This is a genomic window from Rheinheimera maricola (assembly GCF_016918075.2).
GTDB classification, from domain to species: domain Bacteria; phylum Pseudomonadota; class Gammaproteobacteria; order Enterobacterales; family Alteromonadaceae; genus Alishewanella; species Alishewanella maricola_A.
This window is the reverse complement of sequence record NZ_JAERPS020000011.1, coordinates 1-57,671: the sequence shown is the minus strand read 5'-3', so window position 1 is coordinate 57,671 and position 57,671 is coordinate 1. Positions and strand designations below refer to the sequence as shown.

At 48.3% G+C, this 57,671-nt stretch carries 56 protein-coding genes (1 of these 56 running past the window's edge); 22 read left to right on the top strand and 34 right to left on the bottom strand.

The annotated features are described in order from the left end of the window. Together I4W93_RS19655 and uvrD are read right to left on the bottom strand one after the other, a co-directional pair. Positions 1-1,102, bottom strand: the 5' portion of a protein-coding gene (locus I4W93_RS19655; protein WP_205313499.1) for a tRNA(Met) cytidine acetyltransferase TmcA. 983 nt of this gene lie to the left of the window's left edge; the window shows 1,102 of its 2,085 coding nt (coding positions 1-1,102); the start codon lies at positions 1,100-1,102; its stop codon lies off the left edge, out of view. Next, complete coding sequence (gene uvrD / locus I4W93_RS19650; protein ID WP_205313500.1) at positions 1,103-3,274, bottom strand: DNA helicase II; 2,172 nt, start codon at positions 3,272-3,274, stop codon at positions 1,103-1,105. Positions 3,275-3,664: 390 nt separating this feature from the next. Between uvrD and I4W93_RS19645 the strand changes: the two genes are divergently transcribed. Next, positions 3,665-5,080, top strand: a complete 1,416-nt coding sequence (locus I4W93_RS19645; RefSeq protein ID WP_205313501.1) for a hypothetical protein — start codon at positions 3,665-3,667, stop codon at positions 5,078-5,080. On the opposite strand, the gene I4W93_RS19640 is transcribed toward I4W93_RS19645, so the two are convergent. Next, on the bottom strand, positions 5,064-5,243 hold the full coding sequence (locus tag I4W93_RS19640; protein ID WP_205313502.1) for an HAD family hydrolase: 180 nt from the start codon (positions 5,241-5,243) through the stop codon (positions 5,064-5,066). The two genes, I4W93_RS19645 and I4W93_RS19640, sit on opposite strands and share 17 nt — an antisense overlap. 450 nt (positions 5,244-5,693) lie before the next feature. Between I4W93_RS19640 and I4W93_RS19635 the strand changes: the two genes are divergently transcribed. Together I4W93_RS19635 and I4W93_RS19630 are read left to right on the top strand one after the other, a co-directional pair. Further along, the gene (locus I4W93_RS19635; protein WP_224673581.1) at positions 5,694-6,155 is read left to right on the top strand and encodes a hypothetical protein; all 462 of its coding nucleotides are present in this window, start codon (positions 5,694-5,696) and stop codon (positions 6,153-6,155) included. Positions 6,156-6,728: 573 nt separating this feature from the next. After that, positions 6,729-7,775, top strand: a complete 1,047-nt coding sequence (locus I4W93_RS19630) for a hypothetical protein (RefSeq protein WP_224673580.1) — start codon at positions 6,729-6,731, stop codon at positions 7,773-7,775. Between the two features lie 93 nt (positions 7,776-7,868). Here I4W93_RS19630 and I4W93_RS19625 read toward each other — a convergent pair whose 3' ends face one another. Both I4W93_RS19625 and I4W93_RS19620 read right to left on the bottom strand, forming a co-directional pair. Continuing rightward, positions 7,869-8,570 (bottom strand): HAD-IA family hydrolase, encoded by a 702-nt coding sequence (locus tag I4W93_RS19625; protein WP_205313504.1) that lies wholly within the window; start codon positions 8,568-8,570, stop codon positions 7,869-7,871. Positions 8,571-8,575: 5 nt separating this feature from the next. Next, positions 8,576-9,490 (bottom strand): LysR family transcriptional regulator, encoded by a 915-nt coding sequence (locus tag I4W93_RS19620; RefSeq protein WP_205313505.1) that lies wholly within the window; start codon positions 9,488-9,490, stop codon positions 8,576-8,578. A gap of 157 nt (positions 9,491-9,647) precedes the next feature. Here I4W93_RS19620 and I4W93_RS19615 point away from each other — a divergent pair, with 157 nt between their 5' ends. The 3 genes from I4W93_RS19615 to I4W93_RS19605 all read left to right on the top strand — a co-directional run bounded on the left by I4W93_RS19615 (position 9,648) and on the right by I4W93_RS19605 (position 12,761). Then, complete coding sequence (locus tag I4W93_RS19615) at positions 9,648-10,094, top strand: DoxX family protein (protein ID WP_205313506.1); 447 nt, start codon at positions 9,648-9,650, stop codon at positions 10,092-10,094. Between the two features lie 148 nt (positions 10,095-10,242). Continuing rightward, positions 10,243-11,385 (top strand): hypothetical protein, encoded by a 1,143-nt coding sequence (locus I4W93_RS19610; RefSeq protein ID WP_205313507.1) that lies wholly within the window; start codon positions 10,243-10,245, stop codon positions 11,383-11,385. Positions 11,386-11,615: 230 nt separating this feature from the next. Continuing rightward, the gene (locus tag I4W93_RS19605; protein ID WP_205313508.1) at positions 11,616-12,761 is read left to right on the top strand and encodes a hypothetical protein; all 1,146 of its coding nucleotides are present in this window, start codon (positions 11,616-11,618) and stop codon (positions 12,759-12,761) included. 389 nt (positions 12,762-13,150) lie between these two features. Here I4W93_RS19605 and xerC read toward each other — a convergent pair whose 3' ends face one another. Genes xerC through lptM form a run of 5 tightly spaced genes read right to left on the bottom strand, consistent with a single transcriptional unit; the run spans position 13,151 to position 17,000 of the window. After that, entirely contained in the window at positions 13,151-14,086 is a 936-nt protein-coding gene (gene xerC, locus I4W93_RS19600) for a tyrosine recombinase XerC (protein WP_205313509.1), read from the bottom strand. Continuing rightward, positions 14,073-14,729 (bottom strand): DUF484 family protein, encoded by a 657-nt coding sequence (locus tag I4W93_RS19595; protein WP_205313510.1) that lies wholly within the window; start codon positions 14,727-14,729, stop codon positions 14,073-14,075. Before I4W93_RS19595 ends, xerC begins: the two co-directional genes overlap by 14 nt. After that, entirely contained in the window at positions 14,726-15,556 is an 831-nt protein-coding gene (gene dapF, locus I4W93_RS19590; protein WP_205313511.1) for a diaminopimelate epimerase, read from the bottom strand. Before dapF ends, I4W93_RS19595 begins: the two co-directional genes overlap by 4 nt. A gap of 12 nt (positions 15,557-15,568) precedes the next feature. Further along, complete coding sequence (gene lysA, locus I4W93_RS19585) at positions 15,569-16,825, bottom strand: diaminopimelate decarboxylase (RefSeq protein WP_205313512.1); 1,257 nt, start codon at positions 16,823-16,825, stop codon at positions 15,569-15,571. Beyond that, positions 16,812-17,000, bottom strand: coding sequence for an LPS translocon maturation chaperone LptM (lptM, locus tag I4W93_RS19580; RefSeq protein WP_205313513.1), 189 nt, complete (start codon positions 16,998-17,000; stop codon positions 16,812-16,814). Before lptM ends, lysA begins: the two co-directional genes overlap by 14 nt. Before the next feature lie 71 nt (positions 17,001-17,071). On the opposite strand from lptM, the gene cyaY reads away from it, so the two are divergent. The 11 genes from cyaY (at position 17,072) to I4W93_RS19525 (ending at position 27,548) form a co-directional block, all read left to right on the top strand. After that, the gene (gene cyaY / locus I4W93_RS19575) at positions 17,072-17,389 is read left to right on the top strand and encodes an iron donor protein CyaY (protein ID WP_205313514.1); all 318 of its coding nucleotides are present in this window, start codon (positions 17,072-17,074) and stop codon (positions 17,387-17,389) included. A 25-nt stretch (positions 17,390-17,414) separates the two neighbouring features. Beyond that, the gene (locus I4W93_RS19570) at positions 17,415-18,095 is read left to right on the top strand and encodes an alpha/beta hydrolase (RefSeq protein ID WP_205313515.1); all 681 of its coding nucleotides are present in this window, start codon (positions 17,415-17,417) and stop codon (positions 18,093-18,095) included. A gap of 1 nt (position 18,096) precedes the next feature. Beyond that, entirely contained in the window at positions 18,097-19,026 is a 930-nt protein-coding gene (gene hemC / locus I4W93_RS19565; protein ID WP_205313516.1) for a hydroxymethylbilane synthase, read from the top strand. Further along, positions 19,023-19,790 (top strand): uroporphyrinogen-III synthase, encoded by a 768-nt coding sequence (locus I4W93_RS19560; protein WP_205313517.1) that lies wholly within the window; start codon positions 19,023-19,025, stop codon positions 19,788-19,790. The genes hemC and I4W93_RS19560 overlap by 4 nt, the downstream gene beginning before the upstream one ends. Continuing rightward, positions 19,787-20,902 carry a uroporphyrinogen-III C-methyltransferase gene (locus I4W93_RS19555; RefSeq protein WP_205313518.1) on the top strand — a complete coding sequence of 372 codons (1,116 nt, stop codon included), beginning with the start codon at positions 19,787-19,789 and terminating at the stop codon, positions 20,900-20,902. Before I4W93_RS19560 ends, I4W93_RS19555 begins: the two co-directional genes overlap by 4 nt. Continuing rightward, a complete protein-coding gene (locus tag I4W93_RS19550; protein WP_205313519.1) occupies positions 20,899-21,981 on the top strand; it encodes a heme biosynthesis HemY N-terminal domain-containing protein in 1,083 nt (360 codons plus the stop codon). The genes I4W93_RS19555 and I4W93_RS19550 overlap by 4 nt, the downstream gene beginning before the upstream one ends. 10 nt (positions 21,982-21,991) lie before the next feature. Continuing rightward, entirely contained in the window at positions 21,992-22,501 is a 510-nt protein-coding gene (locus I4W93_RS19545) for a DNA-deoxyinosine glycosylase (protein ID WP_205313520.1), read from the top strand. A gap of 343 nt (positions 22,502-22,844) precedes the next feature. Next, positions 22,845-24,236 (top strand): Type 1 glutamine amidotransferase-like domain-containing protein, encoded by a 1,392-nt coding sequence (locus I4W93_RS19540; RefSeq protein WP_205313521.1) that lies wholly within the window; start codon positions 22,845-22,847, stop codon positions 24,234-24,236. 75 nt (positions 24,237-24,311) lie between these two features. Further along, positions 24,312-25,370 carry a cyanophycinase gene (locus tag I4W93_RS19535; RefSeq protein WP_205313522.1) on the top strand — a complete coding sequence of 353 codons (1,059 nt, stop codon included), beginning with the start codon at positions 24,312-24,314 and terminating at the stop codon, positions 25,368-25,370. 94 nt (positions 25,371-25,464) lie between these two features. Further along, positions 25,465-26,166: a hypothetical protein gene (locus I4W93_RS19530; RefSeq protein ID WP_205313523.1), complete on the top strand. Its 702-nt coding sequence runs from the start codon at positions 25,465-25,467 to the stop codon at positions 26,164-26,166. 200 nt (positions 26,167-26,366) lie between these two features. Continuing rightward, positions 26,367-27,548, top strand: coding sequence for a TonB family protein (locus tag I4W93_RS19525; protein ID WP_205313524.1), 1,182 nt, complete (start codon positions 26,367-26,369; stop codon positions 27,546-27,548). A 165-nt stretch (positions 27,549-27,713) separates the two neighbouring features. On the opposite strand, the gene I4W93_RS19520 is transcribed toward I4W93_RS19525, so the two are convergent. From I4W93_RS19520 to I4W93_RS19490, 7 genes are all read right to left on the bottom strand, one after another. Beyond that, positions 27,714-28,241: a hypothetical protein gene (locus I4W93_RS19520; protein ID WP_205313525.1), complete on the bottom strand. Its 528-nt coding sequence runs from the start codon at positions 28,239-28,241 to the stop codon at positions 27,714-27,716. Further along, the gene (locus tag I4W93_RS19515) at positions 28,213-28,602 is read right to left on the bottom strand and encodes a hypothetical protein (protein WP_205313526.1); all 390 of its coding nucleotides are present in this window, start codon (positions 28,600-28,602) and stop codon (positions 28,213-28,215) included. The genes I4W93_RS19520 and I4W93_RS19515 overlap by 29 nt, the downstream gene beginning before the upstream one ends. Beyond that, positions 28,581-29,165: an RHS repeat-associated core domain-containing protein gene (locus tag I4W93_RS19510; protein WP_205313527.1), complete on the bottom strand. Its 585-nt coding sequence runs from the start codon at positions 29,163-29,165 to the stop codon at positions 28,581-28,583. The genes I4W93_RS19515 and I4W93_RS19510 overlap by 22 nt, the downstream gene beginning before the upstream one ends. A gap of 511 nt (positions 29,166-29,676) precedes the next feature. Further along, positions 29,677-30,093, bottom strand: a complete 417-nt coding sequence (locus I4W93_RS19505) for a hypothetical protein (protein ID WP_205313528.1) — start codon at positions 30,091-30,093, stop codon at positions 29,677-29,679. Beyond that, positions 30,093-31,019, bottom strand: coding sequence for an RHS repeat-associated core domain-containing protein (locus I4W93_RS19500; RefSeq protein WP_205313529.1), 927 nt, complete (start codon positions 31,017-31,019; stop codon positions 30,093-30,095). Before I4W93_RS19500 ends, I4W93_RS19505 begins: the two co-directional genes overlap by 1 nt. Before the next feature lie 277 nt (positions 31,020-31,296). Next, positions 31,297-31,695 (bottom strand): hypothetical protein, encoded by a 399-nt coding sequence (locus I4W93_RS19495; RefSeq protein WP_205313530.1) that lies wholly within the window; start codon positions 31,693-31,695, stop codon positions 31,297-31,299. A 25-nt stretch (positions 31,696-31,720) separates the two neighbouring features. Continuing rightward, on the bottom strand, positions 31,721-32,131 hold the full coding sequence (locus tag I4W93_RS19490; protein WP_245217637.1) for an acyl-CoA thioesterase: 411 nt from the start codon (positions 32,129-32,131) through the stop codon (positions 31,721-31,723). Between the two features lie 164 nt (positions 32,132-32,295). Here I4W93_RS19490 and I4W93_RS19485 point away from each other — a divergent pair, with 164 nt between their 5' ends. Next, positions 32,296-33,612 carry a TonB family protein gene (locus I4W93_RS19485; RefSeq protein WP_205313532.1) on the top strand — a complete coding sequence of 439 codons (1,317 nt, stop codon included), beginning with the start codon at positions 32,296-32,298 and terminating at the stop codon, positions 33,610-33,612. 60 nt (positions 33,613-33,672) lie between these two features. Here the strand turns inward: I4W93_RS19485 and fre are convergent, their stop codons facing one another. The 3 genes from fre to ubiD are packed head-to-tail and all read right to left on the bottom strand — an operon-like array spanning position 33,673 to position 36,172. Next, positions 33,673-34,380, bottom strand: a complete 708-nt coding sequence (gene fre, locus I4W93_RS19480; protein ID WP_205313533.1) for an NAD(P)H-flavin reductase — start codon at positions 34,378-34,380, stop codon at positions 33,673-33,675. A gap of 26 nt (positions 34,381-34,406) precedes the next feature. Then, positions 34,407-34,685 (bottom strand): 2Fe-2S iron-sulfur cluster-binding protein, encoded by a 279-nt coding sequence (locus tag I4W93_RS19475; RefSeq protein WP_205313534.1) that lies wholly within the window; start codon positions 34,683-34,685, stop codon positions 34,407-34,409. Next, positions 34,682-36,172, bottom strand: a complete 1,491-nt coding sequence (gene ubiD / locus I4W93_RS19470; protein ID WP_205313535.1) for a 4-hydroxy-3-polyprenylbenzoate decarboxylase — start codon at positions 36,170-36,172, stop codon at positions 34,682-34,684. Before ubiD ends, I4W93_RS19475 begins: the two co-directional genes overlap by 4 nt. A 157-nt stretch (positions 36,173-36,329) precedes the next feature. On the opposite strand from ubiD, the gene I4W93_RS19465 reads away from it, so the two are divergent. Beyond that, entirely contained in the window at positions 36,330-36,971 is a 642-nt protein-coding gene (locus I4W93_RS19465; protein WP_205313536.1) for a class II aldolase/adducin family protein, read from the top strand. Positions 36,972-37,245: 274 nt separating this feature from the next. Beyond that, positions 37,246-42,423, top strand: coding sequence for a S8 family serine peptidase (locus I4W93_RS20395; protein WP_205313537.1), 5,178 nt, complete (start codon positions 37,246-37,248; stop codon positions 42,421-42,423). A gap of 118 nt (positions 42,424-42,541) precedes the next feature. Here I4W93_RS20395 and I4W93_RS19450 read toward each other — a convergent pair whose 3' ends face one another. Together I4W93_RS19450 and I4W93_RS19445 are read right to left on the bottom strand one after the other, a co-directional pair. Next, positions 42,542-43,174: a response regulator transcription factor gene (locus tag I4W93_RS19450; protein WP_205313538.1), complete on the bottom strand. Its 633-nt coding sequence runs from the start codon at positions 43,172-43,174 to the stop codon at positions 42,542-42,544. Positions 43,175-43,184: 10 nt separating this feature from the next. Further along, entirely contained in the window at positions 43,185-46,625 is a 3,441-nt protein-coding gene (locus I4W93_RS19445; RefSeq protein ID WP_205313539.1) for a sensor histidine kinase, read from the bottom strand. Positions 46,626-46,815: 190 nt separating this feature from the next. On the opposite strand from I4W93_RS19445, the gene I4W93_RS19440 reads away from it, so the two are divergent. Both I4W93_RS19440 and I4W93_RS19435 read left to right on the top strand, forming a co-directional pair. After that, the gene (locus I4W93_RS19440; RefSeq protein ID WP_205313540.1) at positions 46,816-47,586 is read left to right on the top strand and encodes an EAL domain-containing protein; all 771 of its coding nucleotides are present in this window, start codon (positions 46,816-46,818) and stop codon (positions 47,584-47,586) included. A 196-nt stretch (positions 47,587-47,782) separates the two neighbouring features. Continuing rightward, complete coding sequence (locus I4W93_RS19435; protein WP_205313541.1) at positions 47,783-48,970, top strand: cystathionine beta-lyase; 1,188 nt, start codon at positions 47,783-47,785, stop codon at positions 48,968-48,970. 21 nt (positions 48,971-48,991) lie between these two features. On the opposite strand, the gene I4W93_RS20575 is transcribed toward I4W93_RS19435, so the two are convergent. The 12 genes from I4W93_RS20575 to I4W93_RS19375 form a co-directional block, all read right to left on the bottom strand. Continuing rightward, on the bottom strand, positions 48,992-51,307 hold the full coding sequence (locus I4W93_RS20575) for an FG-GAP repeat domain-containing protein (protein ID WP_205313542.1): 2,316 nt from the start codon (positions 51,305-51,307) through the stop codon (positions 48,992-48,994). A gap of 1 nt (position 51,308) precedes the next feature. Continuing rightward, a complete protein-coding gene (locus tag I4W93_RS19425) occupies positions 51,309-52,085 on the bottom strand; it encodes a hypothetical protein (RefSeq protein WP_205313543.1) in 777 nt (258 codons plus the stop codon). Between the two features lie 213 nt (positions 52,086-52,298). Beyond that, positions 52,299-52,562: a hypothetical protein gene (locus tag I4W93_RS19420; protein ID WP_205313544.1), complete on the bottom strand. Its 264-nt coding sequence runs from the start codon at positions 52,560-52,562 to the stop codon at positions 52,299-52,301. A gap of 9 nt (positions 52,563-52,571) precedes the next feature. Then, the gene (locus I4W93_RS19415; protein WP_205313545.1) at positions 52,572-53,090 is read right to left on the bottom strand and encodes a hypothetical protein; all 519 of its coding nucleotides are present in this window, start codon (positions 53,088-53,090) and stop codon (positions 52,572-52,574) included. A gap of 479 nt (positions 53,091-53,569) precedes the next feature. Next, positions 53,570-54,025 (bottom strand): hypothetical protein, encoded by a 456-nt coding sequence (locus I4W93_RS19410; RefSeq protein WP_205313546.1) that lies wholly within the window; start codon positions 54,023-54,025, stop codon positions 53,570-53,572. A 21-nt stretch (positions 54,026-54,046) separates the two neighbouring features. Then, a complete protein-coding gene (locus I4W93_RS19405; protein ID WP_205313547.1) occupies positions 54,047-54,550 on the bottom strand; it encodes a GrpB family protein in 504 nt (167 codons plus the stop codon). A gap of 70 nt (positions 54,551-54,620) precedes the next feature. Continuing rightward, positions 54,621-54,932 (bottom strand): hypothetical protein, encoded by a 312-nt coding sequence (locus tag I4W93_RS19400; RefSeq protein WP_205313548.1) that lies wholly within the window; start codon positions 54,930-54,932, stop codon positions 54,621-54,623. A 92-nt stretch (positions 54,933-55,024) separates the two neighbouring features. After that, a complete protein-coding gene (locus tag I4W93_RS19395; RefSeq protein ID WP_205313549.1) occupies positions 55,025-55,519 on the bottom strand; it encodes a rod shape-determining protein in 495 nt (164 codons plus the stop codon). A 109-nt stretch (positions 55,520-55,628) separates the two neighbouring features. Further along, positions 55,629-56,123: a hypothetical protein gene (locus tag I4W93_RS19390; RefSeq protein WP_205313550.1), complete on the bottom strand. Its 495-nt coding sequence runs from the start codon at positions 56,121-56,123 to the stop codon at positions 55,629-55,631. Between the two features lie 115 nt (positions 56,124-56,238). Beyond that, entirely contained in the window at positions 56,239-56,679 is a 441-nt protein-coding gene (locus tag I4W93_RS19385; protein ID WP_205313551.1) for a hypothetical protein, read from the bottom strand. A 159-nt stretch (positions 56,680-56,838) separates the two neighbouring features. Next, a complete protein-coding gene (locus I4W93_RS19380; protein ID WP_205313552.1) occupies positions 56,839-57,231 on the bottom strand; it encodes a hypothetical protein in 393 nt (130 codons plus the stop codon). A gap of 110 nt (positions 57,232-57,341) precedes the next feature. After that, complete coding sequence (locus tag I4W93_RS19375) at positions 57,342-57,638, bottom strand: hypothetical protein (protein ID WP_205313553.1); 297 nt, start codon at positions 57,636-57,638, stop codon at positions 57,342-57,344. Positions 57,639-57,671 lie beyond the last annotated feature (33 nt).

The following is a 57,671-nucleotide window of genomic DNA, read 5'->3' as shown; positions in this document are numbered from 1 at the left end:
GCAGTGTTGAGTTTTGCTTTAGCAAAAAACAATTAAAAATCAATTGCTCTAATGGATCAGCAGCTTGGTATCGGATGGGTTGTTGCAGATGCAGCTTTTTCCAGCCGGGGTAATGTGTTTCAAGGTGCTGCTGAAAACGCAGTTGAAATCCACGGCCAGTGCCTTCATAGCCATGCTCCGTGCTGGCAAACGCAATACGACTAAAGCGTTGTGCTAACTTTTGCAGTACCGGTGTTGGAATTGCAGCCGCTTCATCTACCAGCAACAAATCGGCCTTGTCCTCGCCGTTGAGCAGTTGGTCAAAAGGCACAAAGCGCAATTGTTGCTGTAACGCTGGCGAGGTAAGCTGAGCAAAGTGGTTCAATGCGGTTTGCGCAGCCTGTGGTGATGGTGCGGTAAGCAAAATGCATTTTTGTTGCTGTGCTAATGTGGCAGCAGCAATGCCAAGTGCTGCGGACTTACCTCGTCCGCGGTCTGCGGTTAGTACCAGCGGCCTGCGGCGATGGCCGCTAATTACATGTTGGATGGCAGCAACAGCGGTTTGCTGGTCTGCAGTAATGCATGGACCGACGGCTTGCATGGGTTGCGCGGCGTCAGGCCAGTTAAGTTGTTGTGTTACTGTATGATGCTCGAGCATCAGCACATTTTGCTGCTGTAGCTGACTACAAAAAAAGTGTAGAAAATGGCCCTGGTGGCTACTTGCATCCAGAGGGAAGGGCAGCAAGCTTTTATGGGCCGGGTTGGCCTGCTGTTGCCAATTGGCAAAAGGAGGACACAGCAATAGCCAGATACCACCAGCTTTAATACAGCCTGCTGAGGCTGCAATTAAATCAGCGTCAAAGCCACTAAAAGCATTAATGACCAAAAACTCGCATTCACTGCCCAGTAATTGATAATTATGCTTTTTGCTCAGTTGAATGGCGTTAGCCGGAGCCTGCTCGCCAATCCAGTAAATGGTATTGTTAAGCTCAGATATCCACTGTTGGGTAGTGCTTAGTATCTCAGCGCTGTCTCCCTGCCACACTACCGGCAGGCGAATGTGCAGTGTAGCCGCTTGCTGCTGCCATTGTTGTATCTGGGCAAACAACGCTGTTGTCGCCATTTAACCAATGGCCTGTAAACGGGCATAAGCTGTCACTAACCATTTGCTACCCAGGCCGTCAAAATTCACTTGAATACGCGACTGACTGCCAGTGCCTTCATAGTTTAGCACTGTGCCTTCACCGAACTTATCGTGCAACACCCGCTGGCCCAGCTTAAAGCCGGTATTTTCAAATGCAACATGCGATGCGGCGCTGCCAAAGCGGTTAAATTGCGTCGGCCGGCTAACCTGAGTAGTGAGGCGAATTTCTTCTACATATTCGGCTGGTATCTCGCGGATAAAGCGTGACGGCTTATGGTATTGCTCCTGGCCATATAGACGACGGCTCTCGGCGTGGGTTAAATACAGCTTTTTCATTGCCCGCGTCATACCGACATAACACAAGCGACGCTCTTCCTCCAGCCGGGTAGGGTCGTCACCGCTTTGCTGGCTGGGGAACATGCCCTCCTCCAGGCCGCAAATAAATACTAACGGAAACTCCAGCCCTTTGGCGCTGTGTAATGTCATTAACTGCACCGCATCAGAATGCTCTTCAGCCTGATATTCACCGGCTTCCAGCGCAGCTTGCGATAGAAACGCTGCCAATGGTGTCATATCCTCAGCGCGGCGCTCATCGAAGTTCTGGCAGGCAGTGATCAGTTCGTTTAAATTTTCTATCCGTGTTTCGGCTTTTTCGCCTTTTTCTGCCTGATACATGGCATATAAACCAGACTGCTTAATGGCATGCTCGGCTTGCTCATGCAGCGGTAGCTCTGTTACCTGGTTATGTAGCTGCTCAATTAACTGCATAAAGTTGTCGATGGCAGAGGCGGCACGGCCGGTCAGTTGTTTTTGCGCTAACATTTGCTGCAAACTTTGCCACAGCGTTTGCTGCTGGGCGCGAGCATACTCACGCACCTTGTTTAAGGTAGTGTCGCCAATGCCGCGCACCGGGGTGTTAACAATGCGCTCCAGTGCAGCGTCGTCCTGGCGGTTATTTAGTAAACGCAGGTAAGCCAGCGCATCTTTAATTTCCTGCCGTTCATAGAAGCGCAGGCCACCGTAGATGCGGTAATGCAGGCCTTCCTGGATTAAGGCTTCTTCCAGTACCCGTGATTGGGCGTTATTACGATATAAAATGGCGGCTTCGCTTAAGCGGTCGCCTTGTTTGTGCCAGTCACGGATGCGGCCGACAATAAAGCGCGCCTCGTCCAGCTCGTTAAAGGCGGTGTACTGTGATATCACTTCGCCCTGGGCGCCGTCGGTCCATAAATCCTTTCCCAGCCGACCGGTGTTATTGGCAATAACGGCATTGGCGGCTTTTAGGATGGTGTCGGTAGAGCGATAGTTTTGCTCCAGCCTTACGGTATCTACATCGGGGAAGTCTTTTAAGAAGGTTTGGATATTCTCTACCCGGGCACCTCGCCAGCCGTAAATAGATTGGTCGTCATCACCGACTATCATTACCTTGGCACTGCTGCCAGCCAGTAAGCGTAACCACTGGTATTGAATGGCGTTGGTATCCTGAAACTCGTCTACCAAAATATGACGGAAACGTTGCTGATAATGGCTACGCACCTCGGCGCTTTTCTTTAACAGCTCGAAGCTGCGCAGCAGTATCTCAGCAAAGTCAACTAAACCGGCGCGGTCACACATATCCTGATAAGCAGCATAAATTTTTACCATTTGCTGCAGGCTAAAATCACCACTGGCGTCTATCATACCCGGACGCAGGCCATCATCTTTTCGGGCATTAATAAACCACTGTATCTGCTTTGGCGGCCAGTGTTTTTCATCCAGGTTCAGTGCTTTTAATACCCGCTTAACCAGCCGGTACTGATCGTCGCTGTCGATTATTTGGAAGCCCTGCGGTAAACCGGCCTCCTGATAATGCGCGCGCAGCATGCGGTGCGACAAACCGTGAAAGGTACCCATCCACAGGTTGTTTAAGCTAACGCCTATGGTGCTCTCAATCCGGCCGCGCATTTCCTGCGAGGCCTTGTTGGTAAAGGTCACTGCCAGCAAACTGAAAGGCGCCACCCGCTCTACCTGCATTAACCAGGCTAAACGATGCACCAGCACGCGGGTTTTACCACTGCCGGCCCCGGCCAGCACCAGCATGTGTTGCGGGGATGCCGCCACCGCATCGCGTTGTTTGTCGTTCAGCCCGTCTAGCAGGTAAGATACATCCATCAGAAAGTCTCGCTAAGCATAATGGCGGCCATTATAGCAGCCCAGCGTCTTGCGCCAAGTAAAGCAGATCGGTTTTAGTGGATAAATAACCAGTTGTGTGTTCTATAGCAAAGCGACATGTTCAATATGTGTCTTATTAAGTTGATGTTTAGCGTCTTGTGCTCGACTATGCCATTTGCACGTTCTAAGCCAATATTGATGGATGCCAATATAAGTTAGTTTATTTAATAGCGTGAAGCGCGCCTGCCTGTGCCTTAGCTAATTTGGTTTGTCTCATATATATGTTGGACCACAGAAAATCCGCGATACAACAGCGGGTGATTTCTGCAGCAGTGCTATTATTGGGTTAAGTCGTTTCACTGGTGGCTATGCCAGACAACAGGATAATTGATGCTAAAGGTTAGAACGATATTAGTATTGCTGTTTATTGTTTTACCTGCGGCGCAAGGTATGACACTAACGCTGGCATTTGACACTCCCGGTGTTGTTATCTCACAGCAAGAGCGACGCAGCCTTATGCAGCGTGTAGCAACATTTAATGCCGCGGGCGTTAGCGTTACAGAGACTAACGAGCAGGCTAGTGCCGACCTGCTACTAACTACAAGAGAGCCATTTGCGTTTTGGCAATTTAGTGACATTACTGTCGGATATATCCCGGCGCTGATTGCATTGTCTTTACAGGAATATACTCCGCAGTCGGCTGTCAATATAGGCCAGTTGACGCGTGATTATATGCTGGCCGACAAAGGGATACATTTAATCCCGGAAGACAGTAACGTTTATTCGCTGTTACAGGCAAAGCGATATGACATTATTGTTGAATCTGCCGCGGGGATATTTCAGCATGATATCAAATCACAATTGTATCGACGTACGCTTTATGCTGGCCGTCATATTCGCCTGGCGATGAGAACCACAGCGTTAAAAGCCGAATTTACCGCAGATACTAACAAGGCCGATACCAACGTTAAGCAGCGTGAAGCGGCACAGCCTGTTACCATTCAGTTGATTGCTAAATCGTTTAATCCAGAGGAGTATTTACTGCAGGAATCGGCAGAAGATTTGGCGTTTTTTTCGTCTTTGCATCAACACATAACTACACTAACACTAAAGCCAGTAGTGACATCGGTTTTTGATGCTACTGAGAAACTGCAACAGCCAGAGCCTGCCTGTATTGTTAACTTCCGTAAGCGAGCTGATCGCGTTGGCCTGTTATATTCTTTGCCTACTCAGGTTTATCTTGGCTCCAGGCTTTATATTGCCAAAGATAACCCGCTTTTAACTTCGTTGAATGTATTGTCCGCTACCGAACCGTCGCTGTCATTTCAGCAACTATTGAAAACCATACCAGACATTAAATTAGCCTCGTTAGAGACATTGCAGCCAAACATTATGGGTAATGAGCAACAATCGCCGGCCACAAGGCATCACTTTTTGCCCCTGACGCGGTTTGACACTTCGGTTAGTCTGTTGCAGCGAGGCAGAGTTGATGCGCTTTGGTTATATCCGCTAATGTTCCGATTTGGCTTGGACGATGTAGCAAACGCCAATAACTTCGTTAGCTTCACGCTGGCAGAAACGATAGCATCTCTACCGGTATATCTTGCTTGCAATCACAGCGCGGAAACCGTGCAACTTATTCATAGCCTTAATGCGCTGCTGGTTGATAGTCGTTTCCAGTCTTCGCTGTTACAGCAAAACTCCGTTGGCTTAAATCATGCCGATCAACAACATTATGCTGCAGATTACCGGCAGGCGATGGCTACGGCGGTAGCGCAAGCCAGTAACGTCAAAGCAACGCATTAAGTTGCCCAATATGGTTGAACCTCAGATGCGGTAGCACCGGTACAACACTACCATAATGATCCAGCCAGGTGGCCTGACAACCGGCATTTAATGCACCGATCACATCGGCGCGGTGGCTGTCGCCAATATGCAAGGCGCCAAGTAAAGTGACCTGTGAAGACAAAAAATTTATGCGGGCATTGGATCAGGCCAGAGGGCAAGTTGGCAGTGAAATTCGCACGGCAACTGAGGGTGCAGGTTACGATAGGACGAGAGTGAACAAACCTTTGGGTTTGGTGATAAGACGCACTAACAAAGGTGAATACGAGCTCAGTCCGTGTCGGATTTAATGTGCTAAGCGGGCATGAATGTAACGGCAACAATGGCATGGTTTGTAATTTTGTTAAAATCCGTGATGATAATAGCGCTGTGGCTATTTTAATTGGTGTTCCACCAAAGACTCGTTTAGAAAGTTTTAATTCCAAGCACTTTTGGGTGGACTATAAAAAGCTTGCTAGAAACGCACTCCGCCATGTTTTTGTTATGGGTACTGACGTGAATGCGATTAGGTCGTTGCATGTTACAGATGGTCTCACATTTAGCAGAGTTTATTGATTATTGCCGGGAGCATTCAGTGAAACAGTTCCAGTTAAGTTATTTGGTTGCGTGTATAGTAACTATGGTCGCGGGTTGTACCTTTTCAGCGGCGGCACAGCAAAAATCCTATCAGGCGCTTACTAATGTGATTAGTTTGCTTGATTCACCCGAGCAGTATTTTGACAAGGCAATAGTGGTGGATGGCTATTTTGTTGGTTTTCATCACGATGCACTGTATTTCTCAAAAGATCATGCTGAACATCGCATCAGCTCTTACGCCATAAACGTGTTAGATGATTCAGATACCGAGGAGGGTAGCTTGTCTTTCTCACTCTGTAATGGTGAATGGGTGCAGCTATCCGGTACCTTTATCAAAGCCCAACAGCCAGGTGTCAGTTATGCCCAAGGGCGTTTAGTGATTGACTCTGCCATGCTACATAAAAACGGCGACATCTGTTGGCAGCGCACCAAGCCCTCGTTTTTGGATCAGAGTAAGTAGCTCCTCACACCCTAGTCAGATAGTAAATACTGCAACTGCTTCATATCGGTAAGCCGGATATGTGGCAGTATTGACAAGGCACTTTGATAATGATCCAGCCAGGCCGCCTGACAACCGGCGTGCTTCTGCACCGCACAAAAATGCTATTTTATTCATACTCAACGCGGTTTTGTGGCCTATTAGTTTGGCGACCGATCTTATCGCGTAAACGGCATTGAGTTCCCTTCTTTTGGCGATGATCTACTATTTGAAACAGCTATTTCGCATTTCAAAGCACAGCTGATGGTCTGACAAAGTTTTGATATGTATCTGACATTGGGTGTTCAATATGGCTCTTAGTCATTTTTTATAACAATATAAATACATGGTGGAATTGATTTCGCCATTTAAATAGCTGCTCAGTCATAACGTTAGGCTGCTGTTAGCAGTTAAACTATATCAGTTCTGCAATCAACATTAACGTAAAGTAAATCTGCAAGTGGGCACCTAAGAAGCAGGTCGCAGGTTTATTTGAATCACCTTACAAGGAAAATGTAAATGTATCGATTCTCAACATATTGTTATGCCGTGCTGGTGTTGCCGCTGTTTTTGGCAAGCGCTAATACTTTAGCTGCGACATACAGAAATGCGGTTATTTGCCATGACTGTTCTTTTGGCGAAGCTGAGTCGCTGATTAAACAGCGAGCGGCACCGGCTTTAGAATGCATCAGTTCGGATCCAAATCAACATATTGGTATAGATAATCAGATGTGTAGGAGCAATCCTGTCCAAAGCGTCGTTATTAATGCCACAACTCAGGAGGTTTTTGGCTTTACTGTGTCTCATCTTAATCAAGGCGGTACGCCAAGAACAATGACCCCGAATGCCGTGTCATTTGTTGTTCCAGCATTAGCGAAGAGGCTGGCAGTGGATAGCTTAAATTATTATGCAACTATTCAGAATGTTATGGCTGATTCTGCTGATGCATTCAACCGAACTGTGGCACCTACAGGCCTAAGTGTTGCAAGTACAGGCGGTTGTGCCAGTGATGGTGATGCCAAAGCCATGAGAGCGGCACTGGACGAGCAACAAATTGCCGCACTGCAGCGCGAAGTAAATAATCATTTTAACGCGAACTTTTCGGCAACAGAGAACAGCTTTCTAAATGCCAGATTTAATGGGCTGAGTTTCGATGTAGCCAGAGATGGATATGGCATCAGCGGGAGCTGGGAGCATTTGCCAGCGTCTAAAATTTTGCAGCAATATTACCTGCAATCAGGCAATCGGGAGGCCGCTAAGGTAACTTACCTGCTAAGTTGGCGGGACGGGGTTTATGTTAATGTTCATGATGAGCAAACCTATATTGGTGGATATCGGTTGTCATCTTTAAAAAATAACAATGGCCAGAGAATGCTGTTAAGCCCATGCGTTGCTGAGGCTCTAGAAGAACTGTACGGTGACAACCTAAGTATTGAATCACCATCTGGTAGTGACTCAACAGGTGGCGATGGCTCTGTTGACGGTGGAGGGTTCGGTGTGCCGGGCATTGGCGGCGGCTCTGGTGGTTACATGTCTGAATGTGAGGTTCATTTGTATGATAAAAATGGCAATGAAATTATGAACTTTATGATCCCATGCTAAAAATATTTATAAATGATTTCCGCCAGATGCAGGGCGGGGGTCAGCGTTTTCAAGCTAATTGTCACCAGCAGCCCTTCAATGTCACATTATTTGTCACGCTACGATGCTGCTAATTTCCAGAATATTTTCAAAGCGAATATGCGGTAGCACCGGTACAACACTACCATAGTGATCCAGCCAGGCGGCCTGACAACCGGCATTTAATGCACCCATCACATCGGCGCGGTGGCTGTCGCCAATATGCAGTATTGCACTGGGTTTAACCTGTAGCCGTTCAGCGGCGGCAAGATACAAGTCTGCATAGGGTTTCTTCCTGCCATCAGGGCCAGCCTGCAGGCTAAATTCAAATAGCTCGCCGATACCCATTTTATTAATACAGGCATTGCCGTTGGTAATCGCAATCAGTTTATAGCGCTGTGCCAATGCCGACAGTAATTGCTTTACCTGCGATGACACACTAATACGGGTGCGTTCGGCCAGAAAAGCCTGGTAGGCCAGCTCTGCAATGTCACTGGCTTCGCACTGCGCTAAACCCAGTGACACCAGGCCAGCTTCAATACCCAGTAAACGCCAGCGGCCAATATCATGCCGTATGTCTGGGGTAGTGTTTGCTAATAATCGCCTTTGTTGCCACCAAAACTCGTTATGCAGGTTTTTAGTCACCGAAGCGTGCTGGGCCAGCGCATTTAACATCGCTTGCTCTGCAGCAGCAATCACCGGTTTGTTGTCGTATAAGGTGTCGTCTAAATCGAACGACAAAACGCTAATGGGTGCCAGGGCTTTAAATAGCTGCATTGTGGTTACCATGTTGAAGGCTGAAATACCTGCTGCCAGTTCACTGCGGTTAAATGTTGGCTAAACCAGCTTAGTGCCTGGCCCTGATTATGCTTTTGCCAGGCCAGATACACTGGCACTTTGTCTCTGGGTATACTGCAGGACTTGGCAATAAGTTCACCGCGCGCCAGTTCATCGGCCACCAAATGGCGCGGCAGAAAGCCAATGCCCAGGCCTTGTTTTTGTGCGTCTATCTTTGCCTGCATATTACTGACAATCAGTCGCTGACGGGTGTCGAATAAGCCGGACGAGCGCTTGGGAGCGTCAATTGCAGAATCCGAGACGATAATAGCCGTGTATTGCTGTACGTCTTCGGCATCGACAATACGGTTTAGTGCTGCCAACTGATGATGCGGTGCCACGGCAAACACAAATGCCATTTCACCCAGTGGGACAACATTAAACAGACCTTTGGGTAAATCGCCGGTCAAACCAACAGTAATATCGGCCCTACCAGTTTGCAGCGCCTCCCAGCCACCTGCCATTACTTCTTCTTTTACCTGAACCTGGGTAATTTTGCCCAGCTGCAGAAATTGTCTAATCACATCTAACAATGGGGCATTGGGTACTATAGTGTCTTTGGCAATAGTGAGCATGGTTTCCCAGCCGGTATCGAGTTGCTTAACGGCATTTTGTAACTGATTGGCGGCATGCAGCAAAGTACGGCCCTGGTCCAGCAACAACTGGCCAGCAGGGGTAAGCTGTGCGCGCTGCTTGCTGCGGTCAAACAAGGCCACACCCAAGTCAGATTCCAGTTTGGCTATGGTATAACTTAGTGCTGACGGCACCTTGTACAATGCTTCGGCTGCCGCGGCAAAGCTGCCTTTGCGGTCTATGGCATCTAAGGCACGCAACGCATCTAAGCTCAGTGCATTTTGCATAGTTGGCCTATGTAAAGTTAAATTCAAATATTTTGAACAGTGTAGTCAAAACAATGCGTTTTTACACGCTCAATTATCCGGCTATAGTTATCACATCGACGCAAGCTGCTGTCGAGAGGCAGTAAACTTAACATTAAACAATTTGATAGGTGATGATATGGCAACTTCAATGATTCAGAAAATTTTAACTTCTAACGCAGGTGTCGCGGCGCTGGCACTGCGGGTACCGGTCGGCATTATCTTTGCTGCACACGGTGCACAAAAATTATTTGGCTGGTTTGGTGGTTATGGCTTAGAAGGCACCGGTGGCTGGATGGACAGCATAGGCTTATCACCAGGTATCGTGATGGCGTTTTTAGCCGGCGCGGCAGAGTTTTTCGGTGGTATCGCCCTGGTGCTGGGTCTGTTAACCCGCCCCGCGGCACTGGCGCTAAGCATTGCCATGCTAGTGGCTATCTTTGCGGTGCACTTCCAAAACGGCTTGTTTATGAGCAACAACGGTTACGAATTCGGGTTAGCCCTGTTAGCCGCCAGTGTATCGTTGCTGTTTAGCGGCGCCGGTAAAGCCTCACTGGATAACTTACTGGCCAAGCGTTTTAACTAAAATGATGAAAAAGTGCCCGGAGACGGGCAATTCGTCTGATTAAAAGTTGATATTAACCCGATATTAGCGCTCTTGGAGTTGTGCTGATTAACTCTGGTGGTTAAAAAGGAATGTAATAAGAGCTAACTAAGGAAGAATATACACGTCTATGAAGACAACACTAATTAAATTATTAACCTGCACCGCAATTTTTACTACTGTTGCGGCGAATGCGACGACCGAGCAGGGATTTGTTTGTCACGGATGTAACTATCAGCAGGCGAAGACTTTGGCTTTAAGTAAGTCTGCACCAGTGCCTCAATGTGAGGGCGGCTCAGGCTCAGGCTACCCAACGTTGGAAACCCAAATCTGTTTTAGTCAAGTTAAAAAGTTTGTTGTCTTTGACTCTATAGGCCGACAAGCCTATCCATTTGAGGTATATCACGCCAACCAAGGTGGAAGTATCAGTGATTTAAACTCATCACTTACAACGCGAGACCGATCTTTGCTTCCTGCTTATGTTGATCTAATCAATACTGGCGTGGATATGCATTCAGAATTAATGAATTCGTTTAATGAACTAGGTCAGCGTTTGATGGTGGATTTTGAGCAGCAGCAATTGACAAGAGCACATATAGTATCAGGTTATTCATATAATACCTCACAAGCTAGTTGTGAAAATGATGCTGATGCAAGAGCGATTGATGATGCTTTTGATCTTGCTGCTATCGGTCAGTTACAGCAGAATGCCGAGATTATACAAAGAGAGCAGACTGACACCATTCTGGATTCATTGGCGAGCTATTTTGACCGTAATTCGTTATCGCTCAGTAGTGTGTCCTTTACCGTGGTGAAAGGTGGCCTCAGCGTAGCTCTTGACGTAGATGCAAAACCAAAAAATCACATATTTACGGTCTTATATAATAGTGCAAATGATATTAGCGTGATTGGAGGCAGAGGAGTTAATGCGCCCGGTAAGCCAAAGTTAGTATATGAGGTATCAACAAGAAGCGACGGAGGTATGAAAGCGTTGGTAAATAAAGACTCTTCTTATATATCTAATGGAACGAGTCTGTCACAAATTACCAGTGGTTCAAATGTCACAGTTTCAGCATGTGTAGCCGATGCAATCATGTCCAATTTACCGCAGTTGCAATTTTCTACTGCAAGTGGCAATGGGTTGGGTGAAACGCCACCATCAGGTACTGGTGGCGGAAGCGGAGGCGGAAGCCCAGAAAATGATTGTACAAGAGTGCTATTTGGTAAGGCTAACGGAACAGTGGTATTGGTGTTGACAGTAAATATCTGTTAACAGCTATCCAGTAAGGTATTTCAATCAGCACGCGAAACCGCGTGCTGATGTTTTTCAATATTAAGCGCAAAGCTATCAGTGCAAACTAAAAAAAAGCGGCCCAGTTGAGGAATATTTATATTGTCAAACGCTGAGAATTACCCGAAATTTGAAATTTGGCACCTTTGCTGATTAACGCTGGCAGCTATTATTCGACAGGAAACATATAAGACATATAAAGGAACGTGAACATGTTTATGACGGCAACATTGAGTGGGTTGTTAGCATGCGCAGCAATTTTTACTACTGTTGCGGCGAATGCGACGACTGAGCAGGCGCTAGTATGCCAGGGGTGTAATTATCAACAGGCCGTTAGTTTGGCGAAAAGCCATGCTCAGCCAGGGCCGCAATGTGAAGATGGCTCCGGTACGGGGTACCCAACGCTGGAAACTCAGATTTGTTTTAGCCAGCCTAAGAAATTCGTTGTCTTTGATGCAGTAAGCCGGCAAGCCTATCCGTTTGAGGTGTTTCACGCCAACCAGGGCGGTAGTATAAGCGACTTGCGTTCATCTATTGCAACACGTGACCGAACTGTGCACCCGACAGTAATTGAACTGTTAAACGTTGGTGTTGATATGCATATTGAATTAATGAGCTCGTTTGATCAGACTGCACAGCGATTAATTTCCTACCAACAGACCAAAGTTGCACAACAAAAAGCGAATGCTTCATATGCTATGCCGTCGGGCGGCTGTGAAAATGATGCCGATGCTAAAGCTATTCGGGATGCTTTTGACGTTCAAGCAATAGGAACTCTCCAGCGCATTGCGCAAATTGATCATCGGGAGCAGACAGATGGCATCCTAAATTCATTAATGAGTTTTTTTGATCGCAATACGGTATCGCTCGATTCTGTTGACTTTCAGTTAACAAAGGATGAGATTACTGTTGGTGCAAGCGTTGTTTATAGCCCAAAAACGAAAAGCTTTACCGCTATATATAATTCCGCCAGTGACATAAGTTTAGTGGATGGTAGGGCAGCAAATGCTGTGGGCACCCCAATATTGGTGTACGATATTAAAACAAATTCGGACAGCGATTTGTTGGTGCAGGTTAATAAGAATAATTCATATCTTTCTTCAAACGTTCCGTTATCAGCCGTTACAAACGGCACTGGTGCTGAAGTGTCTGTATCGAGTTGCGCTGCCGATGCGATAGCTGCTGTGTTACCTAATGTGCAATTTTCTGTGGCAAGCGGTAATGGTTTTGGTGAAACGCCTCCATCGGGCCCTGGTGGTGGCAGCGGAGGCGGAAGCCCAGAAAATGATTGTACAAGAGTGCTATTTGGTAAGGCTAACGGAACAGTGGTATTGGTGTTGACAGTAAATATCTGTTAGCAGCTATCCAGTAAGGTATTTCAATCAGCACGCCAAACCGCGTGCTGCTGTTTTTCAATATTAAGCGCAAAGCTATTAGTGCAAAAAAAAGCGGCCCAGTTAGGGAATATTTATATGGTCAAACGCTGAGAATTAGCCGAAATTTGAAGTGGTTGAGAGAATTCTGGCTGGATTTGAAACACTTGATGCAGAAACGGCTGCTAAACCAAACCAATTAGCGAAATATCGAAACGAAGCTATTAAATGTGTTAAATAAGATAAAGTAACAAGCATGCTAGTGGCGATATTTCTGATGATTATTCCGCCTGTGTCAATTTACCTCGCTATTGCTTGGGGTATTGCGTGGTTTAGAGAAAACCATAAAAAGAGCAATAAAATACGTTTTGCTACTAACTTTTCTTTTTTGCCCTGGGATGAGCGTTATCATACACCTTGGCCAAATGCGCGAAATCCAGATGGGTATACACCTGGGTGGTGCTGAGGTTAGCGTGGCCTAACAGTTCCTGCACGGCGCGTAAATCCTGGCTGGATTCCAGCATATGGCTGGCGAATGAGTGGCGTAGCATATGTGGGTGTACCTGCTGATTTAAACCTTGCTGCTTCGCCCACAGCTGCACCCGTTCGCGCACATGGCGGGGGCTAATGCGTTTATGTTGTTTGCTGATAAACAGCGCATTGGCATCTTCTGCTGGCAGTTTTGCGGTAAAAGCCGGCCGCTGTGTTAGCCAGTCTTTTAAGGCCTTAAGCGCTATTTTACCCACCGGCACTATGCGCTGCTTACTGCCTTTACCTGTCACCTTAATTAATTGCTCTTGCCAGTTAATATCGCCGATATCGGCATTAACCAGTTCTTCTAATCGCAAGCCAGAGGAGTAAAACAGCTCCAGCATGGCCTTGTCGCGACAAGCCAGAATATCGTCGTGGCTATCAAAGTTGAGCAGGTGGTTTAACTGATCAACATTTAAATTTTTCGGTAAGTTGCGTGCGGCTTTGGGCACGGTTAAGTACTGTGCCGGGTTGTCTGTGCGCTTAGCTTGCGCCTGCATAAAACGATAAAAGCTACGCAGCGCCGCTACTTTTAACGCAATAGTACGCGGTTTAGCGCCACTACGGCGCATCGCAATAACATGCTGTTTTAGCTGGGCTTCGGTCACCGTTAGCCAGTGGCTACCTGGGTCGGCAATACTCAATGCCAGCTGTTGCAACTGGCGCTGATAGCTGTCTAAAGTGGCGCTGCTGTAGCCGCGTTCAAACCGCAGATAGTGCAAAAACGCCTGCAGCGGCAACTGCCACTGCGGCGTAAGTGGGGTGTCAGGCAGCGTCATAACCCGGTAACAACTGGGCTAAAATGGTGGCTAGATGGCCAATAAACAGCTTATCCATAGATGGCTGAAAATGGTCATCTTGTTCACTGCCAAAGGCGAGCAGTGCCAACGGTTGCTGTGGGTTGCTGATTAAGATCAATGCTACCGAATGAATATGCGGCTCGAATAAGCCTTGTTGTTCTTCTTTATTTAAGCGGCCCAAATACACGCCTTGCTGGTTCAGGCGGCGCGATAACAACAGCTGAAAAGGTTGGTTGGCTTGGGTGTTGCTAAAACGCACCAAGCGGCATGCCTGCACGTGCGGCATGGCAGCAGTAAACTGCTGCAAGCTGGCTTCGGCTTGTTGCAGGTTGTCCGCCTGATATAACTGCGCCTGTAACTGGTTAAAGGCCAGAAAAATCTGCTCGTTTTGCCGTGCTACTGACATTAACCGGGTGATATCGTCTTCCAGTAGCTGAATTTTTTCCCGTTGCAATTCAAGCTGGCGCTCGACCAGCGACACGCTGCCGCGTTGCTGATGCGGCAGGCGTAAGCCAGCAAGCAACTGTGGGTATTGCTGAAAAAATTCCGGGTGGTCTTGCAAGTAGTCGTATACCACATGGGCTGCCAGCAAGTCTTTGTCTGTGCTAAGGCTATCGGTCATAGCTGTATTTGTCCGTCATAAACATGCTCTGCCGGGCCGGTCATTTTTAATGGTTGGCCCGGCCCATTCCAGCGAATTTGCAAACTGCCGCCGGGTAAGTCTACCCGAACCTGTTGCTGTAATTTTTTTTGTAATTGGCCCACAACTACCGCGGCGCATGCACCAGTGCCACAAGCCTGGGTTTCACCGGCACCACGCTCCCATACCCGCAGCTTAATGTGGCCGGGGTTAATCACTTGCATAAAACCGATATTGGCCCGCTCCGGAAAGCGCTCGTGGTGCTCAAGTAGCGGGCCTTGCTGTAGTACCGGTGCGCTAGCAATGTCTTCCACTTCGGTAACCGCGTGCGGGTTGCCCATCGACACTACACCACACAGCACCGTGTGATCGTCTGCCCGCAATATATAGGTCAGTTCCTGTTTTTGCGCTTTAAATGGTACCCGCGCCGGGTCTAGCTGTGGCACGCCCATATTTACCGTGACCTGGCCATCTACCTCAACATACAAGGTAATTTTGCCAGACTTGGTACTAACACCAATTTTGTGTTTATTGGTTAAGCCTCGGGCGCGGACAAATTTGGCAAAGCAGCGCGCGCCATTGCCGCATTGCTCGACTTCCGAGCCGTCGGCATTAAAAATACGGTAATGAAAATCCAGCTCGGGATCATACGGCGGCTCTACCATTAATAGCTGATCAAAACCGATGCCGGTGAAGCGATTAGCCAGCGCCTTGATCTGCTCTTTAGTTAAGAACACATTTTGGCTGACCGCATCTACCAGCATAAAGTCGTTGCCCAGGCCATGCATTTTAGAAAAATGTAACAACATCAGCGCCCTTAATTATTCGGTAATAACCTGTTCGCCACGCCATAAATCCTGCCATTGCTCACGAGCGCGGATTAAATGCATTTTATCGCCATCTACCAATACTTCGGCAGCGCGCGGTCGGCTGTTGTAGTTCGAGCTCATGGTAAAACCATAAGCGCCAGCAGAGCGCACGGCGAGAAAATCGCCCTGTGCTATGGCCAATTCGCGGTCTTTACCCAGGAAATCACCGGTTTCGCATACCGGGCCGACAATGTCGTACACCGCTTTCGGGCGGGTGCCATCTAATGCTAATGGCACTATCGCTTGCCAGGCACTGTAAAGTGCGGGGCGGATTAAGTCGTTCATAGCGGCATCGACAATGGCAAAGTTTTTTTCCTGGCCAGGCTTTAAAAATTCTACCTTCGTTAACAGAACACCTGCATTAGCCATAATGGCGCGGCCGGGCTCCATAATCAGCTCTAGCTGCGGGTAATTTTTTAGCCGCTGCACAACCTTGCTGATATAGTCGGCCGGTGACGGTGGTGTCTCATTATCATAAGTTACGCCTAAACCGCCGCCGATATCGATATGTTTTAGCGCTATGCCATCTGCGGCTAACTGGTCTATTAACGTCAGCAGTTTTTCCAACGCCTCTAAAAACGGCTGGGTTTCGGTAAGTTGCGAGCCGATATGGCAGTCTACACCCACCACGTCCAGGTGGCTGTAGCTGGCGGCCTGGCGGTAAATGTCACGCGCCAGCAGAATATCAATGCCAAATTTATTCGCTTTTAAGCCGGTAGAAATATACGGATGGGTTTTGGCATCAATGTCGGGGTTTACCCGTATCGACACTGCGGCCATTTTGTTCATGCTGCTGGCTACCTGCTGCAGGCGCTCCAGTTCGGCAATCGACTCAACATTAAAACATTTAATGCCCAGCTGCAGCGCAAAGCGCATTTCGTCGGCGGTTTTTGCTACACCAGAAAATACCACTTTTTTCGCATCGCCACCGGCGGCGATAACCCGACGCAACTCGCCGCCTGAAACAATGTCAAAGCCACTGCCCAGTTTGGCCAGCAAGTTTAATATCGCCAGATTGCTGTTAGCCTTTACGGCATAACACACCAGGTTGTGCGGGTGGGCAGAGGCTGCCTCAGCAAAGGCTTTATAGTGGCGTTCAATAGTCGCGCGCGAGTAAACATAGCAGGGGGTGCCAAATTCAGTGGCTACATCGTGCAGCGCGCATTGTTCGGCAAATAGACGGTGTTGCTGGTAATTAAAATGGTCCACGTTGGTCATCCGATAGTTGGGTTGGATTAGCGTTGTTTTGCTGTGGTTCTGCCACTTCGGCTGGCGGTTGTGGTAAGGTAAGTGGGCCTTTTTGACCACAAGCACTCAGCAAGCTGCACAGCAAAATGACGGCAGCGACAGTTAACAGCGGACCTTTGGTTGTAAAAGCATGCATGATGTTATTTTTTTATGGTGATTGCGCTCTATAATCGCATCCTTAGCGATAAAAGCAAACAGGTGAAGCAGATGAATGACCTAGAATATGATGAATTGGCCGACAATACCTTATTAGCGGTAGAGCAGGCATTAGACAGCGCCGACGCCGATCTGGATTATGAAACACACGGCGGTTTGCTCAGCATTAGTTTTGCCGATGGCAGCAAAATCATTATCAACAAGCAGCCGCCACTACAACAATTATGGCTGGCGACCAAATTTAACGGGCACCACTTCGAATGGCACACCGATAAGTGGATCGATAACCGCAGCGGGGCTGAGTTCTGGCAACTGCTAAATGACGCAGCCGCTAAGCAAGCAGGCATGACGCTTAATCTGGCGCCTTAAACGCGCAACGTTTTGGAATTATGTAATGGCGTTACTTCCCTTTGTTGATGTTAAAGCGCAGGGCGATACTCGCGCTGCAGTAGTTTGGTTACATGGCTTGGGTGATTCTGGTCATGGTTTCTCGCCCATAGTGCCGGAATTGCGTTTACCGGCAGACGCCGGCATCCGGTTTTTATTTCCGCATGCGCCAGAGCGGCCGGTCACGGTCAATGGCGGTATGCGTATGCGCGCCTGGTACGATATTAAAACCATGGAGCTAACTAACCGGGCAGACGAAGACGGTGTGCGCGACTCTGCCGCAGCAGTGCAGCAGTTGCTGGACAAGCTGATTAATGATGGCATTAGCAGTGAGCGCATTATTCTGGCTGGTTTTAGTCAGGGCGGCGTTATAGCGCTGCATTTATTGCCGCGTTTACCCTACAAGCTGGCTGGCGTAATGGCGTTGTCTACCTATATGTGTGCGCCAGATAAATTAAAGCCCGAAAGCTGCAACGTCAATAAAGCTACCCCGGTATTGTTTGCACACGGCAGCCAGGACCCCGTCGTCCCCATGGCCGCCGGACAACAGGCATTTCATGCCCTAAAAAGTGCCGGTTTTAACGTTAGCTGGCACGACTACCGTATGCCGCACAGCGTGTGTGCACAAGAAGTGGCTGATATCAGCAGCTTTATTCAGCGCCATTTACTGACTCAGGTAATTAATTAACATGACAACAATTCGTATTGCAACCCGCAAAAGTGCGCTGGCACTGTGGCAGGCCGAATATGTGAAAGCTGAACTGCTGCGCCATCATCCGCAGCTTAATGTCGAGCTGGTGCCGATGTCGACGCAAGGCGACAAAATTCTCGATACGCCGTTGGCTAAAATTGGCGGCAAAGGTTTGTTTGTTAAAGAGTTGGAACAAGCCATGCTAGATGGCCGCGCCGACATTGCTGTGCATAGCATGAAAGACGTACCGGTAGATTTCCCAGCGGGGTTAATGCTGCACACTATTTGTCCGCGGGAAAACCCGCAGGATGCTTTTGTGTCGAATCAATTTGCCAGCCTCGATCAACTGCCGCATGGCGCTGTAGTAGGTACCTCAAGTTTACGCCGACACTGCCAGTTAAAAGCCCTGCGACCAGATTTAACCGTGCGCGATCTGCGTGGCAATGTGAATACACGGCTGGCTAAATTAGACAACGGCGAATACGCGGCCATTATCTTAGCCGCTGCCGGTCTTATCCGCTTAGGGTTTGAACAACGCATTGCCAGCCTGCAGCCGGTAGATCAGAGTTTGCCTGCCAATGGCCAGGGTGCGGTGGGCATTGAATGCCGCAGCGATGATATTGCCGTGCAGCAATGGCTGGCGCCGTTGGAACATGCGCCCACCCGCGCCTGCGTGCTGGCCGAGCGTGCAATGAATCGTCAGCTGCAGGGCGGTTGCCAGGTTCCCATTGGCGCTTTTGCCGTGATTGAGGGCAACAGCCTATGGTTGCGTGGTTTAGTCGGCGCCATTGATGGCAGCGAAATTATTCGCCATGACGTGCGCGGCCCCGTTGCCGACGCCGAGCAACTGGGTACTGCACTGGCAGAACATTTACTAGCGCAAGGTGCTGACCGCATTTTACAGGCGGTATATCAGGCGGCACAATGAGCAGCCATAACCTTAGCCAATCCATCCCGTTTTTAATAACCCGGCCAGCCGGCAAAGCTGATAATTTGTTGGCGGCACTGGATGAAGGCGCTGTTGGCTATTTATATCAACCCTTAATTGTCACGGCACAGGTGGCGGTTACCCCGCACGATATACAGCAGCTTCAGCAAGCCGATGCTATTGTGTTTGTTAGTGTTAGCGCCGTTAGCAGCTTGCAACAACAGGTAGACGCTGTGGCGTTAAGCGCGCCTTTGTTTGCCGTGGGCCAAACTACAGCTATGGCACTGCAGCGCTGGCTCGGCTGCGATGTTGCGGTGCCGGAAGATCAGCGCAGTGAAGGTTTATTACAACTGCCACAGCTGCAACAAATAGCGGGTAAAAATGTTGTTGTGGTGCGTGGCAATGCTGGCCGCGAATTGATTAAACAGGGGTTGGTGGCGCGCGGTGCCACCGTGCGTTATGTGCAAAGTTATAAGCGGCTGCCCTTGCCGTTAGATGGCCCACAGCTGTGTCAGCAGTGGCAGCTGGCGGGCATTCGTTGTATTGTGGTTACCAGTAACGAAATTTTACAGCAACTGTTTAATCTGGTTGGCCATGAGCATCAGCACTGGCTGGAACAATGCGATTGGATCCTGGTTAGCCAGCGAATGCGCGACAGTGCCATCGCCTTAGGTATTGCAGAGCAGCGTATTACGCTGGCCGCCAATGCCAACGATAGTGCTTTACTGGCTGCAATAAGCCAGCTTAAGAGGGAATATCAATGAGCGACACCTTAGAGCGCGCAACCGAAGTTGAAGCGCCACTGCAGCAGTTAAAACAAAAAATTGATGCTGAACCTGCACCACGCAGCGGTAGCAGTGTAGCCGGCGGTTTAAGCCTACTACTGGTTATAACGCTTGGCGGCGGCGTCGCTGCGGCCGGCTACTGGTTGTGGCCACAATGGCAAAGTTTACAGCAACAAAGTTCGGTACTGGCGCAAAATCAACAGCGCTTGAGCGAACAAAGTCAGCAACTACAAGACAGCAGCAAGCAATTACAACAACAGCTAACTGCCGAGCAGCAACAGCTATTAAGCCAGTTGCAGCAAAATCTGGCGCAACAGCAACAACAATTGACCGCCCAAACGCAGACCCAAATCCAGGCAGTGCGTCAGTTAGTGCAGGAACGTGACAGCGCACCACCGCAACATTGGATCCTGGCCGAAGTTGATTATCTGCTGAAGCTGGCGGCACAAAAAGTTTGGCTGGAGCAGGATATCAGTACCGCGCTGGCACTATTGCACAGCGCCGATGAAAAACTGGCGGTGTTAGACGACGCCTCGCTGCTGCTGGTGCGCCATGCTATAGCGGCAGATCAACAACAGCTGCAAACTGTGCGTATCACCGATTTTAGTAAAGTGCATGTGCAGCTACAGCAGCTACGCCAGCAGGCTATGCAATTGCCGTTAAAGCTTCAAACGGCCGCCAAGCCCGTGCTGGCTCCCGACGCAACGTTGCAGAACTGGCGCGCTACCTTAGCCTATCATTGGCAAAATACCTGGCAGGGTTTGCTGAACCCCAGAGCCGCCATGCCAGAAGACTATTTTGACTTAACCACTGAGCAACAACTCATGCTGCGTATCGCATTGCAGCAGCACCTGCAGTTAGCTCAGTTAGCCGTAATGCAACAGCAACCTGCCGTTTATGTTGCGGCATTGCAGCAAAGCAGTGATCAACTGCAGCGATATTTCAATGCTGCTGATCAGGCAGTGCAACAGTTTAGCAGTACCCTAACGCAGCTGGCGGCGGTAGATGTTACACCACCGGCGCTTAGCGCATTAACCAGCCCGGCTCAGCTGCAGCAATATCAGCGCCAATTGGCAGGAGACGGCTTATGATCCGGGTAATACTGCTTGTTGCCGTGCTGGCGGTGGCTATGTGGTTTGGCCCTATGCTGGTAAACAATGCTGGCTACGTAAAAGTGGTTGTTGCCAATAGTGTATTTGAAACAACCTTATTGGGGCTGGCAATACTGGTATTAGCGGTTTGTGGCATGTTGTGGTTGTTTGGCGTTATATTGCGTAAGTTGTTGCGGTTGCAGCATGTGTCATTTAACTTTCTGAGCTGGCGCCGCCAGCGCAAAGCGCAGCAGGCTTTTGAATTGGGGTTACAAGCTTACGCCAAGCAGCAATGGCAACTTGCCAGCCAGCATTTTAACAAAGCCTGCGCAGACGGCTTTATGCACAACGAAAAACGTTTACTGGCAGCGTACGCCGCGTTTTATGCCGGCAATACCGCTGCGGCCAATCAACATATTGATGCCTTGCCCGATGACAGTAGTAGCCGCTACTTTGTCCGCGCTGATCTGTTGTTGCAGCAGGGGCAAGCCGCCCAAGCCAGCGTGCTGCTAGCCGAAAAAGTCACCGCCGATACCGAAGACAAAGGCCTGGGCCAGCTTTATATGTATGCGTTACAACAGGCCGGACAATGGCAACAGTTATTGCAACTGGTGCCCGCCGCGCTTAAGCAGCAGTGGTTTGACAAAGACAAATGGCAACAGCAACGCTTCAATATTTATCCGGCGGCGATAAGCCAGCTTAGCCAGCAACAGCGCTTTGATGATGCTGCCGAATACTGGCAAAATCTTCCGGCGAAAGAGCGTAAATCTACTGCAGCTAATATCGGTCGCGCCTGGGCCATGGCGCAAAGCGGCCAGAATGACGCGGCTGAAAAGCTGTTGCTAAGCCACTTGCAGTTGGCAGAGCTGCCGCAATTGTTGCCGTATATAAGACAGATCCCGTTAGGCCGTTCGGTATTAAAGCTACGCAAACAAGCACAACACTGGTTGCGTGACCATGCCAGTAACGGTTACTTATATGCACTGCTGGCGTATCTGGCGCAGCAAGAAGGCGAGCAAGAGCAAGCTGAGCTGGCAATGCACAAAGCGCGGCAATACGAACCCTCGTTAAAGTTTTGATACCAGGGTTATGCAACCTAATCCGTTAACCGGGCTGGCCGCTGTTGCGCAGCCCAATGCGCGTATATTAATTCTCGGCAGCATGCCCGGTGCGGCCTCATTGCTGCAGCAACAGTATTATGCTCACCCACGCAATATGTTCTGGCCGATTATGGCACAGCTGGCGGGTGTTTCAGCGTCGCTACCTTATGCCCAACGACTAAATGCGCTTAACGCCCACGGTATCGCACTGTGGGATGTCATCGCCCAGTGCCAGCGTACTGGCAGTTTAGATAGCGCTATCCGCGCTGAACAAGCCAACGACTTTAGCGGCTTTTTTGCCAGCCAGCCCGCTTTGGCGTTAATTGCCTTTAATGGCACTAAAGCCTGGCAAAGTTTTAAGCGCTATGTCCTGCCACAGCAAGCAATGCCTGCCGGTATCAGCCTGCTGTGTCTGCCTTCCACCAGCCCGGCACATGCAGCCTTAGGGTTTGAGGAAAAACTTAAACATTGGCACCAACTTAGCGAATTTTTAACCTAGTGGGTGCATTTTGTTAAATTAGGTACGTGTCGGTTTTTTTTACATAATGGCATTTAATTGCTTGACAGATTTGGCATCTCGCACAATATTGTTTAGTAATTGAACTGTCATGTGGCTGTGTTATGCCAACATTTTTTTGCAGCGCTGGAAACAATCAGCAGTGGGTCGCCCGGCCTACCAATCTGCACGGCTGTTCAACAGACTATCACCTATCTGAGTGGTTCGACGAGTAGCAATTTCCCCTTCACGTAACTCCAGAATTTTTTGCCCGGCACTGTGCTGAGCAAAATGCTGTGGCCGTTTGGCCTTTTTCCTAAAACATTACAATAAGCAGGAAGTAAAAATGAAAGCACTAAGTCTATTAGGCGTAGTTGCGCTATTGCTATGTGGCAATGCGCAGGCCTGTTTGCAACAAGAGAGCGAAAACAACAATAGCGAAAGCAGAGCGGATGGCCCACTATGCAGCGGCGTAGCGGTGCAGGCGGCTATTGGCAGCCGCACTGATAGCGACTGGTACGTCTTTGATACCACATCAACCGGTAATATCAGTGTTAGCCTAAGCCACGGCAATAATGCCGATTTTGATTGGTTTTTATATCGTGCCAGCGGTAGCTATATTGCCTCTGGCCAAAGTAGTTCTAATCCTGAAAGTGGTACCTATAGCGCTTCACCTGCTGGCCAGCATTTTATCAAGGTGACCCGCTACAGCGGTAGCGGCGCTTATCAATTGTCTGTTACTTTTAATGGCTCAGGCAGCGGCGGTGGTGGTGAACCAGAGCCAGAACCAGGTAACTGTAGCTACGGTGCCAGGCCGTCCAAACCAGGTGGCCTTACGGCAACGATAGTGGGTAGCAGCTCTGATACTTGCGTTAGTTTAACCACACCTGCTGTGTTGCTAATGGGCGGTGGCGCAGATGTTGACGCGGCATTTAGCAATCGCATTAAACCGCATATTAAAGGCGGCAATGTCGTGGTATTGCGCACCTCGGGTACAGCGGCCTACAACAGTTACCTGCAAGGATTAACTAACGCAGCATCGGTAGAAACCTTAATTGTGAACACTCGCACCAAAGCCAATAGCGATTATGTCGATTGGGCAATTCGTGCTGCAGAATTTGTGTTTATTGCCGGCGGTGATCAGTCTGATTACCTCAACCAATGGCAAGGCACCAAAGTTGAAGATGCGCTATTGCATGTTTATAACAAAGGCGGCGCAGTAGGGGGAACTTCTGCTGGTAACCATGTGCTGGGCCAGTTTATCTATGATCCGGACGGTGTACTGGGGGCGATTAGCTCAGAAGCGGTAACTGACTTCTGCCACGAGACGGTTAATATCAGCAATGATTTCCTTAACCTAGCGCTGTTAAACGGCATTATTACCGACACTCACTTTGAGCAACGTGATCGTATGGGGCGCTCTGCTGTGTTTCAAGCCAAGCTAGGCAGCACCGGGCGGGTGGTGGCAATATCTGAAGCCACATCGATGTTTGTTACGGCAAATGGCAATGGTGTTGTTGATGGCGCCAATGAAGTGTATGTACTGCGTGCCGACAGCCAAACGCAGTACCAGCAAACCAGTTGTGGCCAGCCCGTTATTATTAACAACCTGCTGCGCTATAAATTACTGCCGGGCCAAAGTTACAACCTGCTGAACAACAGTACTAGTGTTAGCCCAACACGGTTAAGTATTGACGGTCGCAGTGGCAGTTTCTACAACCCGGGCAATCCTTACTAGGCATGATGCCGGTTAAGCTGTAGTACAGCCTGTCGCTGCTAGGCGACAGGCTTTTGTTTAAGAGGTAGGGCTACAATGAAAGCGATATTAGCGCTGGGCATGATGTTGTTATTTGGATGCACGCAGCAAGGACCAGATGAGGCGAGTAAGAATACGTTAGACGCGACAGCCAATGCCGAACAATGCGGCTTTGGCCCAAGGCCAGCTAAGCCGGCGGTATTGCAGCGTTTTGCCGTTGGTTATACAGAAGATGTTTGTGTGCCTTTGTTTCCCGAACGTGCTGGCGTAATTCTAATGGGTGGTAGCACTGATGTAGACAGTGTATTTGTTGATAAAGTGCGGCCATATATTCAGGGTGGCAACGTGTTGGTACTGCGCACTCAGGGCGCTGATGGCTACAACGATTATTTATGGCATTTGCTGCAGGCTGCGTCGGTAGAAACCTTGTTGGTCGACAGCAGAGAAAAAGCCAATAGTGAATATGTCCGCTGGGCCGTGCGCTCGGCAGAGTTTATCTGGTTTGCCGGTGGTGATCAGTCAACATATATTGCTAACTGGCAAGGTACCGCCTTACAGCAAGCACTGCATAATGCCTATAACCGCGGCGCCATTATTGGCGGTACCTCTGCCGGCAATGCCATTCTTGGTAGTATAGTGTACAACCCAGATGGTGTGGGCAGCGCGGTGTCGAGCGAGGTAGCGCAAGATTTTTGTCATGAAAACATTAAATTTAGCCCAGACTTTTTAGCCGCACCTATGCTGGCCAATACCATTACCGATACGCATTTTAAGCAGCGCGATAGGATGGGGCGGCTTATGGTGTTTTTAGCGCACCATCAACCACAAAACCTAACCGGCATAGCGGTGTCAGAACGCACGGCAATGTGGGTGGAACGCTCTGGCAATACTGAGATATTTGGTGAGCATGAAGTCTATATTGTGCGCGCGGATCAACAAACGCAATATCAGCAAACCCGCTGTGGACAACCGGTTCAAGTCAGCGATTTATTGCGTTACCGCTTAGTGCCAGGCAATCATTATCAGTTGCAGCAACATTTGTCTAATGTCAGCCCGATACGGTTGAGTTTTGATGGTTATAGCACGCAGTTATACAGCCCACAGAATCCGTACTGATAACGTCAGCTAGCCTTCTGTTTAAGCGCAAACTGAATTAATTGCTGTCTCGCTGGTCTGACGCAGACTAAAGCAAAAGCAGGGACAGCTATTTTTGTCAGGTGTAATTCTTTCGGCCAAAGCCTTTTTCAGGACCTATGGCTGTGCGCTGGTGCTGGCGCTATTACTTCATGCACTGCTACTGGTTGCGGTGCTACAAACCCGCTTTACACCGGTGGCGAAGCCGTCGGCTGCTAAGCCAATAGTATCGTATTTGTACCAACCGCCAGCGCCTGAAATAAGCGCTGATACCACACCGGCTGCGGCAACAACGGCGCCCGCATCCGCTAATGTAACAACGCCTGCTCAACGCATTGATAACAGCACTGCGGTTGGCCCCAAGCCATTAGCTGATATTGCTGACGAAACACCAAAACAGCAAACAGAGCAAGTGGCGCCGGCGCCGCAACAAAGCCTGGCACAGCGTGCGTTAAGCCGGGCAGCAACCGTCGACCCGGTTACGATTGAACAAACCGCTGCAGCAAGTTATCAACAGTTTTTGCAGGCGCAGCAACAGCCCAAAATGACAGTAGAAAAGCGCCATCAGCAGCTAAGCACAGATCCTGCACTGCAGGTATTTGCCCAGTTGGATAATGGCCTGCAGCTGATCCGTGTCAAAGGAGGGTGTCGCTTTGCAGATCCGTCTAAAGAAGGTTTTGACGCCTTAATGGCCGCCAACGCGGTAGTGCCGTGCGGTGATGAAGCAAAGACCAGCGACCTGCTTAAACAGGCGCTGGAAAAGCATAGTAAACGCTAACTAGGTCTCAGCAATATGCTGTTCTAAACGCGCTTTCAGCTCGCCTTCAATCGCCACATTCTGCTCAATAACCCCGCGTGCTTCCTCAAGAAACTACAGGTAACGGGCATTATTTACATAATGTATTTCAGGTTTTTAACTTTTTATATTACTGTACTGCGCTGTAATTTCTTCTATCGTCGTTACTCAGGGACAAGATTATGCGCTGGTTGTTAGCATTGATTCTACTTTGGCCGGCTCTAGCTACTGCAGACTGGCTGGCAGCGATGCAAGCTTATGAAAAAGCTGATTATGCAACTGCCAGAGCGGGTTTTGAAAAGTTGTTACCGCTAGGTAATGCGCAGGCTGCATTTAATCTGGCTGCAATGGCATATCAGGGGCAGGGGCAGTCAGCTGACAACGTATCCGCGGTTGCTTATTTTGCCTATGCCGGTTATCTGGGTCATGTTGAGGCTGATAGCTTAAGACAAAAGATAAGTAAGACGCTGTCTGCAGAACAGCTGCATCAGGCTGAACAGTTGAGCATGCGCTTGCAACAATCGTTAAAAATTCCGCCGTTAACGGCCTGCAACAAACAAGCCGACGAAAGTCTGGTAGCTGAATGTGGAATGACAGCAGAAACCAGTCCGGCAGCGGCAATATCAACTGTTATTCCGAAGTATCCGTCGGGTGCCGCCCGCTACGGTATTACTGGTTATGTTCGAATGCGCTTTTTGCTAGATGCATATGGCAAGGTCCAGGTTGTTGATTTTTTGGATAGTTTTCCACGTAAAGTTTTTGATAGAGAAGCAAAGCGGGCATTACTGAAGTTTGAATATGCGCCTGTTGGTACAGCTGGCATAAGAACTATACAGTTCGACTTTACACTCGACAGTGGCGGGGGGATTACGCCGCAATTACTGTTGGCGCAGTTGGAAAAACATAACCTTTGGGTCTATGCGATAGCAGGTTCTCAGCAACACCAGGAAGCTTTAGGTACGTTTTTGAGTTTGTTGAAAAAGTACAGTCCTAATAAACTCGCCGTAGATCCTGCAGCCGTGTTAGATCCAGCAAACCCGGACTGGTCTGTATTCAGCACTCCGGCGAGTGTGAACGACAATCAGCAGTTTGTAGCAATACCGGAGATGTTTAGCGAAATCTTCTGGTGGCGCCAGGCAGCAAAAAATGGTGACTATGAAGCACAACGCATTCTGAGCTCGTTCGATCAGCGTTGGCGAGATTACCTGATTGAACAAGAAGATGCAGAAGTGATGGCGTGGTACGGCGCAGATCTTGTTATTAACGGCGATATTGAACGTGGTGTAGCGTTGCTTGATAAAGCCATCGCTGCAGGCTATGGCAATGGCAAAGATTTAAAATCAGCGTTGCTTGGCAAAAAGTAAGGCGCCCTTCTTGTGCGAGGCGCCTTAGCTAGTAGATACAGGCTTAGGTTAGTACCGGTTTTACTGGCACTGGTTAAGTTATACCTGGGATCAAATCCTGGCTTTTGCTACGCAGCAAAGGCAAATGGCAAGACGCGACCCCTAGGTTTCTGCATTTATCTCGGTTTAAGTTCGCTGATAAAAGATTTCTTTTAAATGTGCTATCGTTTTTAAATCAAGTGGGGTTGATACTATTCCCTGCTGCTTCTCAAAAAGTGACTCGAAATATCCCTTTCCTCCCAAGCGTTCAATGAATCCAAATTTTTTTCGGGATAAAAATATGACAACTTCTTCATCCAGCCCTACGATATAATTATCTGCAGTGAATTTTATAATAAAGCTGTAAGATTGCTTATTACTACATACAGAATCAACATCCAAAGATTTTAAATAACCGTCATAAATCTTTTCAAATCCAATGCCGCCTTTTAAATACGCATCCAAGGAGTACATTTCAACAGCTTCATTTATGTACAAATCTCTCAGCTTGCTGAAAACAGAGTGATCAATATAGTTTTCTTGAGCCGAATAATATTCTGATAGCAGAAATGCAGAATCAAAATCTGAATGCACAACCAAACTTTGAGGGTACATTTTCAATTTAAAAATATCAGTTAAAACATTATTAATTTGATTCTCTATACTTCCAGACATTTTTGCGTTCCCGAACTGTTAGTGTTTCGACATTTTGGCCATTCTCATTTGGGGTTGAATAGGAACCATGCGTTCCAATGTCTCCGTTTTCAGTCTGCTTTCGACCATTATCACCTAATACTCCCGGAGCTTTGTCCAGTAATTCAGCTACCGTCACTCCAGGTTTCAGAACTCTAATTTTAGATTTATCACTTTGCGGTTTTGAAATAGTATTCAAGTCATCTTTGAAATCTTGTACTTCCTCACTTGTTCCTGAGCCCTGTGACCGATCGGTGACATCATCTTTCCCTAGCGCATTTTGGATTAATGCTGCTGCAATTGTAGTAATTGGGCTGGTCGTTATTGTAGAAATATCTGGCACTGGCAGAGAACTGCCAGTATGCGACGGATTCCTGGACGACCGGGTATGTTAGGCCCAACCGGGGTAAGCGGCCGAGGTATAAGTATCGGCAGTCCTCGCCGACCATCCGGATCAACTAAGTTAACCGGATCATTGCCGCCATAGGCATACCAGTTCATGCCATCTTCGTAGCCTATCGGGTCGGTTTGCATAAAGCGGCCGAGCTTTGGATGATATACCCGTGCTTTGTAGTGGTAAAGCTCGGTGCCGGGTATCAGTATTTGCCCGGTGTACCTAAAGCGTGAAGCGCTTTGGTTTATCGGCTCGCCATAAGGGCCGTAGCGGTGGGTGGTTACTACACCGCCTGTGGCGTTGGTTTCACTGACAATAGAGCCGCGTTCATCGGCTAACAGGTAGCGCTTATTGCTGGTGCCAGTGCCGGTGTACCACACTAACGGGTCGTCGGTGCCGGCGCCATGAATGTAGCGGTTTAGCAAAGCACCGCTGGCGTTGTATTCGGCTACCAGCTCGTCGCCGTCGTATAAAAAGGTGGTTTTGCTGCCGTTTAAGGTACTGCTGTTCAACCGGCCTATGGCTTAAGGTAGTGCCGGCTAGGCGCCGCCTGGGGTCAAATCTTGGCTTTTGTCACTTAGCAAAGGCAAAAATCAAGACGCGACCCCAAGGTTCGTGGCGCAACACGTTGAAGCGCTGCATGCATTTACTCGACACCACCAGTTACAGCATTATATGAGACCAAGATTTCGTGGGGATCCCTCAGAACCTGACCCCCTTTGATTACTTACACCATAACCAATCAGCAACGCCGGTTCCAGGCAAACAGCTATCGGGATAAACGTGTCTTGTCGTTTCAAACGCTAGGGTTAAGAGCGATGGCTAAGCAGGTGATACTTACAACAGCACAGTGGCGCAATACCTTGCGCCACTGTAGGCACTTGCTGAACACGGCAAGTTACAACATTGAATGCGAGGGCTAAATTCGTGGGGATCCCTCAGAACCTGACCCTATTGATTCCCTGATAAAAACTAGCCCGCTAAGGGCGTAAAATCAATGAACCTGACCCTATTGATTCCTTATTAATCTTTATGAAATAAATCGTTCTCATCGACACTGTACTGAACTTGAAGCTCCCTCCATACATCTGCAAGAATTACATTGTAAAAAATCATAGCAATTAGAACAAAAATATACATAAATTTGTAACCAAAAAATGCTGATATACAAATAAAAACAATTATAATCCCATGCAGCACCAAAAAAGTCTTAAAAAAATATCGGTTTTTCGAAAAAAGAAAACTTAATGTTTTGCTTTTTATCCACACTGCCGCGCACAAGCATGTACCTAATAATAAACCTATATTATTGATTGGAAAAACCCAAGGCAGCAATGCAAAAGCTATTGTTACAGAAAATAGAACTGTTCTATTAAAAGGATTTCTAAGTATTTTGATAGCATGCGCATCACAAATCCCATGCTTTGTTGTATCGTTCATTATTGACCTCTAGCATTATTACTTGCTTGTCTAAATAACCAGGCGCTGCCTTGATTTGCGGTTTCTAGCGATAGCGTAATAGGCACTCGATACTGAACAGGCAACATTGGTACAACTGTCTTGTCGAGAGCATAAAAAGATCCCTGAACTCCTAGACCTGCATAATCAGCGCCTGTTGGTTGCGAATTCGTTAAAATACTGCCCAAGCCCGCAAGTAACCCTACCTCCGAAAACCTTGAGGCCAACGCTAAATTTCGAAAACCAATTGCAATAGGTGCACCAGCACTGGCAATCATCGCAGTCCCTGTTGCGGCATCAGCTAATACTTCTAAACCTTTGGCTTCAGCATAGGCGTGGTTTTCTTCATTTTGTAAACCACGCATCAAACATTGTGGCTGATTGCAAGCACGCATTTTGGTTGGGTATACTTTACCATTAGCTTGCCGCGACGAATACCTGTCACGCATGCGTCCTGAATCGTTAAGATCAGACACATCTCCGTCAATTTTATACCCACCACAGCCTCTGTCGGTTTTATACTTTCCGCATAAACCACTTGGGTCAACCTTATTAACCGGATCATTGCCGCCATAGGCATACCAATTCATGCCATCTTCGTAGCCTATCGGGTCGGTTTGCATAAAGCGGCCGAGCTTTGGATGATATACCCGGGCTTTGTAGTGGTAAAGCTCGGTGCCGGGTATCAGGATTTGGCCGGTGTATCTAAAGCGTGAGGCGCTTTGGTTTATCGGCTCGCCATAGGGGCCGTAGCGGTGGGTGGTTACTACACCGCCTGTGGCGTTGGTTTCACTGACAATAGAGCCGCGTTCATCGGCTAACAGGTAGCGCTTATTGCTGGTGCCAGTGCCGGTGTACCACACTAACGGGTCGTCGGTGCCGGCGCCATGAATGTAGCGGTTTAGCAAAGCACCGCTGGCGTTGTATTCGGCTACCAGCTCGTCGCCGACGTATACACGGCCATGTGGGTCAGATTTCTGAAGTCCACGCTAATGGCGTAAAATCAATGAAACTGACCCTTTTGATTCCCAGGGTTCAAATCTTGGCTTTTGCTCTCAGCAGAGGCAAAAGTCAAGACGCGACCCCATTGAATCCTCTCGGTCTGCTTACGAGCATTAGTTACATGGTTTATCTGCCAATGGGTGGTAGCAGAGATTTAATATGTTGTGACCCGACTAGCTTCGATTAGTTTTTATTCACCAGAAAGTATCGCTGTACCAGCAAAATATCGTCGTCACTCCACCCAAGATCTGAAACTGTTGCGGCTCTGTGGAGCCGCTTCTCAAAGTTTTCTCGCACTGTACTTGGGCGCAACAATCCTGGCTTAATTTCCGTGCAGAAGAACGCAGCTGAACGAATAGTTGATGCAAGTGCATCACACAGATTAACTGCAAGTACGGCATCGATCTCGCTGTTGAGTTCTTCCGCTATCGAATCCCCCAGCTTTCCTAAGCCAATCACCGTATACAGCTCAGGGCGGCTCTCTTGGACTTTTAACTGCGCCACATCAATAAGTCCCGGCCAATAGCCAAGGACACGCTCAAATAGCACGGAGAAATTAAGATTAGAATCCGGTTTACTCATTTTATGACCCTAAGATTAGCGCGAATTAGCTATCAGCAATATGCTGCTCTAAACGCGCCTTCAGCTCACCTTCAATTGCCACTGCTTTGCCGGTTTTCTGATCCAGACAAACAAAGGTTACCTGGGCATCGGCGGCGATAGCATCTTTGCCGGCTATGCGCACTTCTTGCGTTACCACGGCGCTTTTGCCGCCTACTTTGCTAAAACGGGTAAACACGTCCAGCGTATCGCCCATGGTGGCGGCCACCCGGTAGTTAATATTAATATTTACAATAACCCAGGCCAAACCGTGTTGGGCAAACCAGTCAATGTCGCCGCTGTCTTCCAAATAACCCCAACGGGCTTCTTCAAGGAACTCTAAATAGCGGGCGTTGTTCACATGCTGATAAATGTCTAAATGATAACCACGTACTTTAATTACGGTTTTGTGTGTCATGTTAGGCCTTTGTGTGTAAATCAGGTGCCGTGATTGTGGCATAGATTCACTGGCCAAACCAGACGCTGACTGCGTTGAGCGCAGTTACATATATAAAACAAATTTGCAAAAATTACGCTTAGCTATTAAGTTGTACCTAAATATATAAAGGCAAAGGAGACGACATGAAAAAGTGGCTATGGTTGGCCCTGCTTGGCTGTTCAGTTGCGCAAGCTGATATGTTAGATGCGTTGAAATCATATGAAAATAAGCACTACGCCGAGGCACAGCAACAGTTTGCTGAGCTATTACCTTTGGGTAATGAGCTGGCCGCATTTAACCTGGGCGCTATGGCTTACCAGGGCGAGGGGCAGCCGGCAAACCTGACTCAGGCATTGGCTTATTTTATGCTAGCGGCAGAACTGCGCTATGAGAAAGCCGCAGAGTTGCTGCCCGCGTTGGTTAAGCAAGCCACTGAGCAACAGTTAGAGCAAGCAAACCAGCAGCTTGAGCAGCTAAAACGTGTTGTTGCTATTAAGCCAACTGCGTTAGATAAGTCGCTGGATGCCGATTCGCCGGAACCTATTGAGCGAACGTATCCGAAATACCCCAGGAGTGCGGCGTTAAATGGTCAGTTTGGCTATGTGAAGCTGCGGTTTTTAGTCAATGAGCAAGGTAGCGTTACCGCAATCGATACCCTGGACACTTATCCGGAAAAAGTATTTGAAGCCAGCGCGGTAAAAGCAGTAAAACAATGGCGTTATGCCGCCAGCGGAAAAAAACACATCATGAATATCAGGCTCGATTATTCATTAGATGGTGGTGTCCGGCTGTCAGAAGTACAAAGAATAATGAATAAACATAAATTGTGGGATTATGCCGCGGCTGGCGCACCACAATATCAATTTACGCTGGGTACGGTACTGGCTCTTATTGCCGTGCAAAGTCCGAATCACTTTGTATTCGACCCCAAATTACCCTTGGCGGTGCAGCCTGATTTCAGCATATTCGATAAACGTGCTGCACTGCGTGCCGAATTAGACGGGTTCTGGGGTTACGCGACAGTGCGTGTTGCAAAAGACGGTACTATTACCGAACAGATTAAAACCCGGTTTGAGGATAACGCTGAATTAACCAATCTTGTCGGACGAAAGCTTAAAGGCAAAGTTGAGGCCGAGACATATGCCCTGGCGCGCTTATCTGCTGATGGTGCGACAAAAGTACGGGTAACTCCGGAAATTCGCGTGTCACGCGCTATGTCCGGCCTGTTTTGGTGGGAGCAAGCAGCAAAAAATGGCAGCGCAGACGCACAGAGGCTGATGGCCGCATATGATGCTCAGTGGGAAGACTACCTGCTGCAACAGCAACATGCCGAAGTGATGGCCTGGACCGGTACGCGCATGATTATCGACGGCCAGCGTGAACAAGGTATGCAGTTACTGGAGCAAGCGATAGCAAAAAATTATGCCCCGGCAACAGAGATGAAGCAGCAGTTTATGTAGTAGCGCGCTGCAGTAAGCAAAAACGCCCTCAACGGGCGTTTTTCTATCAAACAGCATGTATCAAATATAAGCAAACGCATCGGCGAACATATGCTCGCGGTGCGCGCCCTGTTCAATAAAGGCATTGCGCACTACGCCAGCCATAGCAAAGGGGCCGGCAACGTAAATATCGTAAGCCTCTAGTGAGACAAAATCTGCCAACACGGCTTCATGCACCATGCCGCTGCGGCCCTGCCAGCTTTGATCGGGTTGCTGTACCACCGGAATAAAACGATATTTACTGTTTTGCGCCGCCCACTGCTGCATAACGCTGTTGTGGTACAGCGCGGCTTGCTCGCGTACCCCCCAATAGACAAACACCGGCCGGTCTAACTTGGCGGCGGCGATAGTTTGCGCAATGCTGTACACGTAGGAAAAGCCGGTACCGCCGGCCAATAAAATCAGTGGCCGCTCGCTGTCGGCGCGAAAGTGCGCATTACCCAAGCCAATGTCAGCTTGCACCGGTTGTTGTAGCTGATGTTGCTGCAACAGGTGCGCCAGTGCCTGGCTGGCATATTGGTCGGCTACGCTACCGCCGATATGCAGTTCTAGTTGGCGCTGGCCTGGCGTACTGGCAATAGAAAATGGCCGTTTGTCGCTGTCGCTTAAGCACAGTTGCAAATACTGGCCACTGCTAAAGCTTACCGCTTGTGCTGGCGTTAACAGTACGCGGTTTACGGTAGGGGTAAGGGCTTCAATTAAATCTACGGTACAGGAAATAGTTGTCATAATGCTCTTCGCGATAACCTTAGCGCTTAGCCACGGATAAAAGGGTGGTGTAAAACCAAGTCGGTACAAGGATAGGCTAAACAACAGTAGGTAAACTGCTGTTGTTTGTCCAGTTCGGTTAGTGGCTGCGGCTCGTTATACTGCACCTCGCCGGTTTTTAGTTTACAAACACAGCTGGTGCATACGCCCTGGCGGCAACGGTTGGGAAAGTCGATACCATTGCGCAGGGCCGCTTCCAAAATGGTTTCGCCGTCGTGCACGGTAAAGCTGAGCTGCGCCGGAGCTATCGTTACCAAATGCGTCACAGTTTGGCGTCCTTAGCCGGCAGTGGAATGCCCAGGCTGTCCCAGATGGTATCTACGCGCTGTTTTACTGCGGCATCCATTACAATCGGTTCGCCCCATTCGCGTGTGGTTTCGCCAGGCCACTTGTTGGTAGCGTCCATGCCCATTTTTGAGCCTAAACCTGAAACCGGCGAGGCAAAATCCAGATAATCTATCGGCGTATTTTCAATTAACGTCGTGTCGCGCGCCGGATCCATGCGGGTGGTTATGGCCCAAATTACGTCCTGCCAGTCGCGGGCGTTAATATCGTCATCGCAGACAATAACAAACTTGGTGTACATAAACTGACGCAAATAAGACCACACTCCCATCATCACGCGCTTGGCGTGGCCGGGATACTGCTTTTTCATCGTTACCACGGCCAAGCGGTACGAGCAGCCTTCCGGCGGTAGATAAAAGTCGGTAATTTCCGGAAATTGCTTTTGCAAAATGGGCACAAACACTTCATTTAATGCCACGCCGAGTATCGCCGGTTCATCTGGCGGCCGGCCAGTGTAAGTGCTGTGGTATATCGGATCTTTGCGCATGGTGATGTGGGTAACAGTAAACACCGGGAAGTTATCGACTTCGTTGTAATAACCGGTATGGTCGCCGTACGGGCCTTCCGGCGCCATTTCACCCGGTGCGATATAACCTTCCAGCACAATTTCGCTGCTGGCCGGTACCTGCAAATCATTACTGATGCATTTGACTACTTCGGTATTATCACCGCGCAACAGGCCGGCAAAGCCGTATTCAGATAAGGTATCTGGCACCGGTGTTACTGCGCCTAAAATAGTGGCAGGGTCAGCGCCTAACGCCACTGACACCGGGTAATTTTGCCCCGGATTGGCTTTTTGAAACTCAAAGAAGTCCAGCGCGCCGCCGCGGTGCGACAACCAGCGCATAATCAGTTTGTTTTTGCCAAGCAGTTGCTGGCGGTAAATGCCTAAATTCTGCCGCTCTTTGTGTGGGCCTTTGGTAACTGTTAAGCCCCAGGTGATTAACGGCGCGGCATCGCCGGGCCAGCAAGTCATAATGGGTAGCTGGGTTAAATCAACCTGCTCACCGCTTAGCACTATGTCCTGACAGGCGGCTTTCTTTACCTGTTTTACTGACATGTTCAGCACCTGCTTAAAAATAGGCAGTTTACTAAAGGCGTCTTTTAAACCTTTTGGCGGCTCGGGCTCTTTTAAAAACGCCAGTAACTTGCCCACTTCACGCAGTGCGCTTACGTTTTCCTGGCCCATGCCCAATGCTACCCGCTGCGGTGTACCAAACAGGTTAGCCAATACCGGCATACTGTGGCCTTTCACGTTTTCAAACAACAGCGCTGGGCCAGCAGCACGCAGGGTGCGGTCGGCTATTTCAGTGATCTCCAGTACCGGGTCTACTGCAGCGGTAACCCGTACCAGCTCGCCGCGCTGCTCCAGCTGGGCTATAAAATCGCGTAAGTCTTTATATTTCATGCTCGCCATCAGGCCCTGTCAAATAATGCAGGCTATTATACAGCTCTGTGCCGCCCTTACCAGTTTTGGCCTGCTAAGCGGCTGGGGCCGGCGCGTATCACACTCTATAATAGGCCGAGGTTTTCTGACTTAACTATTGAATAAAGCGGCATATACGATGACAGAGCAGGAAGGGGTCATAAAATTTCAGTTGGATTTTAGCCAGCAGCCGGCACTCAGCGCTACCGATGTGGTGGAGATCAGCAGCTGGCGCGCCATTATGCTACAACTGGGTATGCTGGGCCAAACACCACAACGCTACGATAATTATGGTTTTGGCAATATTAGCCAGCGTTTTGGCGCGCAAAACCAGTTTATTATCAGCGGCACCCAAACCGGCGGTATCAGCAATATGACAGCCGCGGATTACGCGCTGGTTACAGATTGCCAGCCGCAGCAAAACCGCATTGCCGCAGCAGGTGAAACCAAGCCCTCGTCGGAAGCCATGACGCACGGCCAGTTGTATCAGCTAAGCGCAGACATTAATTTTGTCATTCATGCCCATAGCCCGCATATCTGGCAACATGCCTCTGCTTTGAGCCTGGCGCAAACCCGGGCGGAAGTACCATACGGTACAGTTGCTATGGCCGACGAAGTGGCACGGCTGTTTGCCGATACCAAAGTATTACTGCAGGGTATTTTCACCATGGCCGGTCACGAAGATGGTGTAGTGGCCTTTGGCCAGTCAGCAGAGCAGGCCGCACAGCGTCTGATTGGTTGTTACGCTAAAGCATTGTCTTTCCCCCATTATCGCTTTTAATCTTTTCACATCATCCCAGTCATAAAACCGCCAGTCTTGAGACTTTAGTCCCATAAAAGCCCAGCTTAAGGTCAATGGTTACTTATTAAGCAGGGCGGTATGCTGAACGTGTCAATGGTATTTGTAATCTCTGGCCCGGCACAATCCTTCGATGTTTATGCTAAGTGCGGTTGCAAACCTTGCTTTATACGATGCCTGAGTAGGTGGTGCATTAATTGCCACCTTAACTGGTGCGGCATCGGATGATAACAATAGCGAAAATTCAGGAATCAACATGATACGAATTAAACTTATCACTACAGCCGTAGCGGCAGCACTTTACAGTGCCGGTACCGCTTACGCGTCGGGGCTTGCGATCCCTGGCCAGCAAGTGCAGCATCAACTGCAACAGCCTAAGCTTGATATGCAAAAAATTTATCAGTATTCCGACCAGGCGCGTCAACGTTATGATTCAATGGCGCAAAACGATGGTCTAAACGTCCAGATTAACCGCCAGCACGGCAAATTTACTGCTGAAGACGGTATTCGCGGTGAGCACGTTTATATCGTGCGTTTAACCAAGCCCGCGCTGTCAAACGCTAGCTTTAGCGATGCTACGTTGGCGCAAATCAGTAACAATAAGCAGAAATTGTTCCGTGCCGGCAAAGCTGTCACGTCGGAAGTTGTGCAGTACCGCCAGCAATTGTTGCAGCAACAGCATGACTTTGTGCAACAGGCTACGGGGCTGGTTGGGCAGCTAAACGTGCGCCGCCAATTTACCAATGCTATCAACGGCATGACAGTAACCATGACGCAAGAGCAAGCCGCACAACTTGCCAGTTTGCCGCAAGTGCAGTCGGTACAGCGTTCTAAACTCTATGAGTTACTCACCGATGCCGGCCCTGAACTGATTAAAGCCGATACGTTATGGACCGGCACTGCCGATGCTACGGTAGGCGTACCTTACAAAGGTGAAGGTATCATCGTAGGTATTGTAGATACCGGCATTAATACCGATCACCCGTCATTTGCAGCAATCGCGGAAGATGGCTATAGCCATACCAACCCTTGGGGTGCAGGTAATTATGTGGGTGACTGCCAGAAAGCAGGTTTTGAGAACCTGTGTAATGACAAGCTAATTGGTGTGCGCAGCTATTCAGTAATTACAGATAAGTTTACTTCGGGAGAATTAGGTGCAGTAAGAGCGGCTGTCGGTGAAGACTATCAGGGGCACGGTTCTCATGTTGCCTCAACCGCTGCTGGCAATCCACTAAGCAATGTTGATTTTGTCACGTCGCAAAGTGCCAGTGCCGGTGATGGTGAAGTGGTGCTACAGGGCATGTTCCCGCGCATTAGCGGTGTGGCACCCCGTGCTAATATTATTTCCTATCAGGTGTGTTATCCGGCAGCAGAAGAAGTAACTGGCTGTCCGGGCGAAGCTCTAATTGCCGGTATTGAGGATGCCATCAGCGATGGTGTCGATGTCATTAACTTTTCTATCGGTGGCCAGGATTCACACCCATGGTCAGACGCGGTAGAGATGGCGTTTCTAAATGCCCGTGAAGCCGGCATTATGGTCGCGGCAGCGGCTGGCAACTCTGGCCAGGCAAACGGTGCGGCTGAATTTTTTGGTGCTATCGACCATGCTTCCCCCTGGTTAATGAATGTGGCAGCGACAACACATGGCCGTGAAGTTGTGGTAGAAACACTGTTGGCTGACCCTCAGTTTGTTGATCCTGCAACTGCGGGTAGCAAATTGCCGGGCTGGAGCAGCCTGGCTGGTGGCTCAATAACAACAGAAGCTGTTACCGGTGTGGTGTTGCGTGCAGCCGATTACAACAATGTCAATGGCGTTAAAGATCAATACTGTGGTAGCGCCTATGCCCCAGGTACCTTTGATAACTACCCGGATGGTAGCCCGGTTGTCGATGGTAACGGCAACCCGGTAGATACCCTGGTGGTATGTGCCCGCGACAACCTGGCTAATGCTAACGGTGTAGCCCGTACGTTAAAAGCTGATAACGTTAAAGCCGGTGGTGCCGATGGTTTTATCATGTACAACTTCGCCTCGGCTGATCCAATAGTGTATACGGCTAAATATTCTCTGCCGTCGATACACTTAAGCTATGGTGATTGGTTTGGCCATGTCAGCAATGGCAGCTACGGTCTGGAAGACTGGACGCGATCAACCAATGGCCGCGGCCACCTGATCACCATTGAGCCGACCGTGATTGAGCGCCGGGTAGATGACGCTAATGCAGACTGGCTGGCCCCGTTCTCATCACGTGGCCCAAGCCCTTCAACACCTGAAGCCTTGATCCCGGCCGTTGCAGCGCCGGGTGTCAGTATTTATGCCGCCTATGCCGACGAAAAGCCGTTCACAGATAGCCCAGCTACTGCCGATTTTAACTTTTTAAGTGGTACCTCTATGGCATCACCGCATGTGGCCGGTGCGATGGCATTGTTGCACCAGGCCCATCCTGAATGGACGCCGGCTGAAGTGCAAAGTGCGCTGGCGATGACTGCCGACAATGTGGTGAAGTATCGTCGTCTGAACTCAGCAACCGGCGATGTCGAGCTGGCATCGACCTACCGCGCCGGCACCGGTCGCATCAACGTAGAAAACGCGGTGAATGCGGGCTTGGTATTAGATGAAACGGCGGACAACTTCCGCGCCGCCGATCCGCTAAATGGTGGTGCAGTGCATAAACTTAACCTGCCGCAACTGGTTAATTTTAGCTGTAAGCCAAGCTGTACCTGGCTGCGCACTGTTAAAGCCACAAAAGACGGCAATTGGTCGGTAACGTCTGATGACGTGATGAACTGGAGCTATGATTCGCGTTCCCAATCTAAACAGAACGGCGTGACTATTGACGTTAGCCCCAGTGAGTTTACGCTGGCCGCCGGTGAAACGCAGGTATTAGTGGTTAAAGCATCGGTAATGGATACGCAAGACTGGTTCTCTAACGCCGAAGTTGAGTTGCATTCACAACTGGTGTTTACCGAGCAAAGCGGTACTAGCCCGCAAGCACATTGGCCAATGGTGTTTAAGTACGACATGAACAATATGCCTGCCAGGCTGGAAGCGATAGCGCATGCTAATAATGCCAGTGCGGTGTTTAAAGGTGTCGAATTACCTGAGGGTAACCACCATGGCCGGGTGTTTACGCCGGTAAAAGCCGACGTCATCGAAGTCACGTTGCCCAAAGACGATGATGGCACGTTCCCGTGGAGCAGCAACATGGATCTGTCGGTGGATGTGACAGAGCGGCTGGATGAAGCCACCGTTAGCCATTTTGTCACCGTTCCTCAAGGAGCAAAACGCCTGATTGCAGAAACGATTGGCAAAACCATTTCGCCGTTAGTCGACAGCTTCGACATTGGTAACCTGAATGTGTACGTTGGTAAAGACTACAACGGCAATGGCTTGCCTGATATGAATGATGAGATCCTCTGTGTATCTAATCATATTTCGTATAATAACTTCTGTAATATCAATAACCCGGAAGCCGGCGATTATTGGGTTGTACTGTATAACTCGCGCCAGGGTTCCGCGCAAAACAACTATTATGACAGCGTTGAAGAAACCTTCCGTTACGCTGTTACCGTAGTTAACGACGAAGTCAGTAACGATATGTCAGTTGACGTGCCTTACAGCGATGGCAGAACAGCGGTCGATATCCGCCTGAACTGGGATATGTCTGAGATGGCCGAAGACGACATTTATTACTCAACCATTGATTTTGGTAGCTCAGCGGTCAATGCCGGTAATATCGGAAAAGTCGGCCTGAAGCTGGTACGTGGCGCAAATGAAATCAGTCTGGACGTGCCGAATACGGCGGCCAAGCGCGGTGATAAAGTGCCATTTACCTTTGCCGTGTTGCCAAACAACAGCGGTGCAGATCGTCAGTTTACTATCGCGGCCACGATCCCCGCCGGCCTGAAAGTAACTGCAGCGGATGTACTGACATCGAACAGCGATATCGTTACTGACATAGCGCTGGATGGCGACCAATTGCTAATCAGCGGTATGCAGCCAGACACCTCAGACGTGGTAGCAGACTATATTGTCACCACTAACCTGAATGATGCAATGTGCCGTACACCAGATTTTGGCAACAGCAATGTCGGCGGTTATGTTAACCTGGCGGAGTTTGGTATCCAGCCAGCGTTTAGCGGCTTTGCCCCGGTTGAGTACGACGCCAATGGCCGCGCACTGAACAATAAAGACAACAGTGTGCAACACCGCAATGGCGTCGTCGTGCCGATGAGCGCGTTATTCAACGGTTATCACGACAGTTTCCACCTGTATAACAACACCGATGAGCTAAATGTCGGCAAGCAAAATGCGGTAGAAATTCGTGGCACCGGTTTAATTTCGCTGTGGGAAGGCCAGCCACTGTTTTCTCCTTACCATTTACGTTTCCCGTATAACTCGTTCCCGTATGAGTCTGTTGCTCCATTATGGCGCTCATTGGGCGGTGGTGTCGGTGCAGCGTTAAATCAAGATCAAATGAGTGTGCCGCTGGACACTTTAGGCCAAGACCGTTCAGGTATTACCCTAGCAAGCACCCAAACCGGCTGGGCATTGATTGAGTTTGACAATGCCCGCTCATACGGCAACCCGGTGCGTGCTGCAGACCGCACGTGGAGCTACACCGAACGTGATGACCGTTTTGATTTCCAGTGGATCTTTAACGTCAATGTGAATCACCAACAAGGCCAGTACGAAATGTTCTACGCCTACGACAACATTGATTTTGGTGCACAAGATGGCCGTGGCTCAATTGGTATACAGGGTTTCCGTGGCCAAATTTATAACCGGGGTCCACTAGGTGCTTATCTGGCTAAAGATATGGCCTTCAACGATGTGCAGGATAAAATTGCCGATGGTCTGGTGTACTGCTTCGACTACAACGGCCCTGAGTCATCGCAGTTTGAAGTTACCGTATGGGGCGAAGTTGGCGCTAATGCAGCGGGTACGGACTTAGTGTTTAGTGCAGTAAGTCAGGTTGAAGGCATGGCAGACATTGCTATGAGCCATAGTCTTCGCGCACCAAGCAACATTACTGTGGGCGGTATTGCCAATCATGAAGTGGCTGAGAACGCGGTACTGCAAGACATAGCGGTGTACTATGTTGATGAAGAAAACAGCGTTAACACGATCAGCGTATCTGGTGACAATATCACTGCACAAGTCAGCGGCCATGAGTCCGGCTCGACTATCACTATTACCCCTAAAGCCAACTTCCATGGTGAAGTGCTGGTGACGGTAACAGTTGCCGATGTTGAAAACCCGGCAGATGCCGCCAGCACGCAGTTCAGCTTGACTGTTGTGTCAGACGGCAAAGAACCGGTAGTGGTTACGCCGCCGGTAGCGAAACCTGTTGCCAAAAGCTCAGGCGGCAGTTTCGGTATCTGGATGTTAAGCGTATTTGGCTTACTGATGTTCAGAAAAAGGGCTAGCCGTTAAAAAGTAACAGGCAGACGAGATAGGGATTTCCTCTGCCGATCACAGCAGCATAGACTGTGAGCAATAAAATAAGATTAAAAAGCCTGCTTAACCGCAGGTTTTTTGGTTTTAGATCAACTTAGAGGCTAAGTTGATCTTTGTGAACGCCGAGAAACTGTGCCGCTTTGGTGCGGTTAGACACCTCCAGCTTTTGCAATACTGCCGACACATGCGCTTTTACCGTTTTTTCTGTGATATCCATTTGCTGGGCAATTTCCTTATTGCTCAGTCCGCCCGCCAGCAAATGCAAGGCTTTATATTGATTGCGGGTCAGGCTGGACAACTTTTTTTGCTGCTCGGTTTGCTGTAATTGGCTTTTACCCGCAAAACTAAACTGACCTTGCAGTAGCTGGGTAATGGCGGCAATAATATCGGCCAGTTGGGTATTTTTTGACAGAAAAACTGAGGCGCCGGCATTAAGACATTGCTGTTTTACATTGAAATCGTCATGAGCGCTGATGACTAAAATCGGCAGTTCCGGAAACTGGCTGCGAATAAAATACAACCCGGCTAAACCAGAGGTGCCGGGCATCGACAGGTCCATCAGTAACAGGTCGGTACTGTCGGCGTTGTGTTCCAGTATGTCAAACAGGCATAGATAATCCGAGGTTTTTTCGATATTGGTGTCGGTTAAAACCTGGCTTATACCCATTGCCAGGGCGTCCAAATACACTGGATGGTCGTCGGCAATAATAAGCTGATAGGTCGTCATCGGTGTCTCACTATGCGAATAGCCAAGCCAGGCGGGATGCCCGCAACGGCTTGAGTAAAAAATAATGTTCTGTCCCTGCCAACTGCCGATCGTCTTTGTTAATCGACATTAGCACCACGGTAGCCGCCTGATAAGACGCCAGCAGTTGGCCGCGTTGTGCAGCAGACAGCGGGTATAATAGGCAAGCATCGACAAAAAGCCAATGTACATCGGTCATTGTTGGCGGCAATTGCTGTGCACTGCTTACCTCAAGACCGTGTTGCTGCAGCAACTGCATTAAATGCCCTGCGGCCGTCTGATCCGGGTCGAGTATTAACGCCTTTTTGCTATTGCCGGGGCTGGCTAATTCGACGCTGTTAAACTGAAAACGAAACTGGGTGCCTTTTGCTGAGCTGTGTAGCTCCGTAGGTAGGGCTAGCACTTGGGTGATCTTCCGCACTATCGACAAGCCCAAACCGTGGCCTTGATAATTGGCTGTACCGCGCTGGAACGGCTCGCCCCACTGTTGATAAATACGTGCCGGTAAACCAGGTCCGGTATCGGCTAATGTCAGCACGGTATGGCTATGCTGCTGTGAAATACTCAAACGCAACCACTGGTTTGCACTAAGGTTTTGTATGACATTATCGATCAGGTTCATCAACAGCCGACTTAGCAACGCCTTGTCGCTGGTAACCCAGATCGACGGCGGATAATCTTGTTCCAGCTGCAACTGTTTGGCCGCTAATCGTGGTTGAAACTGTTGGCATAGCTGGTTAAGTAATGCCGACAAATCCAGGGCTGTCAGGTTGGGACGCACCTGGCCAGCGTCCAAACCTGAAAGCTCAACCAAATCGCTTACTAGCTGCCCCAGCATCTGGCTGCTGTTAAGTACACTTTGCCATTCGGCACTTTGTTGGTATTGCGTCGGCAGGGCCATACTTTGTGCATTAAGCTGTATCAGCGCCGCCAGATGCTTTAAATCATGGTTAGCGGCGGTGACCAAATGCAATTTTTGTTGCGTGATGTCGAGTATTTGCCGTTGTTGTTGTTCGGTTTGCGCCGTACGCTGCTGTACTTCCTGCTCCAGTGTTTGGGTATAGGCCAGTTGGTGTTGCAGTTGCTGCTGTTTAAGCGTCAGCCGCGAGCGATGCACCAAATATTTGTTGTACCAGATATAGCCGATAATCCCTAGCAGCACGCTGATATACGCCAGATACGCCCAGTACGTTTGCCACCAGGGCGGCAGAATGTGAAAATCCAATTGTTTTACAGCAGACGAGCTGCCATCGGCCAGCAGCACTCTTAATTGCAACTGATAACGGCCCGGCGCCAGTTTAGGGTAGTGCAGGCTGGTATCTGTGTGTGTTTGCCAGCGTTGGTGACCGGGCAACAGTTTGTACTGAAATTGCAGCACTGCACCCAGCGGGGTGGGGGCATAGCTGTAATGAATACTTAAATGGTCCGGGTTCACCAGACGAAACCTGTCATACTCAAACGCGACTGGCCCCGCTTCGGTACTGACACTGAGTATAGTTAAGCTGGCTGCTGACGGCTGCAGGCCAATTTCAGGGCTAATAAGGTTAATGCCCTGATTGCCGGCAAAATACAACTTGTCACCAAATTTGCCGCAATTGTATTGATTAAATTCACGCTGCAGCAAACCGTCAGCGGTTGTTAACTGGCGTTGTAGTTGCTGCTGTTGATCAAAAATGGCAATACCGTTGTGGCTGGCAATAAAGCTGAAACCCGATGTGCTTTGGGCCGCACACACCGCGGTTTTGCTCAGCAATTTATGTTGGTCGGGCAGTGACTGAAGTTGCAGGCCCTGTTGCTCAACCCTGGCGCTGTGTAAGCCAGAGTCGGCTGTTAGCACCAATACTGATTCGGGGCCTGTTTGCTGCAGATTAATGACAGTGTTCTCTGTCAGGTGTTGTTGCCAGTGTTGTGGCGGGCTGTCAGCCTGAAAGCGGGTACTGAGCATGCCCTTGCTATAAGCAGCAATAATCAAGTGATCATTCAGTAATTGCATTTTGGCGGTGCCATAAACTGGCAATGTATGCTGCCACAGGGTGCGGTATTCAGCGCCGTGGCGCTGCAACAGTTTCAACTGATTGTTGTATAACAACAGCAATTGTTGCTGTGGCAAACTAATCGCATCAACCAGGGTAATGTTTTGCGGTAGATCCGGAAATTGGCTGGCGGCACTGACCAATGGGCCATCCAGGCTATCCAGGGTTAAAATGCCATGCCGTTTGGTTGATAGCAGTAACTGCTGCGGCAAGGAAATTAGCACTGCCGGTTGCATAAGCTGCGGATACGGAATTTGCCAGAACAGGCGTGGGCCTGCATCCGTAGACCGGTAAAGATTAAGGCTGGCGGTGGTGGCAATTGCCAATAGATTCGGTTCGGTACCCAGATCTACCGACGTCGTTACCTGCGGCGAATCAATTGGGCCAAAAGGGCGCGGATAAAAGGCAGACACCCCGGCGTAAGAGGCCGGTATTACCGTAACGCCTTGATAGTCAGTAATTAACACTTCACCCTGACGGCTTACGGCCAGGCGTGGTGAGATACGGTGCTGATCCTGTACCGTCATAGCCAACTGCGGCAAAACTAACTGCAAGGTATCGCCTAATATCAGCAGCCCTGCGCTACTTAGCAAGTACACCTTGGCATCACTGGCGTACAGGCTATAAACAGTTTGGTGAGCAAATTGGCCAGGCAGCTGCCATTCGGTTAACTGACATTGCTCTGGTTGGCAACTGTATAATTTATTGCTGCGGGTAAAAAACCATAACTTATCGCCGTCACTGCTCCAATAGCGGATGTCCTTTACTAAAGATGGCGCAATCGATACCGTCTGCGGTGTTTCAGTTGGCTGATACAAAAATAGCTGGCTGGATGCCAACACCAGCACATGCTTGTTGTGCTGCATAATGGCGCGGACACCATCAGCAAAATAAGCGATAGGCTGTAATTGCTCGCTGGCGGTATCGAGTAAAAATATCTGGCCGTCGGCCAACATTGCCATATAGTTAGCACTTTGTGGCAGTACCAGGTGGGTTGGCCGCACCGGCAGGTTGATAGCCGCCACGGTGTAGCTACGGCTGTCTACCTTATGTAAGCCCTTTTCGGTTGCCAGCCACACAGTACTTTGGTCATCCACCGCCATACTGGAAATATAATTACTTGCCAGCCGGCCAGCAGTGTTGTCGAGATTTAGCTGCTTGATTTGGTTGCCATCAACGATATTTAAACCGTCCGGGCCAGCTAACCACATGCGGCCGAACTGATCTTCGCTAATAGCGTTAACCACATTGGACGACAAACCTGATTCACTGGTGAGCAGCCGGGCTCCCGGATGATAGATGTCACTTAATATCGGCTGCTGCACCGCAGCCGTAACGCATATTGACAGCAGTAGTAGGCATAACAGTAATGGCTTAACAGACGATAATAAAGACGACACGGGTGCTAACTACCTGTTGCAGCGATGAGCTGGTTACTATCGATATTACCGTCACAGCCCAGTGTTTACCACCTGAATTCACTTATGGTACTTGGGCATAAATTAACGCAATTTCAGCTGAAAAACTGGCAACTTAGGGGCGGGAGCGCTAAAGTCGAAACATATTTTCCTAATATCGCATCAAAACACTATGCAATTTCCCTCCAGTATTAAGCAACAAACCTGCAGTGACTGTTTAAGCGGTAAGGATTTAGGCTTTCAAATTCGTATGGCTTTTCAACCCATTATCGACTGGCAAAGCAAGAGTATCTTTGCTTATGAGGCGCTGGTACGCGGGCCAGAAGGTGAGGGTGCTGGCTGGGTTTTTGCGCATATCAACGAAACTAATAAGTACTATTTTGACCAGGCTTGCCGGGTTAAAGCGATAGAAACTGCCGCCAAACTGGGCTGTGGTACTTTTTTAAGCATTAATTTTTTACCCAATGCGGTGTATAACCCGGAAACCTGTATCAAAGCCACCATTGAAGCGGCAGACCTGTACGGCTTTGATTTAACCAAGCTGATTTTTGAAGTGACCGAAGGCGAGCAAATCCCCGATAAAGCCCACTTAAACCGTATCTTTAGCAGCTATGCTAAACGCGGCTTTCAAACGGCGATAGACGATTACGGCTCGGGCTTTGCTACGCTTGACTGGTTGATTGAGCTAAAACCACACATCTTAAAGCTGGATATGCAGCTTATCCGCGACATAGAGCAACACCCGGCGAAACAGTTTATTGTTGAACAAACGGTGGCGCAATGTGACTTGCAAGGCACTAAGGTGCTGGCAGAGGGCATTGAAAGCAAAGCCGAGCTGGAGTATCTCAGCGCCGTGGGCATTCGTTATTTTCAGGGCTATTATTTTGCCAAACCCCAGCTAGAGCAATTGCTGAGCGCCGGACAGATTGCTGTGCTTAGCTAGTTTTTAACAGCGGACAGGTTGGTGTTGCACTGCCTACGGTGCCAGTGAATAGCACAACCTGAGTTCAACATAATTAGCCTCGCAACCGCGGGGCTTTTTTATTGGGCATTAATTTTGGCGGATGACGCCACGGCAAAAAGCCTATAGCATAAGTAGACATCCGGAAGTCCTATCTGTCGGCACCATGGAGCAAAATATGAAACGAGATACCCAGCTAATTCATGCCGGTCGCGCAAAGCAATACACTGGCAAGGTAGTTAACCCGCCTGTTGTGCGCGGCTCTACCATAGTGTTTGATACCTTTGCTGAGCTAAAGCACGCCACGCTAAACCGGGGTAACCGGGTACCCTTTTATGGCCGCCGTGGCACCGATACTCATTTTGCCTTGCAACAAGCGATATGCGAACTGGAAGGCGGTGCCGGCTGTGCGTTGTACCCTTGTGGTGCTGCTGCGGTAAGTGGTGCTTTACTGGCGTTTTTAAAAAGTGGCGATCACTTGTTAATGGTCGACAGCGCGTACGAGCCCACCCGGGCTTTGTGCGAAAAGTTACTAGCCGGTTTGGGCATCGAAACAACCTATTATGACCCGCAAGTAGGCGCCGCCATAGTTGGCTTAATTAAGCCCAATACCAAGGTGATTTTTCTCGAATCGCCCGGCTCGCTGACCTTTGAAATGCAGGATATTCCGGCCATCACGGCCGTGGCCAGGCAGCACGGCATCGTGACTATTTTAGACAACACCTGGGCCTCGCCGATTTTATGCCAGCCGTTTGCGCTGGGGGTAGATGTGTCGGTGCAATCAGCCACTAAGTACATTGTTGGTCACTCTGATGTGATGCTCGGTACCGCCAGTGCCAACGAAAAACACTGGCCACAGCTGCGCGAATATAGCTATTTAATGGGCTATTGTGCCTCGGCCGATGACGCCTACACCGCACTGCGTGGCCTGCGCACACTGTCGGTGCGGCTAAAGCAGCACCAGCAAAGTGCGCTAACCGTAGCTAACTGGTTGCAACAACGGCCCGAAGTAGAAACCGTGCTACACCCGGCACTGCCGTCTCATCCGGGCCAGGCTATTTTTCAGCGGGATTTTTCCGGCAGTAACGGCTTGTTTTCTTTTGTGTTAAAGCAGGGTAGTCAGCAGCAGGTTGAAGCCTTTATCGAAGGTATGGCGCATTTTAAAATGGGTTTTTCCTGGGGCGGTTTTGAAAGCCTCATCACGGCGACTATGAAAGTGCAGCAGCTGCGCACGGCGACCACCTGGCCTTACAGCGGGCCATTAATCCGCCTGCATATCGGCCTGGAAGATGTGGATGATTTAATTGCAGATTTAACCGCGGCTTTTGCGCGGTTTAATCAGGCCAAGGTGAATGCCACCCCATAGTGGGGTGGCCTATTCCTGATATTACCGCTTACGACGACGCAGTGCTAACAACAGTAAACCGAAGCAGCTGAATACACCCAAGCTGCCGCCACTGGATGCCTGGGTTTCGCCTTTGACGTTTATCGTCACGGTTTGCGCAGCCGAGCTGGCAAATTTGTCCCTGACGATAAAGCTAAAGCTGACCGTTTGGTCGCTACTGCCAGCTGGCGTGTATACAAACAAGCCATTACTGCTATTCAGGCTTAACGTACCCACACTCGGCTGACTGGTTATTTCATATGAAATGACATCAGCATCGGCGTCACTACCTTGCACAGCACCATTTACCGGTGTCAGGTAAGACGTGGTGTAGCTGGTCGCTACCGCGACAGGGGCGGTATTGGTTAAGCTGATAGTGACATTTTTCTGCGCTGACGCGACCAGGCTGTCTTTTGCAATAAAGCTAAAACTTACTGCGTCCAGGCTGTCGCCTGAGGGCTGGTAACTTAAAGTGCCCAGCGTAGCGTCCAGCATTTGTAGCTGGCCATGTCCCGGTTGGCTTAGCAATTCAAACTGCAAGGTTTCAGCATCGGCATCTTGCGCACTAAGCGTGAGCTGCAGTACGGTATTCCAATGCGTGGCAATATTCAGGTTTTCTGCCACAGGCGCGGCGTTAGTCAGCTCAATGGTCAGTTCGGCTTCAGCGGATGAGGTATTACCTTTAACCGCATAGTACTTCAGTGTTTCGGTGCCGGTAGCGCCATTTGGCTGATAACTAAACTGGCCATTTTTCCGGTCAGTAAAGCTAAGCTGGCCTAACTTTGTACTGCTGGCTAATACAAAGTAGTCTACTTCAACGGGCATTTGCAGGTTGCCGGTTATCGCTCTGAGTACATGACCGCTCAGGCTAACAGCATCCGGTGCTGGTAAGGCTTCCGGGGCATCAGTTTGATACACCGCAACTTTGCTACCGCCAACAATGTAAAATTCTTTGCCATTATGTCGTGCCGACTGCGGATCGCCAGTGGTATTAAAGCCGGCAGAATGCACGAAATTGTTACTGCTGGTAGCCAGGTTATATTCGCCGAAGCTGTCGTCACAGCTATACAATGCAGAGTCCGCAGCAGAACTAGACAGGCCTTTAATCGGAGTTGGGCAAACATTGCGCGACTGGCTAACATCGCCGCTAGCAGACAAAAGCAACAGGTTGCCGTTGTAGTCGCCTGCCAGTAAGCGGGTTTCACCGCCGGTAACTACAGCTGTTAACTGCTGAAACTCTGCGTTGACGGTCAGTTGCTTTACGGTGTTATTGCTGTAGTTGTACTGATACAGGTTATTGCCCAGCAAACCATAAATATATTGGCCGCTTTGGCTGGTAACTGCATGCAGATCGGTTAAGCCTTGCCAATGAAAGCCCAGGCTGGGTGACTGTTGCACAATATCGCCAGTCAGGCCGTTAAGCACGGTAAAAAAACTGCCCTCAGAGCCGGTATGTACCGCGCCGTTGCCAACAATAATTTCATTTAAGCCATCATTGTTTGAGTCCGCAACCAGCAGGCCAGTAATGGTGTCGCCGTCGCCCAACAATGTACTGAAGCGCTCACTGCCATCAGCGGCATTCAGTACCCGCACCATAGCGGTATAAATTTGGGACGAGCCTATCACCAACTCAACTGTAGCGTCGTTGTCCAGCTCGGCCGCCACTACTTGCATAGTGTTGCCCCAATTATTGGCGGCAATACCGTGCCAAAGCCGAGTATTACTCTGAATGTCAAACGCCTGAATCACGCCACCATCATAGCCACTGTTACTGTTAATGCTGGCAGTAACCGCATCCAGATCACCGTCCTGGTCAATATCCACCAAGGTAACTGCGGCAGTGGGAAAGCCAATATCTTCGCTTTGCCATTTTAGTTGTTTACTGGCCAGATCATGAATATAGAAATAATCTCCACCAGAGCTGCTATAGCCAGCGCCCCAACCAATATCAAGGCTGCCGTCGTTGTCTAAATCAGCAATTACTATATTGGTTACGCCATGTTCAGGGTTGCTAATGCTCCAGAAGTCTTCTCCGGTTTGCAGGTCGAAGGCATATAAACTGCCCCACTGGCCGTCACCATAGACAGCATCTAACTTACCATCTTGGTTAACATCGGCCAGGATCAGCGCGTCAATATTCAGGTCGGCTTGCTTGGTCCACAGCACTTCTTCCGTTAACGGCGAGGTTAGCTTAATGGCATACCAGCTTTCGGCAGACAGTATCTCCGCCAGCCCGTCGCCATTAACGTCTACGGCATAGTTAAACGCGGCACTATCTGCAATTAAGGTCTTTTCCAGTGTTAGGCTGTTATTAGTCACGTTATAAATTTGGCCGTTTTTTAAACAGCACCTGCAAACGGTTTGCGGCAGTAAAAGCGCCAATTGCAGCAATCTCTGCGTCAAAGCCCGATTGTCTGCGTAATACTTGCAGCGTATGCGGGTTAACCAGCCGTAAATCACCAGTGTAGCTGGTTACAAGTAACACCTCGGTCTGCAGGTCTGTAGTACTTAGCAGCTGGTAGCTAGTTATGCCGTCAATATCGACACTGGCAACAACCTTGCGGCTAATTAAATCAAGTTTTTGCAGCTTGTTGTCGGTGCTGAAAAAAGCAAAATGGCCGTCGGTACTCAGGTCACGAAAATATTCCAGCTTGCCAATGCCAGATTCGAAAGGCAGCTGTTGTTGCAGGCGAAACTGGCCCTCCTTGGCAGCGGCAAACACGATAGATGCCGGGTTGGCCAACACCAGCTCTGTTACGCCATCACTATTGTAATCGCCATGCAGTAACCCATTTACGCCAATGCCCTGGCCCAGGCTGAAACTTTCAAATACCTGTTGCAGCTCGGCGCTCAAAGCTTGTTTACTGTGCTTATTGCGCAGTAATTGCGAGGTTCTATCACTGTGAGTTGCGACAGAAGGCTGAAAAGCGGCGCGTTGTTGCTGCAGTTCAGCTTGCTGATAGTTAATCCGGCTGTTTTGCGCCAGTACCGGCGCTGAGAACTGATTAACAGGTGCAGATGTTGCGGCCCTTTCAGCCAATACCGGCTGCGCCATTGTTGCCATTATGGCTAGTATTACAAAAGTATCCTTTTTCAAGCGTCTTACTCCATCACCGTAAAAGTTGTTTCCATTTTCGCGGCGATGTTATCACAATATTTAAACGTCAAAATAGCATGCTTTGCAAAAATAAATCTTCAAGTTAAATAGTGTGATTGGCTTGTTTTTTTGCCAATGCCATTAAGCAGAGTTATTGGATTTTTTCGGGCAATTTTCCGCGCAGCTTTTTGTCGTAAAAAGGCGTTAATACGCTTAATGCCTGGCAAGATTGGAGTGATGTATAACCCAATAGGCTAGCGCGACCAATACACCACCGACTAATACCGCGAGTGACCACAGCCAACTGTTAACAAACACCACAGCGCCGCGCTCTTTTTGCAGCCTGTTGGCATCGTTAAATACGGCTGCGCTAAAAGCGAGGTGCACTAAAAGTGCCGCAATCATTGGCAGGAAGTTCCACATCAAACCAAACGTCATGACCTGGTCGGGGTTAAAATTATTAAAATGAAAATCCATTTTTCCCTCTTATTTCTTATTGTTCAAAGCTTCTTTAATAATTAATTGCATTTTTGGCAAGGTTTCAGCTAAAGCTTCTTCTGTCGCCTTGTTGTAACTGCCTAATATATATTCATTTAAGTTAGCAGAAGCTTGTAGAAGCATTTGTAGTTCTTGTTGTGATTCAGGTTGCTCATACTTTTCTACAACAGCTAATATTTCTGTGTCTGTGTAATTATCTGTCCAGGTTTGAGAATATATTCTAATGGCTTCTTCTGTAGACCATGAGTTGGTAATTTCCAGCATCATGTTTTGAAATAAACCTTCGATCTCTTTAACTTGTTCTTCTGGTATTTTTGCTAAAGTCCCACTTAATTGACGCATAACCATTGCTACTTGATCTTGAGCAGCTTTTGCTTGCGCCTCTTTAGATTGAGATAATACTTGATCGATACCCATTGCATTGAGCATTCTCTCCGCGGGGCTTAACTCTGCAGAACTTACACTAAACGTAATACTACATAATAAAAATAATGTCCCTAAACGCATTCTACTTACTCCAATTGAAAAAGATCTAGCGAGGCTGCAGAACGCCCGCTGAGCGCATGGCTATTCTGTTTATTATTTGTTACGAACTTTGCATGCTTTTGGCCGGAATTTCAAGACAAGATTTTTGGCGATATGATGGCGCGCAAATAACGTTGATTAACGGCCTGGTTGGCTGTGGCGCGGCTTGTTATAAATTATTTAACGCTTTAAGCTGATAATCCTTTGCCGACATACAAAAAGCAATAGCACCATTTGGCTCTGGTTCAGGCTTATAAATCAAGGTTATTGCCGAATGCTGCATGCTCTCTCGCGTTAAACACAACTGGGCTAAAACATACCCCGGCTTTTCTTCCCTGCAATTTATTTATTTTTCTATAACTTAAATGTTGAAACAACGCGGCAATTTTTAGTAGGGTTACATAAGTTGCTAACGCCGCGCATAAAGCGCACAAAGTTGGCCGTCGGCCTGCAGCGCTTTGTTAGCAATTTGGCAGTGGTTTGGTTTCCATGTACTCCTCAAGTATCGCCAAACTACCATTCTCCTGCTTTTTAAGAATCATGTAGTAACCGGTATCCGTATAGCACTTTCGCTTAGAGTACCTGTTCGCCTTGAGTTTGTAACCGCCTTCAATTTCAGAAATCTTTATATCTGAAAATGTGCTGTTATCATTTTGCAGTTTTGCCAAGGGCATAACTTTCTTAACAAGTTCTTTCCATTGTGCACCAGTAAACTCCATATTTCTCTCTAGACCATGTGGATACACTCTATAAGCATGAATTTTTGCACTGTCATCATATAGCTCTGCTACCATCGGATTGAAGTCATCTCCAAGCCGAGTATAGTTTTGAAAGAAATTCTGGGGATCACTTTCAGCTCGCACTGCAGCCGTAAACAACATTACGAGAACACTTAAAATTCCTACTTTGTACTTCATTATTTCCTCTAGATTGCTTTGTTAGAGCATTTTATGAATTTGATCATAAAAGAAAACCTTTTCTTTTTGATAAAGCTCTTTGTCTAGCGGGTATTTTCTTTCAAGATCAGTTTTTAAACGATTTAATTTTTCAACAAGACTTGGATTTGACTTCATTATACGAACAAACCCAAGATGCTTTTCAATATTAATATTTCCGGTCTGAAATATATGGAAGTGAACCTTTCGCTTTTCCTTTGAAAAATACTCTCTACCCTCAATCCCATAGTCGCCCTTGTAATTAAAGCTTAAATTTTCAAGGTTAACTATATTGTTTTTGACGTGCTCTAATTCTGTTACTACGCCAAGTATATCAATACAGTCTTTCGCGTAGAGCCCTTCTACAGAAGTTGAACCAATATGGTGTAATTGAATAGCACCCTCATAGGCAGCAAGTATGGCTTGCTGCTCTTTGAGATAATCATTTGCCCATTCAATTTTGTATTTGCAAAGGTACATGCTGTGTAGCTCTAACGCTCGCCACACAGGCGAGCAACTTGTTGCGAGTCCAAGGCACGAAGTGCCTGAATGTGCTGGCGCTTGTTAAATGGCTTGATCATTTTTGCATGTAACCTTTAAATTCTTCTAAAGTGCTGGCTATTTTTATCGCTGTATCTGGTGCCATACCGATTGCTGGCATATAGAACACTTCACCTATCTCGTTTACTACAAGTAATTCACTACCACCATTGCCACCAAAGGTAACGAATCCTGGGGCATACTCCGGTAATTGATAATCACCGTTAAATTCTTCTAGTTCTTCAGGCCGCCATAATATATACCATTCTGGCTCTACCGAAAGTTCACCTTCGATGTAACCTTCATCTATCCAAAATTGGATTGTTTGCTTAATGGTATCGATATTCATGAATGCCTTTTAACGCTTTGCTAATTGGCTGCCGCAGCGCAGGCAGTCCCGTGGAGGCCAAGTTTGTGGCCGGAACGAAATTAAGTAACTTGTTAAGTGGCTTTGATTTTAGCTTTAACATCATCATAGCTCTGGACACGCACATTGATTTTACTGCCAGTATGGATCAACACTTCCCTTGCGCCTATCCCACTTGCAAGTTCACGTAAGACACGCTCCTCTATGTCGCTGAGCCCACCATCAGTTTTTTCTAGTTGATGCATGATTACTCTCGGCGCGGCTCTTAACTTTGAGCTATTCAGAGTAAAAATGCCATGCTGCAATATCTTTTCAGCAAGCATGAAATTTCCGATAAAACTTCTAGTGTGTGAAAAAGGGTTCGTTGTCTGAATAGTTGGCCCCGATAATGATTTAGCTTCTCGACCAATTGCCTTAATCTTTTCTTTTCCCTTTGCGCCTTCCAGGGCTATCCAAGGTTCAATTTCAATAAATTGCCCGGTTGAAAATTTCTGCATAGTGATTCTATTTTCACTCAACTCGACCAGCAGATCGAAGGAAAACAGGCTTCTAATAAATTCGAATATCAAATGCGGCCTCCAAGCCACTTAACGCTTTGCTAATTGGCTGCCGCAGCGTAGCGAAGGCAGTCCAGTGGAGGCCACGCTTTTTGTGGCCGGAACGAAATTAAGCAACTTGTTAGTTTGTTTTATTCTGCCTACTATCAGCTAGGAACAGCAAACCAGAGAAGATCAAACTACAAAGCCCAACCCAGCCAGCTAACCTACTATTTGCCGCATACTTTTCAACCAAGTCTTGATGACTCCTAACTGTTACACCATTTTGTACTACTTCATAAATTGTATAGTATTCATTCTCATCAAATGGTGGCGAGTGTGAGTCTGTTTGATCGTACAAAACACTAATCAATGCGCCTCTTTCAGCTAAAACACTGTGGACTTTACTTGTTTGCCTTCCAATAGAATGATAAACGAGATGTTTATCATTTTTTTTGAACTTAAACCTGATTGTATCCCCGCGCTTTCCGGTAGCCTTCACCCAATCAATTTGCCCTTCTATTTTGGTTAAATCACTACGATTCGGCACTTTTCCACTAATCGAGAAAAATATAAGTAATCCAACACCGAAGATGGCACAGATTACAGCTGATGTTTTTATATCACTAAACTTCATACGTACTTCGATATTGCCTTTGCAAACTAACGCCCAAATTTAGCGCGGAAAGCCGCGCAGCGGGTTGACGTCGCAGCCAGCGCTTTTTGCTGGCGATAATATTTGTTTGTTATAGCTACTTTTCATCTTCACTCAACAATACAGCCGCTAATGCTGGACGAACAACAGATAGTATAAGAACAATTATTATGATTCCGCTCATTAGCAATTTAATGACTCTCAGAAACCAGGCTTGTTCATGAAACGGGCCGCTTGTTTTTTCAAGCTCCAAATTTTTACTGAGTTGGGCGTATGCTTCATGAAGGTCTGCCTGCTCAGATATCTTTGGATACTCTATTACAATCCCAATTTTTGCTAATTCGATTCGAGCTTGAACTGACTGGTTTTGATTCACATACAGCATGTGATTTTTTACATCTGAAAAGTAATCAATCTCGCTTTTATCCAAAACATCAGCAATTTTTACTGCATCAACTAACCGCATATCCTGAACAAGAGGTCTGTATTCAGGTTCATCTGTTCTGGACCATTTGACTATTAAAATGGCTAACACCATCGAAGCACAGATAAATAAGATTAGTTTGTTTTCTTTTGTCAGATACTTATTAATATTCCTTTCTCCTATTTATGAGAAACAGCCTGTGCGTCGAAGTAGCTATAACGCTCAAAGCAGCTGCGCGGTACGCGTCGGCTGGCTTTGTTTGTTAGTTGTAATTTACTCATCATCCACCGGATATGCTGAATACTCTACAGCTATCCCGCATTTGAACAGCAACTCTATAACTTCCAAACTAAGCGTATATGACGCCATAAATTGATTATCATCACCTACGCCAAACCCCAAAGACAACTCCGCATTAACGCCCAAATCTATAAAGTTAACTCCAGTACCATGAATTTGCTTCAGGAAATCAAAAATTGAATCAGCTAATTCGTTTGGAGTTTCTGTGTCCGCAATTTCATACACACAACCATAATCTGAATAAGTTTTTGAACGTGTGACTGAGTCACCAGCCTCCCAGCATCTGAAAGGTTCTAAATGTACTTGTGGTTTGGCTTTTTCCAGAGAGTTTCTGGTGCCTCGAATTACTAGAGTAGCAAGATTCAAAAGCTGAATTTCCTTATTGCAACTAACGCCGCAAACACAGGCGAGCGGAACGATGTGAAGCGAGTCCAGTGCAATGCGCTTTTTGCATTGCACGATTGTGATTTGCCTTGTTATGTAGCATCTGGACTCTCATTTTTATTCTGTAGTTGAGTTGGTTTGAATACACCAAAAAAGGCAATGATAGTTAAAACAACAGCAACCTCGTAATAGTTTGTGCTACAGCGAAGAAGCCATAAAACTGGGAAAAGAACTCCCAGGACTTGCCATAAACTAATTAAAATAAAACGCCTACTATTTAAACTTGATACCAGTCTTGTGACGATGGGTTCTAATACAACAAGTAATGGCATCATACCTAGCACATAGTAAAAACTGATGGAATCAAACCATGACAATACTTCCGCCATCACTAAGCCTCAACTATCTCTTGCGACATAACG

Bases quoted from the DNA above. Each gene is read 5' to 3' on its own strand.
- uvrD (WP_205313500.1), bottom strand. From the start codon at position 3,274: ATGGATGTATCTTACCTGCTAGACGGGCTGAACGACAAACAACGCGAT.
- I4W93_RS19645 (WP_205313501.1), top strand. From the start codon at position 3,665: ATGCTAAAGGTTAGAACGATATTAGTATTGCTGTTTATTGTTTTACCT.
- I4W93_RS19625 (WP_205313504.1), bottom strand. From the start codon at position 8,570: ATGCAGCTATTTAAAGCCCTGGCACCCATTAGCGTTTTGTCGTTCGAT.
- I4W93_RS19620 (WP_205313505.1), bottom strand. From the start codon at position 9,490: ATGCAAAATGCACTGAGCTTAGATGCGTTGCGTGCCTTAGATGCCATA.
- I4W93_RS19615 (WP_205313506.1), top strand. From the start codon at position 9,648: ATGGCAACTTCAATGATTCAGAAAATTTTAACTTCTAACGCAGGTGTC.
- I4W93_RS19610 (WP_205313507.1), top strand. From the start codon at position 10,243: ATGAAGACAACACTAATTAAATTATTAACCTGCACCGCAATTTTTACT.
- I4W93_RS19605 (WP_205313508.1), top strand. From the start codon at position 11,616: ATGTTTATGACGGCAACATTGAGTGGGTTGTTAGCATGCGCAGCAATT.
- xerC (WP_205313509.1), bottom strand. From the start codon at position 14,086: ATGACGCTGCCTGACACCCCACTTACGCCGCAGTGGCAGTTGCCGCTG.
- I4W93_RS19595 (WP_205313510.1), bottom strand. From the start codon at position 14,729: ATGACCGATAGCCTTAGCACAGACAAAGACTTGCTGGCAGCCCATGTG.
- dapF (WP_205313511.1), bottom strand. From the start codon at position 15,556: ATGTTGTTACATTTTTCTAAAATGCATGGCCTGGGCAACGACTTTATG.
- lptM (WP_205313513.1), bottom strand. From the start codon at position 17,000: ATGCATGCTTTTACAACCAAAGGTCCGCTGTTAACTGTCGCTGCCGTC.
- cyaY (WP_205313514.1), top strand. From the start codon at position 17,072: ATGAATGACCTAGAATATGATGAATTGGCCGACAATACCTTATTAGCG.
- I4W93_RS19570 (WP_205313515.1), top strand. From the start codon at position 17,415: ATGGCGTTACTTCCCTTTGTTGATGTTAAAGCGCAGGGCGATACTCGC.
- hemC (WP_205313516.1), top strand. From the start codon at position 18,097: ATGACAACAATTCGTATTGCAACCCGCAAAAGTGCGCTGGCACTGTGG.
- I4W93_RS19560 (WP_205313517.1), top strand. From the start codon at position 19,023: ATGAGCAGCCATAACCTTAGCCAATCCATCCCGTTTTTAATAACCCGG.
- I4W93_RS19555 (WP_205313518.1), top strand. From the start codon at position 19,787: ATGAGCGACACCTTAGAGCGCGCAACCGAAGTTGAAGCGCCACTGCAG.
- I4W93_RS19550 (WP_205313519.1), top strand. From the start codon at position 20,899: ATGATCCGGGTAATACTGCTTGTTGCCGTGCTGGCGGTGGCTATGTGG.
- I4W93_RS19545 (WP_205313520.1), top strand. From the start codon at position 21,992: ATGCAACCTAATCCGTTAACCGGGCTGGCCGCTGTTGCGCAGCCCAAT.
- I4W93_RS19540 (WP_205313521.1), top strand. From the start codon at position 22,845: ATGAAAGCACTAAGTCTATTAGGCGTAGTTGCGCTATTGCTATGTGGC.
- I4W93_RS19535 (WP_205313522.1), top strand. From the start codon at position 24,312: ATGAAAGCGATATTAGCGCTGGGCATGATGTTGTTATTTGGATGCACG.
- I4W93_RS19525 (WP_205313524.1), top strand. From the start codon at position 26,367: ATGCGCTGGTTGTTAGCATTGATTCTACTTTGGCCGGCTCTAGCTACT.
- I4W93_RS19520 (WP_205313525.1), bottom strand. From the start codon at position 28,241: ATGTCTGGAAGTATAGAGAATCAAATTAATAATGTTTTAACTGATATT.
- I4W93_RS19505 (WP_205313528.1), bottom strand. From the start codon at position 30,093: ATGAACGATACAACAAAGCATGGGATTTGTGATGCGCATGCTATCAAA.
- I4W93_RS19495 (WP_205313530.1), bottom strand. From the start codon at position 31,695: ATGAGTAAACCGGATTCTAATCTTAATTTCTCCGTGCTATTTGAGCGT.
- I4W93_RS19490 (WP_245217637.1), bottom strand. From the start codon at position 32,131: ATGACACACAAAACCGTAATTAAAGTACGTGGTTATCATTTAGACATT.
- I4W93_RS19485 (WP_205313532.1), top strand. From the start codon at position 32,296: ATGAAAAAGTGGCTATGGTTGGCCCTGCTTGGCTGTTCAGTTGCGCAA.
- fre (WP_205313533.1), bottom strand. From the start codon at position 34,380: ATGACAACTATTTCCTGTACCGTAGATTTAATTGAAGCCCTTACCCCT.
- ubiD (WP_205313535.1), bottom strand. From the start codon at position 36,172: ATGAAATATAAAGACTTACGCGATTTTATAGCCCAGCTGGAGCAGCGC.
- I4W93_RS19465 (WP_205313536.1), top strand. From the start codon at position 36,330: ATGACAGAGCAGGAAGGGGTCATAAAATTTCAGTTGGATTTTAGCCAG.
- I4W93_RS20395 (WP_205313537.1), top strand. From the start codon at position 37,246: ATGATACGAATTAAACTTATCACTACAGCCGTAGCGGCAGCACTTTAC.
- I4W93_RS19450 (WP_205313538.1), bottom strand. From the start codon at position 43,174: ATGACGACCTATCAGCTTATTATTGCCGACGACCATCCAGTGTATTTG.
- I4W93_RS19440 (WP_205313540.1), top strand. From the start codon at position 46,816: ATGCAATTTCCCTCCAGTATTAAGCAACAAACCTGCAGTGACTGTTTA.
- I4W93_RS19435 (WP_205313541.1), top strand. From the start codon at position 47,783: ATGAAACGAGATACCCAGCTAATTCATGCCGGTCGCGCAAAGCAATAC.
- I4W93_RS19420 (WP_205313544.1), bottom strand. From the start codon at position 52,562: ATGGATTTTCATTTTAATAATTTTAACCCCGACCAGGTCATGACGTTT.
- I4W93_RS19415 (WP_205313545.1), bottom strand. From the start codon at position 53,090: ATGCGTTTAGGGACATTATTTTTATTATGTAGTATTACGTTTAGTGTA.
- I4W93_RS19410 (WP_205313546.1), bottom strand. From the start codon at position 54,025: ATGAAGTACAAAGTAGGAATTTTAAGTGTTCTCGTAATGTTGTTTACG.
- I4W93_RS19400 (WP_205313548.1), bottom strand. From the start codon at position 54,932: ATGAATATCGATACCATTAAGCAAACAATCCAATTTTGGATAGATGAA.
- I4W93_RS19390 (WP_205313550.1), bottom strand. From the start codon at position 56,123: ATGAAGTTTAGTGATATAAAAACATCAGCTGTAATCTGTGCCATCTTC.
- I4W93_RS19385 (WP_205313551.1), bottom strand. From the start codon at position 56,679: ATGGTGTTAGCCATTTTAATAGTCAAATGGTCCAGAACAGATGAACCT.
- I4W93_RS19375 (WP_205313553.1), bottom strand. From the start codon at position 57,638: ATGGCGGAAGTATTGTCATGGTTTGATTCCATCAGTTTTTACTATGTG.